Below are 48,239 nucleotides of genomic sequence, written 5' to 3' on the forward strand. Positions count from 1 at the left end.
TTACCCGGAACAATGGACTCCAGTCGTCCCCATATCTCATCGGTCAGCAACATTCGACTCATCTTGATCGCTTACGCAAAAGATGAGATGTAAACACATTTCTTCAAATGTGAACAGAGCCTAGTGATGAACGGTTTGAGGGGATTGCTGCGGGGGAGTTTGTTTGGTTGAGGGCTTGAGCGATAAACGTGGACTGGGCGTGTGTTTGGTGCCGATGGTTCTCTTTGCTTGCTTTCTTTTGCAGTAGCCGCCTTCCCGGCGGGGGGGGGTTACTTTCTTTGCGGCGGCAAAGAAAGTAACCAAAGAAAGCCGCTTGTCCGATCCTAAGCACCTTCTTGGCCGGCCCCGGCACAGAACTTTAGACTTGGCACAGCAATAGCGAGTGTCTTTGTGGCGCGTACACGCGCTGGTTCCTATGCGATTAGTGCTTTCTCGCCTGACAAGGTAACGGCCCACTTCGGCTTACTCCGGCCCGCTTGCGCGGCCGGTTTAGGTACGTATGAGCAACCGGCAGGTGATTGGCGAAACGACCTCGAACACGGCATCGATTTATCGTTATTCGGCCCTACCTCGATTAGCGTTTCGATGAACGTTTAATTGCTCTCGCAAGGGGATCCGCAGCAGACCATGCGGGCTGCGCGTTAGTGCCTTAAGCGCTAAAGCTTTAAGGCATCTTGGCTCATGCGCAACGCGGCGGCTTTCCTTCGTTGGAGCGCTGACCGAGGTAGGGCCGAATAGCGATTAAACCGTTGAGTTATTCGAGGTCGTTTCGGTGATTCCCTGCCGGTTGCCTGAACGGCCCTAAACCGGCCGCGCAGCGAGGCCGGAGTAAGCCAAAGGGGACCGTTACCGAGGTGGGCGAGAAAGCGCTAATCGCATGGGAACCAGCGTCCGAACGTACCGCAAGAGCACTCGCTACTGCTGTGCCAAATAGAAAGTCCTGTGCCGGGGCCGCTCAAGAAGGTGCTTAGGATCGGCCAAGCGGCTTTCTTTGGTTACTTTCTTTGCCGCCGCAAAGAAAGTAACCCATCCGCCGGGAAGGCGGTTACTGCATAAAACGCAGCAACAATAGACCCACAGAAAACAACAACAAAAAGAACAATGTGCGATAGTCACGTCGACCACACAAATCAACCGGACAATGCGCGTCTCCGACGCCCCCAAAGTCCAGGTTCGTCAAGAACCCGCCCACCCCCGGTTGCATGAAAGAACAAGAAACGATGCTCGCCGCCGCCGAGCGCATCACGCTCTTCGGCCGCTTCGCGCTGCAACGCGCCACGCGCACGCTGACGCTGACGCTCGACGGACGTCCCGTACCGATCAACGATCGCGCAATGGACGTGCTGATCGCGCTCGTCGATGCGCGCGGCCGCATCGTGCCCGTCGGCGAGTTGCAGCACGGTTCGTCGCCCTCCTCGTCCGTGGTCGCGAACAACAGCGTGCAGGCGCTCGTGTCGCAACTGCGTCGCGCGCTCGGCGAAGACCGCGATCTGATCGAAACCGTGCCGCGACGCGGCTATCGGCTCGCGACCGAGTGGTACGAAATCCGCGACGCGCTCGCCTCGTCAAGCAACGACACGCGCCCGCCCGATGCGCCGCATGTCCCCGCATCGACGCACAGTCACGAAAGCACCGCGCAGGCACCGGAACGCACGCCGCTCATCGGACGCGACGCCGAGCTTTCCGAACTGCTCATGCGCATCCCGCAGCATCGTCTCGTCACGTTGATGGGCGCGCGCGGCGTCGGCAAGACGCGCCTCGCGAAAGAAGCGGCACACCGCACGTCACCGCTGTTCGACGGACGCGTGCATTGGGTCGATCTCGGCGCACACGTCACGAGCGAAGGCATCGTGCTGCCCCATGCGCAAACGGCTCTCGTCGTGATCGATCACGCGGACCATCTCGCGCACGACATCGCGCCCGTCATCGATGCGTTGATCGCGCGCACACAAGCCAACGTAATCGTTTGCGCCGAAGGGCCGCTGTTCATCTCGGGCGAGTATCTGTTGCCGATCGCCCCGCTGCGATTCGCGACCACGCATCGTCATGACGACACGACCGAATCCGATGCGTACCGATTGTTCCTGAGCGAGCTTCCAGTGCTCGCCGATGCATCGCCTGTCCATGCGACGATCGAGTCGATCTGTCGCGCGCTGTCGGGCAATCCGCTCGCGATCAGCCTTGCCGCACGACAAATCGGCGCGGCGGCGTCGTATCGCGCGTCATTGCACGATGTGCTGATCGACTGGGAACAGCGCTTCAACGTCGTGCAAATACGCCGTGACAATAGGGTGCATGCGGTCGATGCGGTGCGTTCAGTCGTCGCGTTCGCCTTTCACGCACTCGATGACGCTACCCGCGTCACGGTCCGTCGATTGAGCCTGTTCGCCGGAAGCTTCTCGTGGCCCGATGCGCGCCTGGTCCCATCGACCGACGATGACGCGACAATTCAAACCGCCATCGACGCCGGATGCATCGCCGAAGCCGACGACGATCATCTGGACATCGCGCCCGCGATGCGCGAATTCGCGCTGGCACTGCTCGCGCAACATGCGGACTATGCGCCGGCGGCCGCGCGTCACGCGCAATCGATCGTGGACCGGCTCACGCGCCAGGTCACTATGCGAACCTCCATCGCCGATGTGCGCCGCGCGCTCGCGTGGTCGATCGACACGGGACGAATCGATCTCGCCGCGCGACTGCTGCAAGCATCAATCACGCTGTGGAGCGATGCTAGCCTGTCGAGCGAACATCTGCACTGGATCACACGCGCCATCGATCATCCCGACACGCGCGCGATGCTCAAGGTGCGCGATCACATGCTGCTGTCGCTTGCGCTCGCGCAAGGCCGGCAGCGCATGCGTCCCGAGCACTCGCCGACCGATACCGTCGCGGCATGGTGGCGCGTCTACGATCTCGCCACCGCCTGCGCCGACGACGACATGCGTCTCGCGGCGCTCACGGTCCTGCTGCTGCGCACGCTGCAATCCGGTTACGGCGACGATCGTCCCGACCTGCTCGCGCCGGTGCGCGAACGCATCGCGCTGGAATGCGAGGGCTCGTCGTCGCATCCGGGCTTCTCGCTGATGCGCGGCGTGCTGATGACGCTCGACGGTCGTCACGAAGACGCCATCGCCGAACTCGCGCCACGCGCGCACGACGCACATTCCATCGAAGCCGACGACGACGATACCCCGCGCGCACCGCGTTATATCGAAGCGGTATCGCACAATGCGCTGGCCATCTCGCTATGGTTGTCGGGCGCGCGCACGCCTTCGCATCCGGTGTTGCTGCAGGCGCTGACCGATGCGCGCCAGCAGTCCGATCCGGTCTCGCGATGCGCGGCTTCCGCGCTTGCGTGCGTGCTGTTTTTGCTGGAGGAAAACACCGCGCGCATCGCTCAGCAGGCGCGCATGGTGTGCGCCATTTCGCAGCAACATGGGCTTGCCGCGTGGGAACCGGTCGGTCGCAGCTTTTTGCGCTGGACCGAAGCCGCCGAAGGGTCGCACGATGCCGCGCGTCAACTCACGGACGGCGCGCTCGTCAATATCGAACGAAGACATGCGACGCTTATCGATCTGTTGGTGCTGGAACGCTACGTTGAACTCGCGTTGAGCGAAGTGGGAAGCGCCGCGTTGTTGCGGCTTTATGACGGCATGGTCGAAGGACTCGAAAGCAGCGGACGGCGCTAGCTCTTGCCCGAAGCATTGCGCGTAAAAGCGGTGTTGCAGCGTCGTATCGGCGTCGAGCATATCGAGGTCATGCAAACGCTCGAACATGCCGCCGATGCAGCGCGACGTCAACGCGCGGCGAAACTGTCGCGACGTATCGCGGCGCAAGCGGAGCGCTTCGATACGTCGCGAGGGTAGAACGGTTACGCGCCCGCCGCTTCCTTCGCGCGCGCGGCAGGGATTTGCCCCGTCTGCTGACGCGAACGTCCCGAGCTCAGATATTCGGCGATCGAATCCTGCGTGACCTCGCCGACGTAGTGACCATCGGCATCGAGCACCGGCATCCAGCTCGAACTGTACTGATACATCTTCGACAGCACGATCCGCAGATTGTCTTCGGGCGAGACGGTCGTCTGAAACTGCGTGACCTTGTCCGCGCACACGCCCGGCGCGCCGCGCGCCATGCGTCGCGACACGAACCCCAACGCGCGATGCTCGCCGTCGAGCACCGTCATGTGACGATTGTCGTGCTCGTCCATGCTCGCATAGGCGTTCTGCAAAGGCGTATCGGCAAGCGCCGTTTCGGGCTGCAACGCAGCATCGCCCGCCTTCACAAGCAAGAGGCGCTTGAGCGTGCTGTCCGCGCCGACGAACTGACCGACGAACTCATCGCGCGGATGCGCAAGCAGCATATCGGGATGATCGTATTGCACCAGCTTGCCGCGACGGAACACCGCCACGCGATCACCGAGCTTGATCGCTTCGTCGATATCGTGGCTCACCATGATCACGGTCTTCTTGAGTTGACGCTGCATCGCGAAGAACTCGTTCTGGATGGTTTCGCGATTGATCGGGTCTACCGCGCCGAACGGTTCGTCCATCAGCAGCACGGGCGGATCGGCGGCGAGCGCGCGAATCACGCCGATCCGCTGTTGCTGTCCGCCCGACAACTCCTTCGGATAGCGCTTCAGATACAGCTTCGGATCGAGCGCGACCATCGACATCAGTTCGGTCGCGCGCTCGGCGCAACGCTTCTTGTCCCAGCCGAGCAGGCGCGGCACGACCGTAATGTTCTCTTCGATGGTCATGTTCGAAAACAGGCCGATCTGCTGGATCACATAGCCGATATGACGGCGCAGATCGACTTCGTTGAGGCCGCTCGTGTCTTCGCCGTTGATCAGCACGCGACCCGAGGTCGGCTCGATCAGGCGATTGATCATCTTGAGCGTCGTGGTCTTGCCGCAACCCGACGGGCCGAGAAACACGCAGATCTCACCCTCGTCGACCTTGAGGCTCACCGAGTCCACAGCGTTCACCTTCTGACCATCCTTCTGCGTGAAGGTCTTCGTCAAGCGGTCGAGTTCGATCATGTTTTTTGTACTCCTTTCGGTGTAAGGGCGCGCTGCAAGGCCTGCAGCAGCAAGTCGGCGACGATCGCGAGGACGCTCACGAGCACCGCGACCACCAGTAGTTTCATCATGCTGGACTGGCCGATCGCGCACACGATCAGCGAGCCGAGACCGCCCGCGCCGATCACGGCGGCAATGGTCACCACGCCGATGTTCATCACGACGGCCGTACGCACGCCGCCGAGAATCACCGGCACCGCGAGCGGCAGTTCGACCAGACGCAGCCGTTGCCACGCCGTCATGCCGATGCCGATCCCCGCTTCCTTGATGCCCGATTCGACGTTGCTCAACGCCAGATACGTATTGCGCATGATCGGCAGCAGCGAATAGAGGAACACGGCCGTGATCGCCGGCACCGCGCCGATGCCTTCGCCGAAGCGCGAAAACACCGGAATCATCAGGCCGAACAGGGCGATGGACGGCAGCGTGAGAATGATCGTCGCCACACCGAGCAAGGGCGTCGCGAGCCACTCATATCGATTAATCAGGATGCCTAACGGCATGCCGACTATGATCGCACAGCCGATCGCCAGCCCGACGAGATAGCAATGCTGCAAGGTAAGTTGCAGCAGCTCGGGCCAGTTGGCTTGCAGATAGTCGAAAACACTCATCTTTTGATTCCCTCCCTCAAGGCAGCTTGTGCGTGCGCAGGAACTCGGCCGCGACTGCCTGCACCGACTTGCCGTCGATATCGACCTGCTTGTTCATCTCCAGCATCGTGTCGTTATCGAGCGTGGCCGATAGCGCGTTCAACTGCTCCGCGAGCTTAGGGTTCTGCTGCAACACGGATGCACGCACGACGGGCGTCGCGTTATACGGCGGGAAGAAGTTTGTCGTCGTCCAGCGGCATGATGCCGAAGCCCTTCACGCGGCCATCGGTCGTATAGATCAAACCGATGGTGATCTGATTGTTATGCAACGCCGTGTAGACGAGACCCGGGTCCATCTGCTTCGTTTCCGCGCGGCTGAAGTGCAGATCGTAGGCGGCTTCGAGCGGCTTCAGACCATCGGGACGATTGGCGAATTCCGCATCCATGCCGAAGACGTGACGCGTGCCTTTCGGATCGCTCTTGAGCTTTTCCGCTAGCTGCGAGATGGTGCGAATGCCGGTCTTCTTCGCTTCCTCGGCGGGCAGGCCAAGCGCATACGTGTTGTTGAGCGGCGCCTTGTTCAACCACACGAGCCCTTCTTTCGCGTCGAGCTCCTTCACCTTCTCGTACGTCTGATCCGACGACATCTGCTCTTTGAGCTTGTGATAGACGAGCGCGGCCGTGCCGGTGTATTCCCACGTCAGATCGACCTGACCGTTTTCCTGCGCGCTGCGCAACAGCACGCTGCCGAGACCGGTGCGCGAATCGATCGTATAGCCGCGCGAACGCAGATACTGCGACGTGATCTCGACGAGCACATATTGCTCGGTAAAGTTCTTGCCGCCGATGACGAGGTTCGCGGCCATCGCGGGCACGCTCGCGCAAGCGCACATCACGCTCGCGACGAGTGCGCGCTTCACCATGCGGAGAATCGTCGTCATGCGGTCACCTCGCGCGTCGTGGTCCAGCGACGGCTCGCCGCCGACACGATCGCATCGAGCAGCAAGGCGAGAATCGCCGTGGCCGCCGCGCCGATCAGCAGCATCTGGTTGTTGTTCAGATAGATGCCGGGGAAAATCAGCGTGCCGAGACTGTCCGCGCCGATGAGATACGCAAGCGGCGCGGTGCCCACGTTGATCGCGAGCGCCGTGCGAACCCCGCCGATGATGATCGACATCGCATTGGGCAACTCCACGCACAGCAGCGACTGCATGCCGGTCATGCCGATACCGCGCGCCGCTTCGAGCAGCGATGCGGGCACGTTCTTCATGCCTTCATAAGTGTTGCGCGTGATCGGCAGCAGCGACGCGAGGAACAGCGCGGTGATCGCCGGAGCATCGCCGATACCGAAGATGCCGAGCGCGATCGCCAGCACCACGAGCGACGGCACCGTATTGCCGATGTTGAAGATCTGCATGAAGCTTTCGGTCTGCCGCGCAAACGCGGGACGGCTCAACAGAATGCCTGCGGGCACGCCGACAATGACGGCGAGCGCCATCGAGATGCCGACGAGCAGCAGATGCCGGCCCGTGTAGTACACGAGATCGCCGGAATATTGGCGCCATGTGCCCGGTTCGATGGCGCGTGCGAGAAGCACGGCCACGAGCACGACCGCCAGCAGGCTGCCCACGACCTGGACAGTACGTCGGTTCATAGAACGGGTCTCCTTTTCGAAGGCTGAGCGCCGGTGAATGCGCGCTGCTAGGTGCGCCATGAATACTGCTGATGGCGCGGCGAACGGGAGTTTTACATCGCCGGATGGAAGTGATGCGAGGTCCGGCGAAAGTACATCCGATACGTCGAGTAGCGTTATGTATGTATAGCGTGGTCACATGGCCGGCTTTTGGGTTACCGGATGCATGCGCGATGTTGTGTTCACCCGAAGGCGCGATAGTTATAAGGGTGTGTAAATTCTCCAGTGTGAACGTGACGATATCGGGTAAATCCGCCGATCGCGTTATCGGTAGCAATGGGCGTGCCTGACCGTTCAGGTCAAACGCATTGCTATGGATTCCGAAGTTATTGCGCGTTGAACACGACGCGCCTGAAGAACTGCGCGAGCACGTCTTCGGCGAATTGCGCCGGAATAGATTGAGGATCGGACGAGTAGAAGAACTGTACGCCGTCGCAGAGCGCGATCAGGCCGAGCGCCATCTGTTCGGCGGGCATGGTGAGCGGCGTGCCCACGCGTTCGGAAAAAGCCTTGATGTAATCGGTCGTGCTTTGCCGCAACTCGCGCATCAACGCATTGAAGCCATCGCGAAACTGCGCGTCGCGGCTCGCGTGCAGCTTCGCTTCGACCCACAGCAGAAAGCACGCGTTGTTCTGATAGCACTCGCTGTAGTACTGCAGGACATGCGCTTCCATGTCCGCGCGGGTCGCGTCGCCGTCTTCGAAGATCGACGAGAGGCGCTGCATGATCGTGTCGTGATCGCGCTTGAGGACTTCGAGCAGCAACTCGGCCTTGCTGGAGAAATTCGAATAGAACGCGCCGCGCGAATAGCCCGCGTCGGCGGCCACATCTTCGACGCTCGCCGCGCCGAAACCTTTCCGTGTGAAAACGTCCTGCGCGGCGTCGAGCAGGCGCTGACGCGTCTGGTCACGGCTCTGCTCGCGGGTAAGACGGATTGGTTTCATGCTGGCAGTTTAGCATCGAAAAGCTTACAAATCCGCTTTTGCATTCGGATACGACTCTGTATTAGAATTCACCGCGTATCCATCAACGAAGCGTTAAAACCCTTATCTGGCGCGGCTCTCACGCTGTTTCTTCGGAGTATTCGCGCGCGGGCGGTTTCTCGAAAATGGCATTGCAGAGGCAATGCCGCCCTGTTGCGCGCGCACGAGCATCGAGACGCGCGGCCCGGGCGCCGAGGTTCCTGTGATGCCCTTGTATTCGTCTGCGCCGGCCGTGGCGCGCGCCATCGTTCTCTCTGCCGCGTTCGCAACATTGGCCGCCTGCCAGCGTCACGAAGCCGCCGCGCCCGTGCCGCGTCCCGTCGTCGCGATGGCCGCGCTCACCGACAACAAAACGCCCAACTCCACGCTGCCCGGTCAGGTACAGTCGCGCTATTCGACACCGCTGTCCTTTCGCATCAACGGCAAGATTCTTGAGCGCCGCGCGCGGCTCGGCGATAGCGTGAAAGCCGACCAAGTCGTCGCGAAGCCGATCCCGCCGATGCCGAGAAGAACAGCGCCAGCGCACGCGCGCAACTCGATGCGGCCGAGCATCAGCTCGTGTATGCGAAGCAGCAACTCGATCGCGATCGCGCGCAAACCGCTGAAAGTCTGATCGCGCCCGCGCAACTCGAACAGACACAAAACGCTTATGCAAGCGCCCTCGCGCAACGCAATCAGACGCAGCAGCAGGCCGGGCTCGCGGCGGATCAGTTGCGCTATGCAACGCTGACGGCCGATCGCGCGGACGTCATCACGGCGGAACAGGCCGACACGGGGCAGAACGTCAACGCGGGACAAGCCGTCTATACGCTCGCGTGGAGTGGCGATATCGACGTGATCTGCGACGTGCCCGAAGCATCGCTGGCGGCGTTCAAGGTGGGTCAGGAAGCGAACGTGTCCTTGCCCGCGCTGCCGGGCCGCAGCTTCAAGGCGCGCATGCGCGAACTTTCGCCCGCCGCCGACGCGCAAAGCCGCACCTGGCGCGCCAAGCTCACGCTCGAATCGCCGACGCCGGATGTGCGTCTCGGCATGACGGCGGATGTCGCGTTCGCGGCGGCCAATGCGCCGGGCAAGGCCTTCACGATTCCATCGACCGCGCTGTTTCACGACAAGGGCCAACCGGCCGTATGGATCGTGAAGAAACCTGGCGATGCGCTCGAATTGCGGCGCGTGGAAGTCGCGCGTTACGGCGAGCGCACGGTGACGTTATCGGGCGGCATCGAGGCGGGCGAACGGATCGTGTGGCAGGGCGTGCTACGGTATCGGCAGGCGAGAAGGTGCGCGTGGTCGCGCCGCTGCATCCCGAGGATTTCACGTCATTAGCATACCTAACGATTCTGGCATCGACGACAACGCGCATCGTCACGAGGAAAGCCGTTTCAATCTGTCGGCGTGGGCGCTGCGGCACCGATCGCTTGTCGTGTTTCTCATTGCGATGGCTACGATCTTCGGGATGCTCGCGTACACGAAGCTCGCGCAATCGGAAGACCCGCCGTTCACGTTCCGCGTGATGGTCATCCGCACGTTCTGGCCCGGCGCGACCGCGCGGCAAGTGCAAGAGGAAGTGACCGATCGCATCGCGCGCAAATTGCAGGAAACGCTTTATACGGACTTCATGCGCAGCTATTCGCGCCCCGGCGAATCGCTATTGTTCTTTCAGATGAAGGACTCCGCGCCCGCGAAAGACGTGCCCGAAGAGTGGTATCAGATTCGCAAGAAGGTCGGCGATATCGCCGCGACGCTGCCGTCCGGCGTGCAAGGCCCGTTTTTCAACGACTAGTTCGGCGATGTCTACACCAACATCTTCGCGCTGGAAGGCGATGGCTTCTCGCCCGCGCAACTGCACGATTACGCCGATGCCCTGCGCACCGTGCTATTGCGCGTGCCGGGCGTTGGAAAGGTCGATTACTTCGGCGATCAGGAAGAGCGCATCTATGTCGAGATCGCCAATACGCAACTGACGCGGCTCAGCATCTCGCCGCAGCAGATCGCGCAGGCCATCGACGGACAGAACGCGGTGTCGCCCGCAGGCACGTTGACGACGCCCAACGACCGCGTGTTCGTGCGTCCGAGCGGGCAATTCACGAGTCTCGATGCGCTCGCGGATACGCTCATCAACGTGAACGGCCGCTCGTTCCGCCTCGGCGATATCGCGACCATCAAGCGCGGCTATCTCGATCCGCCCGCCACGCAGATGCGTTCAGCCGGAACGCCAGTGCTCGGCATCGGCATCACGATGCAGCCGGGCGAAGACGTCGTGCGGCTCGGCAAGGCGCTCGACGCGCAGATGACGCAACTGCGCGCGCAGCTTCCCGCCGGACTCAAACTCACCGAAGTCTCCAGCATGCCCCACGCGGTTTCGCGTTCGGTCGACGACTTCCTCGAAGCGGTCGCCGAAGCGGTGATCATCGTGCTGATCGTGAGTCTCGTGTCGCTCGGCGTGCGCACCGGCATGGTCGTGGTGATCTCGATTCCCATCGTGCTCGCCGTGACTGCGCTGTTCATGTATCTGTTCGATATCGGCTTGCATAAGGTCTCGCTGGGCACGCTGATTCTCGCGCTCGGCCTGCTCGTCGACGACGCGATCATCGCCGTCGAGATGATGGCCGTGAAGCTCGAACAGGGATGGAACCGCACGCGCGCCGCCGCCTTCGCGTACACGAGCACGGCCTTTCCGATGCTGACGGGCACCCTCGTCACCGTCGCTGGCTTTCTGCCGATCGCGCTCGTCAAATCCAGCACGGGCGAATACACGCGCTCCATTTTCGAAGTGTCGGCGATCGCATTGATCGCGTCATGGCTCGCGGCGGTCGTGCTGATTCCGTTGCTCGGTTACAAATTGCTGCCGGAGAAGAAGAAGGCGGCGCATCTTCCCGATCACGACATTTACGATACGAAGTTCTATGGCCGTCTGCGTCGCTGGGTCGGCTGGTGCATTCGGCGTCGCTTTATCGTATTGGCGATCACGGTCGTGCTGTTCATCATCGCGATGGCGGGCTTTACGCTCGTGCCGCAGCAGTTCTTCCCGAGTTCGGATCGGCCCGAGTTGCTGATCGACGTGCGCTTGCAGGAAGGCGCATCGTTCGAAGCGACTTTGCGCGAAGCCAAACGCCTCGAAGCCGCGTTGAAGGGACGCGATGAAATCGATCATGTGGTGAGCTTCGTCGGCACCGGCGCGCCGCGTTTTTATCTGCCGCTCGATCAGCAATTGCCGACGCCGAACTTCGCGCAATTCGTCGTCACGGCGAAGTCCATCGAAGCGCGCGAGAAGTTATCGCAATGGCTCGGCCCGATGCTGCGCGAACGTTTTCCCGCCGTGCGCACGCGTTTGTCGCGACTGGAAAACGGGCCGCCCGTCGGCTATCCCGTGCAGTTTCGCGTGAGCGGCGACGATATCGCCACCGTGCGTCGCGTCTCCGAGCAGGTCGCCGCCGATATGCGCGCCGATTCGCGCACGACCAACGTGCAGTTCGATTGGGACGAGCCGTCCGAATGCTCGGCGCGCTTCGAGATCGATCAGCAGAAGGCGCGCGATGCGGGCGTGACGTCGCAAGATATTTCCAGCTTCCTCGCGATGACGTTATCGGGCTACAGCGTCACGCAGTATCGCGAGCGCGACAAGCTGATCAGCGTCGATCTGCGCGCGCCGCATGCCGAACGCGTCGATCCGTCGAAGCTCGCCACACTCGCGATGCCGACGCCGAACGGCCCCGTGCCGCTCGGCGCGCTGGGACGCGTCGTCGATTCGCTCGAATACGGCGTGATCTGGGAACGCGATCGTCAGCCGACCATCACCGTGCAGGCGAACGTGATGGGCAACGCGCAAGGCATCGACGTGACGAACGCCATCAACAAAAAGCTCGATACGATTCGTCAGGCGCTGCCGGTCGGCTATCGCATCGAAGTGGGCGGTCCGGTCAAGGAGAACGCGAAGGGACAGACGTCGATCAATGCGCAATTGCCGGTGATGATCATCGTCGTGCTGACGCTGCTGATGATCCAGTTGCAGAGCTTCGCGCGCGTGATGATGGTCGTGCTCACCGCGCCGCTCGGGCTGATCGGCGTGGTCGCGACGCTGCTGTTGTTCGGCAAGCCGTTCGGCTTCGTCGCAATGCTCGGCGTGATCGCGATGTTCGGCATCATCATGCGCAACTCGGTGATTCTGGTCGATCAGATCGAGCAGGACATCGCCTCCGGACACAAGCGTTATGACGCGATCATCGGCGCTACCGTGCGGCGTTTCAGGCCGATTACGCTGACCGCCGCCGTGCTCGCGCTGATTCCGCTTTTACGCAGCAACTTCTTCGGCCCGATGGCGACCGCGCTGATTGGCGGCATCACGAGCGCGACCGTGCTCACTCTTTTCTATCTGCCCGCGCTTTACGCCGCATCGTTCCGCGTGAAGCGCGAGGAAAGCGACGGAGCGGCGTCATGAAGCGCGCATATGGAATAACGATCGCCACGCTCGCGCTGTCGGCATGCGCGCTCGGCCCCGATGGCAAGCCGCCCGCGATGCCGCAGCCCGAGCATTACGGCGCGCTGCCGCAAGCGCAATCGAGCGTGACGGCCGAAGGCGTGTCGCAGACCTTCGTGCAGGCCGCGAAACCGGTGCCGGAGTGGTGGAAGCTGTATCGCTCGGATGCGTTGAACGCGCTCGTCGATGAAGGCCTGCACGCGAGCCCCAATCTCGCCGCCGCCGACAAAAGCCTGCAGGCGGCGCGCGAGCAATTGCGCGCGCAAGTCGGTTCGTCGCTGCTGCCATCGATCGATGCAGGCGGACAGGTCACGCGCGAACGCGGGCTCGGCGTGCCGAACTTCGGGCCGCCCACCGCGCTGTACAACCTGTTCGTCGGGCAGATTCAGGCGCAATACACCTTCGATATTTTCGGCGCGGCGCGTTATACGAATGCATCGCTGGCGGCGCAGGTCGATCAACAGGCGTTTCAACTCGATGCCGCGCGACGCGCGCTCGCGGCGAATATCGTCACCGGCGCGATCGGCGCGGCGGCACTGCATGCGCAGATCGACATCACCGAACGCCTTGTCGCGCTCGCCAATGACGACGCCCACGACGCGGATCGCCGCTATGCGCTGGGCTCAGCATCGCGCGCGGATGCATCGACTGCGCGGCAGAATGCGGCGACGCTCGCATTGCAATTACCGTGGCTGCGCGCGCAATGGCTCGCGACGCGTCATGCTCTCGCCGTCTTGCTCGGCCGCACGCCCGACGATCTCGATCTCGCGAGTCTGAGCGTTCCATCGGATGTACCGATTGTTTTGCCATCCGAACTATTGCAGTCTCGCCCCGATATCCAGGTCGCCGATGCCGCGTTGAAAGCCGCCGCCGCGCAAGTGGGCGTGGCGACGGCACAGATGTTCCCGAGTCTGTCGATATTGGCATCGATGGGACGCGGCGGTTTCGACTGGCCGACGGCCCTGTCCGGCGCGGGCGCGTTGTGGAGCGTGGGCGCATCGCTGTCGCAGCCGATCTTTCATGGCGGCGCGCTGCTGGCGCAACGTCGCGCGGCCATCGCCATGTACGATGCCGCCGTCGCGCAATACAAACAGACCGTGCTGTCGGCGTTCCAGAATGTCGCGAATACGTTGGCATCGCTCGAAACGGACAGCGAAGCGCTCGCCTTCGCCGATACCGCGAGCCGCGCGGCAAACGATGCATCGTCCGATGCGGCCGCACGCGTACGTCTCGGCGCGATTCCGCTACGCGCCGCGCGTGGCGCGGAGCAGCAGTTTCTCAACGCGCGACTCTCGACGATACGCGCCAGCAGCGCGCGCATGAGCGACACGGTAGCGCTATTTCAAGCGATGGGATCGCCAGTTGCATCGACCATTGCGAAAGCAAAGTGAACCATCATCGAAAGAACGCGGCACGATCATTGCGCAGTTGCACGTCGGGCAGGCGCATCGCGTCTGCGTCCATTTCATGTCGATACAATTAGGGACTGATCATGAATAAGGCAATCGGCGCACTCATCGCGGTCGTCGCCGCACTCACGCTGTCGGGCGGAGCGTATGCACAGGCCGCTGGCGGTGCAGGCGGCGCGAACGGCGGCGGATCGACTGGCAGCACGGCGAGCCCGGCCAATCAGGTCAATCGCGCCACGGACGGATACGGTTCGCCTGGCGTGACCAACTCGGATAGCGGCATGTCCGCACGCGCCCCGAATTCCGGACTGCCGAGCGCCACCAACGGCACGTCAACCTCGAAGCAGGAAGCGCCGAAGAGCAATAACACGCTGGCAACGCCGAGAATCGTCTCGCCGGCGGCGGGTCAGTAAGCTTTCTTAAGCTGAAGAAAAGGCCGCTGTCCTGACGGATGGCGGCCTTTGTCACGCCAGCGGCGATACGCCGATCAAATGAGCGTGCGCCCAGAACAGCATGAGCGCGTACAGCGCCAATCCCACGACGATCACGATCGCATCGTTCGCCGCCGATGCCGGCGCGCCTCGCACCGCCCTCACCTTCGTGCGTGACGACACGGATATCAGATCCGCCACCGCCCACAGCAAAAATCCGCCGAACACCAGCACATCGTTCAGGGTTCCGTTGCACAGCAGATGCGACGCCGACCACAGAATCAACGCCCAAAGCATAGGATGCCGAACCAATCGCCGAACGCGTCCCGGAAAATAGGCGGCGATCAGGAACGGGAACACGGGAAGCATCAGAAGAAAGGTCAGATGCTTGAGGCCCATCGGCGGCATGTACAACGCGACGGGTTGCGCTCGCGCCATGCCATAGCCGTAGATCATCGCGATAAAGCTGGCTATCGATATGACGGAATACAGTCCTTTCCACGGCCCTTCGCCGAGCCGGTTCACTTGCGCATCGCGCCACGCGGGCGCGACGATGGAGATCGAATGCATCCCGAGGAACACGACGAGACCGGCGACGAAGATGAACATAGGATGGTCCGAAGTACGCCGCTTCAGGTGCCGCCGCGCTTGGCGTGGCGCGCGAGAAAGCGATCCAGTTGCGAGGCGAAAGCCTTGGCGTCGGCTTGCGAGTATGGCGGCGGACCGCCGGTATCGATGCCCGTTGCGCGCAGTTGATCCATCACGTCGCGCATCCGCAGGCGCTCGCGAATGTTCTCGCGATCGAACCAGCCGCCACGCGGATCGAGCACATGCGCGCCCTTTTCGATTGCGGCAGCGGCGAGCGGAATATCCGCGCTGATCACCAGATCGCCCGCGTTAGCCATCTCGACGACGCGCTGATCGGCGACATCGAAACCAGCCGGCACCTGAATCGCCTTGATGAACGGCGACGGCGGCGTGCACAGATACTGATTGGCCACCAACGTGACGCAGACTTCGACGCGGCGCGAAACAGCATTTCCTTGACCACGACCGGACAGGCGTCGGCATCGACGAGCACTTGCATCGCGGAGTTCCGGTTAAGAGATGTTGAGTATGGTACTGCGGGAAATGCGCGCGCAAACAAAAACGGCCACCGCGCCGAAGCCCGATGACCGTCCCGTTACCGCGCCCTGAAAGAGCTTATTCCTTATCGCCCTTCAGTTGCGGCAAGGCCGACGACTCGCCCAGCGTCAGCAAACCGACTTGCGAATAGATGCGCAGCTTGTCGCGCGTATCGGTGATGTCGAGATTGCGCATCGTCAACTGGCCGATACGATCCTTCGGCGAGAACGTCGACGCGACCTTCTCCATCGACAGACGCTCCGGCTGATACGTCAGATTCGGCGACTTCGTGCTGACGATCGAATAGTCGTTGCCGCGACGCAGCTCGACCGTGACTTCGCCGGTGATCGCGCGCGCGACCCAGCGTTGCGCGGTTTCGCGCAGCATGATCGCTTGCGGATCGAACCAGCGGCCCTGATACAGCAGGCGGCCGAGACGTCGACCGTTCTCGCGATACTGCTCGATCGTGTCTTCGTTATGAATGCCGGTGACGAGACGTTCATACGCGATATACAGCAGCGCCAGACCCGGCGCTTCATAAATACCGCGGCTTTTCGCCTCGATGATGCGGTTCTCGATCTGATCGCTCATGCCGAGCCCGTGACGTCCGCCGATGCGATTCGCCTCGAGCAGCAATTCCACCGCGTTCGGGAAGGTCTGACCGTTCAGCGCGACCGGCTGGCCTTCTTCGAAGCGAATCGTCACTTCCTCGCGATCCACCTTCACGTCGTCGCGCCAGAACGCCACGCCCATGATCGGATTCACGATGCGGATGCCGCTTTCGAGGCTTTCGAGATCCTTGGCTTCGTGCGTCGCGCCGAGCAGGTTCGAATCGGTCGAATAGGCCTTTTCCGCCGACATCTTGTAGGCGAAGCCCGACTGGCGCATGAACTCCGACATTTCCGAGCGGCCGCCCAGTTCGTCGATGAACTGCTGATCGAGCCACGGCTTGTAGATCTTGAGATCCGGATTGACGAGCAGGCCGTAGCGGTAGAAACGCTCGATGTCGTTGCCCTTGTACGTGCTGCCGTCGCCCCAGATGTTGACGCCGTCTTCCTTCATCGCGGCGACGAGCATCGTACCCGTCACGGCGCGGCCGTGCGGCGTCGTGTTGAAGTAGGTGATGCCGGCGGTCGAAACGTGGAACGCGCCGGCCTGCAAGGCCGCGATGCCTTCCGCGACGAGTTGCGTGCGGCAGTCGATCAGGCGCGCGCCCGCTGCGCCGTATTCGATCGCGCGACGCGGGATCGAATCGTAATCGTCCTCGTCGGGCTGGCCCAGATTGGCCGTGTACGCGTACGGCACCGCGCCCTTCTGCTTCATCCAGTGGAGGGCGGCGCTGGTGTCGAGACCGCCAGAAAACGCGATTCCGACCTTTTGGCCGATCGGGAGACCTTCGAGAATTGTGCTCATGAGCAATACCGTCAAATCGACATAGGGAAAACGTGGTCCGGCTGTCGAGTATCAGCCAAGCCCCGCCAGATGACAAGTTTGGCCAGAATCGCGCCAAAAGCGGCTCGGAGAGGAAAAGAAACGCTCGATGTGCCCGAAGCGCAAACGAGGAAGGGATGCGTGTCTGCGTCGGCCGTGCCGGCAAAACCGGCGAGGACGACGAGCGAGCAAGGAAAGCCGCTACAGATCCAGCAGAAATACGTGGTGCCCAGGGCGGGACTCGAACCCGCACGCCGTTAAGCGCTACCCCCTCAAGATAGTGCGTCTACCAATTCCGCCACCTGGGCAAGGGGGCCGCCATTGTATCGGCTAATCCCGGGAAATTGAAGGGGCGCGGGCCTCGGCGGGCGTTCGGCACGGTCGTGCGCCGCGACGCTGGTTTGAGAATAAGCGGTTCCGCGCACGGACATGGGTTTTCGGCGCCCGCAACATTCGTACCCTGCGCCCGGCATCGGCATCGGCATGGCTAAAATTAGCGCGCGATCAAGACGCGTTCGCGGCCTTTTGCCTGAGGAAAAGCCCACGATGACAGCGGGCCTGCGTGCATCGCAAAAGCATCGAACGAAGACGACACCCCATGAAACCGGGAAAGAACAGATTCCGCACCCGCCGCAGCCGACGCTTCGTGTTCGTCGCGCTGGCCGTCCTGCTGAGCGCCGCGCTGGCGATCGGCGGATCGCTGGCGCTGCGGCACGACGACGGCGCGAAGCCCGAAAACCCGCTGCCGTCGACCAGCGTCGCCTACGAAATGCGTCATGACGCCACGCTCTGGGCGCACACAGAGAAAGACGCGTCGCACATGCTCGAGGATATCCACGAGAAGCACGTCGCGGCGATCGGCGTGGCGCTGGACGCGTTTCTCGTGTCGACGAAAGACGGCAAGCGCTACTTCGTCACAGATCGCTACGCGACCTTTTCGCAATCGCTGCTGCTGAATCCGGCCAAGGGCGAGCCCGCGCCGGATTATCAACTCGTATGGCTGCCGAACGCGTCGGTCGGCGCGCAGGCGGGGCTCGCGCCGCTGCTCGCCACGCTGCGCGATTCGGCCAGCATGCTGGTGTCGCTCCTGATGCTCGGCGTCATGTTCTGGTTCGTGCGCCGCGAAATGAAGGGCGATTTCACCCTGCTCTCCGATCCGCCCGACGTCTCGTTCGACGACGTGATCGGCGCCGGCGAAGCGAAAGCGGCGCTCGAAGACATCAAGGCGTACTTGCGCGATCCGAAATCGTTCACGCGGATGGGCATTCGTCCGCCGTGCGGCGTGCTGATGACCGGCGGTCCCGGCGTCGGCAAGACGCGGCTCGCGCAGGCGCTGGCGGGCGAATGCGGCGCGCAGTTCATCGCCATCACCGGCAGCTTTTTCAGCGCGAAGTATTACGGCGTGGGCATCCAGAAGGTCAAGCATCTGTTCCGGATGGCGCGCAAGCGCGGGCCGGTCGTGATCTTTATCGACGAAGCCGACGGGCTCGACGCGCGTACGAACGGCGCGGCCGGTTCTGCCGATGCCGAAAGCAACCGCATCATCAATCAGCTGCTCGCGGAGATAGACGGCTTCGAGAAGAACGAAGGCGTGATCCTGGTCGCCGCGACCAATTTCCCCGACAACCTCGACGAGGCGCTGCGCCGGCCGGGACGCTTCGACCGCATCGTGCAGGTGCGTCTGCCGGACGTCGCGGATCGCGTGAAGATTTTCGAGTACTACCTCGGCAAGCTGCCGTCGCGCGCCGCCGATATCGACTGCGATCAGCTCGCGCGTCTGACGGTCGGGCTGTCGCCGGCGTCGCTGTCGATGATCGTCAATCAGGCGGGACTGATCGCGCGCAAACAGGGCGCGAGCGTCGTCGGCGCGGATCATCTACGCGAGGCGATAAAGGTCGTGCGGATCGGCGACAAGAGCGGCATGGAGCAGGCGCTCGATCCCGACGAAGTGCGGCGCGTCGGCGTGCACGAAGCCGGTCACGGCATCGTCGCGGCGCTCCTGGGCGCGGGCGTGCTCGAAGAACTGACGATTCTGCCGCGCGGCGGCGCGCTGGGCATGGCGCTCATCACCAAGCCGCAGGACAAGCATCTGTACCGACGCAGCGAGCTGGAAAAGGAACTGATGGTGCTGCTCGGCGGCCGCAACGCGGAACTGCTGATGTTCGGCGAGGCATCGAGCGGCGCGGCGCAGGATTTGCAGGAAGCGTCGCGGATCGGGCTGGAGATGGTGTCGCGTTTGGGCTTCGGCAGCGGCGGCAGCCTGTTCAGCCTCGCCGCGCTCCCGCGCGATGCGGCAAGCCTGCAACTCGACGGCGCGATCGAACAGGCGGACATGCTGCTTCGGGAGATGAACGAACGCTGCTTCGAGCTGCTGAAGCGCAATGAAAGCATCCTGCGCGAAGTGACCACGGAGTTGTCGAAGTCGGAGACGATTCCCGGCTCCTACGTCTACGATCTGATCGAAAAACACGCCGCAGCGCAGCCGATCGTCTAGCGTTTCTTTTTCGCCGTAACGGCACTCGACGCAACAGCATCGTCCGCGCATTCCAGCAGGCCGCGAATCAGCCGCCAGCGCGGCGAGGCGCGTTGCCACACCACGCCGAAACGCCGCGCCTCGGTCGGCACCGGCAAAGGCAGCCGCGCGACCGACAGCGCCGCCGTCATCGGCGACACGATATCCGGCACCAGCGACACACCCAGCCCGCGATCCACCATCATCGCGATCGCCATCAGCGCGTTCAGCTCGAACAACTCGTGCGGAACGATCCGTGCTGCCCGCAAATACTGATCGGCCTGTTTGCCGCCACCGAGCGAGCGGTCGTAGCGAATGAACGGTTCGCGCCGCAGCAATTCGTGCGGATCGGCCTTCGCGAGCCGCGCGGGCGCGAGCACGACGAGCGGTTCCTCGCGCAGCAGATGCCAATCGTAAGCCTTCGGCAAGGCGAACGGCGGATGCAGGCAAATGGCGGCATCGAGATCGCCGCGCTGCAAGGTGTCGTACAACTCCATCGACGTGCCCGCGCGAATCAGCACCTTGGCGCGCGGAAAAGCGTGCGCGAAATTCGCGAGCGTATCCGGCAGCAAACTCAAAAGCGCGGTAGTAATGGTGCCGATGCGCAATTCGCCCGCCGCCTCGCCTTCGAGCGCATTGGCTTTCAGATCGGCGAAATCGGCGACCAGACCGCGCGCGCGTTCGATCACGCGATGCCCCGCCTCGGTCGGAATCACCGTGCGGCCCGCGCGCACGAACAGCGTGACGCCGAGTTCGCGCTCCAGTGCCTGCATTTGCTGGGCGATGGCGGCGGGCGTCACGCCGACGCGACGCGCGGCTTCGGCCATCGAGCCGGTGTCGACGACGAGCAGCAGATTGCCGAGAAAGGCGACGTCCATCGATAGATTCGCTTTGGTTTAAAGATAGGACCGGATAGTTTATCTAAAACGTGGCCGTCCGTAGACTGGCCGCAATATCTAAAAATGAAGGGAGACGCATGAGAAGCAAGCTCTTCGTCCCGGCCTCGCGCCCGGAACTCTTCGCCAAGGCGCTCGCCAGCGCCGCCGACGCACTTTCGTTCGATCTGGAAGACGCGGTCGCTCCCGAGCGCAAGCCGCAGGCGCGCGCCGATCTGCGCACGCTGCTCGCGACCGACGACGCGCTCGCCACCGACAAGACGCTGATCGTGCGCGTCAACGCGCTGGACACGCCGCATTTCGCCGCCGATATCGACGCGGTCGCGCGCAACGGCGTATCGCTGATCAATCTGCCGAAACCCGAATCCGCCGATGACGTGCGCGCCGCCGCCGCCGCGCTGGAGGCCACCGAACGCGCCAACGGCGTCACCGCGCCGATCGGCTTGCTGCTGAATGTCGAGACGCCGCGCGCGCTGCGCCTCGCGGCCGAGATGGCGGCGCGCATCCGCGTGTCGCGGGTCTGCAGCTCGGTCTGGGCGATCTGTTCGAGCCGCTCGGCATCGCGCGGCGCGAGACCTTCGCCATTCAGGAAGCGATGTTTTCGCTGCGCATGGCGGCTGGCGAAGCGGGCGTGTTCGCCTACGACACCGCGTTCGCCAACATCAAGGACGCCGATGGCTTTCGCGCCGAAGCGCAGATGGCGCGCGCGTTCGGTTTCATCGGCAAGAGCTGCATTCATCCGAGCCAGATCGCGATCGCCAACGACGTGTTCCGCCCGAGCGATGACGACATCGCGCATGCGGTGCGCGTGGTCGTCGCCGCGCGCGATGCGGACGCTCAAGGCGTCGGCGCCTATGTCGTCGATGGCCGGATGATCGATCCGCCCTTCGTCGAGCGCGCGCGTGCTGGTGCAGGACGCGACGCGGCTCGGGCTGCTGTCGGAAGAGCAGCAGGCCAGCATCGCTAATTAAGGCATCAAAGAGGAAACGCAAGTCATGGAACAGAACGTTGGACGCGGCGGGCCGCTGACCGGCGTGCGCGTGCTCGATCTGAGCGCGTATATCGCGGGACCGTACGGCTGCACGCTGCTCGCAGATCAGGGCGCGGAAGTCATCAAGATCGAACCGCCGACCGGCGACAATCTGCGCAAATATCCGTCGACGCTCGAAGCCGAAAGCCGCGCGTTTCTCGGCGTGAATCGCGGCAAGCGCGGCATCGTGCTCGATCTGAAACAGCGCGAGGCGCTCGACGTGCTGATCTCGCTCGTCAAGGAAGCGGACGTGCTCGTGCACAACTTCCGCCCGAGCGTGCCGGCGCGGCTCGGTATCGCGTATGAACAGTTGCGCGCGATCAATCCGCGTCTGATCTACTGCGCGGTGACGGGTTACGGCGACAGCGGCCCGAACAAGGACAAGGCCGGCTACGACCAGGTTCTCCAGACGATGACCGGCATGTGCACGCTGCAAGGCCCGAAAGACGGCCCGCCGGAAGTGCTGTACGGTTCCGTCGTCGATTACTATGCGGCGGCGCTGGTGTCGTCGAGCGTGGCGTCGGCGCTGTTCGCGCGCGAGAAGAGCGGCGAAGGGCAATATGTCGGCGTATCGCTGCTGCGCAGCGCGCTGACGATGCAATCCGCGCGCATGATCTGGGCCGACAGCGAACCGAAGGACGTTGGCCGCGACATGCGATCGGGCGGCATCACCGGCATTCATCCGACGCGCGAAGGTTATCTGTATCTGTCCGCGAACACGCCGCACTTCTGGAAATCGCTGTGCGAACTCACCGGCTTGCAGGCAATCGCGAACGACGAGCGCTACGACACGGTGCGCAAGCGCGCGATTCATCGCGATGAAATCGTGCCGCAATTGCACGCGGCGCTCGCGCAACGCTCCGCGCTCGAATGGGAAGCGCTGTTCGGCGAAGCGGTGCCGTGTTCGGCGGCGCGCAGCATCGAAGACATGTTCGACGATCCGCAAGTGCTGGCCGAAGACATGGTCGCGCGTTACGAGTATCCGGGCGTGGGCGCGTACCGCGGCTTCAAGCATCCGGTACGCTTCGGCGCGACGCCCTTGCCCGAGCCGTTCGCCGCGCCCGCATTCGGCGAGCACAGCGACGCGCTGCTGCGCGAAGCGGGCCTGAGCGACGAACAGATCGCGGCCCTGCGTGCCCAAGGCGCGGTACTGTAAAAGCCTCGAGCGCCCGATAAGAACAGACCGGAGACAACGCGATGAAGTGCGACTCTCACATCCATATCTATGACCGCGCGTTTCTGAGCGACCCGAACGCGCACGGTTTCGTCGACGGCGCCGATGTCGCCGCGTATCGCAAGATACAGGCGCGCATCGGCACGGAGCGCGTCGTCATCGTCACGCCGCGCTGCTACGGCACCGACAACGCCGTGACGGTCGATGCGATCCGCCAGCTCGGTATCGAGAATGCGCGCGGCGTCGCGGTGCTGCATCCCGACGTCACCGATGCCGAACTCGCCGCGCTGCACGCAGGCGGCATCCGCTTCACGCTGTACACGCCGAAGAACGCGGCGGTCAGCTTCGATATGGTCGAGCCGCTGGCGCATCGCATCGCGCCATTCGGCTGGCATATGCAATTGCATTGGACTGCAGAACAACTCGTCGAGCACGAAGCGATGCTGCGCCGTCTGCCCTGCACGATGGTGTTCGATCATCGCGCGCGTCTGCCGCTGAAAGACGGCATGCAGCACGCGGCGTTCGATATCGTGCGCTCCCTCGCCGATGCAGGCCGCGCGTGGATCAAACTCTCCGGTCCGTATCTCGATTCGGCGGTCGGTCTCGCCGGCCGTTACGCCGATATCGCGCCGATGGCGCGCGCCTGGGTCGATGCCGTGCCCGAGCGTCTGGTGTGGGGCGGCGACTGGCCGCACGTCACCGAAACGCACAAGCCCGACGACGCGATGCTGCTCGATCTGCTGACCGACTGGGCGCCCGACGACGCGACGCGCGAACGCATCCTCGTCACGAATCCCGCCGTGCTGTACGGCTTTTCACTCTAAACGACTCTAAAAACGATAACGACAGGAGACTGCACCATGAAATCCACCACCGCGCCCGATCCGGTGCGCAAGACGCGCTTCACCGAATCGACCATCCGGCTGTTCGAGCGCACCATTCCCGATCCGTTCGTGCTGGCGATCCTGATCACCGCCGTGGTCGCGGTGCTGTCGGCGATCTTCGCGCCGCACGCGACGCTGCCGAAGATGCTGTCCGGCTGGTACAAGGGCTTCTTCGATATCTTCACCTTCGCGTTTCAGATCACGCTCGTGCTGGTGACGGGTCACGCGTTCGCGCATGCGCCGCCGGTGCAGCGCGTGCTGAAGGCGCTGGTCTCGTTCGCGCGCACGCCCGCGCAGGCAGCCGGACTCACCTTCGTGCTGGTCGCGCTGACGTCGTTCTTCAACTGGGGCATGGGGCTGGTCGTCGCGGCGCTGCTGGCGCGCGAAGTCGCCAAGCGCATGCGGGTGGATTTCGCGTGGATCGTCGCGGCGGGCTTTTCCGGCTGGGTCGTGTGGGCGAGCGGCATTTCGAGTTCCATCGCGCTGGCGCAATCGACGCCCGGCAGTTCGATGAACGTCGTGCAGAAGCTCACGGGCACCGTGCTGCCCTTCGGCGAACTGGTGTTCACGCGCTTCAATCTCGTGCCGACCTTCGGGATGATCGTCGCAATGCCCTTCCTGCTCGCGTGGCTCAAGCCGCGCGACGAAGACGCCGTCGTGCTCGACACCGCGAAACATCCCGACGAGCCGGTGCGCAAGCGTCCCGAAGGCAAGCTGTCGTTCGCGCGCAAGATCGAATATTCATGGCTCGGCTCGGCGTTCATCGGCGCGGCGGGCATCGGCTTGATCGTGCTGACGCAGTTTCAGCACATTGCGTTTTCGGGCGTGAATGCGGTGATCTTCGTGATGTTTATCGCCGGCGTGGTCCTGCACGGCTATCCGCTCGCCTATGCGGACGCCATCAAGAACGCCGCCAAGCAAACCGGTTCGATGATGCTCCAATACCCGTTCTACGGCGGCATCATGGGCATGATGGACGCGACCGGCCTGCCCGATGTGATCTCGCACTTCTTCATCGCGATCTCGAACGCGCACACGCTGCCGTTCTGGAGCTACGTGTGTTCGCTGATCGTCACGTTCTTCATTCCGAGCGGCGGCGGCCACTGGGCGGTGCAAGGTCCGTTCGTGGTGCCCGCGGCGGTCGCGCTGCACGCCTCGGTTCCCGCCACGACGATGGCCGTCGCGATGGGCGAGCAGGTCTCGAACATGATGCAGCCGTTCTGGGCCGCGCCGGTCGTCGCGATGGCGGGCGTCGGCGTGCAGCGCGTGCTCAGCTTCACGGTGATGACATTCGCGCTCGGCCTCGTCGTCTATGGTGCAGCGCTGCTGATTTTCGTATGAACGGAGACGAATCGATGAAGTCCGCGACGCAACCGGTGCAGCACGACGCGCAAGGCCTGAAAGAGCGCTGGTGGCGCGTGTTCGACGTGCGCATCGGCGCGATGCCGCTGCCCGTCTATGTGCTGCTGATCGCCGTGCTCGCCGCGATGACGCTGCACGGCAAGCTCGCCGCCGATCTGCCGACGGGCATCGCGCTGGTCGCGGTCGGCGGTTTCACGTGCGCCGAACTCGCCAAGCGCATTCCGTGGATTCGCCATATCGGCGCGACCTCGATCTTCGGGGCTTTCATCCCGTCGATGCTGGTCTACTACAAGATCATGCCCGAGCCGATCACCAAGGCCGTGACGACCTTCACGAAGCAGTCGAACTTCCTGTATCTGTTTATCGCGGCGATCATCGTCGGCAGCGTGCTGAGCATGGACCGGCAGACGCTGGTGAAGGGCTTCGTGTGCATCTTCATTCCGGTCGCGGCGGGATCGGTCGCGGCCGCGTGCGTCGGCACCGCTGTCGGCACGGCGCTCGGGCTGGATCTGAAGCACGCGTTGTTCATGGTCGTGGTGCCGATCATGGCGGGCGGCGTCGGCGAAGGCGCGTTGCCGCTGTCGGCGGGCTATGCGCAAATTCTCGGCGTCGAGCAAGGGCCGCTGTTCGCGCAGGCGCTGTCGGCGGTGATGCTCGGCAATATCGCAGCGATCTGCTGCGCCGGTCTGCTGAGCTATCTCGGCTCGCGTCGTCCGAATCTGACCGGCAACGGGCGTCTCACCATCGACGATACGCACGACGAGATCGCGGATACGAAAGGCCCGTCGTTCGAATTCGACGTGAGCTCGGTGGCGGCCGCGAGCGCGACGGCGATCGCGTTCTATCTGGTCGGCGTGCTGAGTCATCAATATTTCGACTGGCCCGCGCCGGTCGTGATGCTCGTGCTGGTGGTGGCGGCGCAGTTCTTCGCGCTGGTCTCGCCGCGCGTGCGAGGCGGCGCGCGCTTCATGTACGGCTTCTTCTCGACCGCCGTCACCTATCCGCTGATGTTCGCCATCTCGGTCGCGATGACGCCGTGGGGCGAAATCGTCGCGGCGTTCCATTGGGTGAATATCGTGACGGCCGTGTCGACGGTGCTGACGCTGATCGGCACCGGCTTCGTGGTCGCGCGCTGGACGGGCATGTATCCGGTCGAAGCGGCCATCGTTAACGCGACGCACAGCGGCCTCGGCGGAACCGGCGATGTGGCCATTCTCACGGCCGCGAATCGCATGGAGCTGATGCCGTTCGCGCAGATCGCGACGCGTATCGGCGGCGCGATTACGGTGATGATTGCGCTGGCGGCGTTTGCCTATCTGCGCTGATCGACGCGATCAGCAGTTCTTCCGCGTTCGCTGGCGGACGCAAACCATTGGCGCGATCCGCGAAGTAACGCGCGGTGAGTTCATCGGCGCTGACGTGATGTGCGGTGGCGAAACCGGCGTCGAGCGCCATCGCGCGAATCTCGTCCGGCATGAAAAAGCTGATGAACGGCGTGCCGCTCGCCCGCGCGCCCTTCTCGGCCATCTCCAGACCGGGCCGTACGTCGGGCGCGGCCATATCGATCGGCAACAGGAAAGTCATCGCCAGCGTCGAGCCGAGCGCGAGCGACGCGACTTCGCGCATCGCCGCGAGATTCGCCTCGCGCGTCAGATACATGCTGACGCCCGTCGATACGACGACCGCCGGTTGGCTCGCATCGAAACCGTGCTGCACGAGCGTGTCGCGCCAGCGCTCGCCTGCCTCGAAATCGACCGGCACGAAACGCAGCCGGTCCGGCACGCCGAATCCCGCTTCGATCAGACGCTCGCGCTTCCAGGCCTGCGGCGCGGGCTGATCGACTTCGAAGATCGTCAGCCGCGGCGCGATATCCGCGCGACGCTGCGCGAAGCTGTCGAGCCCCGCGCCGAGGATCACGTACTGCGCGAGTCCGCGCGCCGCCTGCCCGATCACGAGATCCTCGATAAAGCGCGCCCGCGCGACGATCGACGCGCGAAACGGCCGCGTGAAGTCCGGGTCCATGTCGCCGCGCGCGCGCCAGCCATCGCCGGGCGCGAGCAGTTGCAGGCCGATGCGGTCGTCCAACACATGCGGCGGCGCGTCGATTTCGGCGTGCAGCGCGCGCCACAGGGCGACGCGGGCGGCAGTTGGTTCGGGGGCGAGATTCATGCGCGACGCTCCGGGTCCAAGTCCGGCGATTATCGCCGAGCGCGGCTTTCGGCAAGTTTGTCCGACGCCGCAGCACAAAATGCTGTCCGCCCGCGCAAAACGCGGCAATTGCGCTTTTCCGTGCTTTATTTGCCAATGCGGACGATGCGCCTCTCCCGATAGTATGGAACGTCCAACCGTCCATTCCGCGCAAAGAGAGAACCGCTCATGTCGATCCAGTCGCTCATCGAATCCGACCGTCAGCATCTGATTCACCCCGTCATCAACTATCGCGCGCACGAGGCGCGTGGCGTCACCGTGCTGGATTCCGCGCACGGCGTCTATCTGCGCGATATCGAAGGCCGAGAGTTGCTCGACGCCTTCTCCGGCCTCTGGTGCGTGAACACCGGCTACGGTCACGCGAGCATTGTCGAGGTCGCGGCGAAGCAGATGGCCAAGCTCCCCTACGCGACCGGCTATTTCCACTTCGGCTCGGAACCCGCCATCGAACTCGCGGCGAAGCTGGTCGAACTCGCGCCCAAGTCGCTGCAACACGTCTATTTCACGCTCGGCGGATCGGATGCGGTCGATTCCGCGCTGCGCTTCATCACGCATTACTACAACGCCACGGGCCGTCCGGCGAAGAAGCATTTCATCGCGCTGCAACGCGGTTATCACGGCTCGTCGTCGATCGGCGCGGGGATGACGGCGCTGCCCGCGTTCCATCGCAACTTCGATCTGCCGCTGCGCACGCAACATCACATTCCGTCGCCGTATGCGTATCGCAACGATTTCGCCGATGACGCCGCGCTGATCGCCGCGTCCGTCGCCGCGCTCGAAGCGAAGGTCGCCGAACTCGGCGCGGACAATGTGGCCGCCTTCTTCTGCGAGCCGATTCAGGGCTCGGGCGGCGTGATCGTGCCGCCGGCAGGCTGGCTGAAAGCGATGCGCGAAGCCTGCCGCAAGCTCGACATCCTGTTCGTCGCCGACGAAGTGATCACCGGCTTCGGCCGCACCGGCCCGCTGTTCGCATGCGAAGGCGAAGGCGTCGAGCCGGATCTGATGACGGTCGCCAAGGGCCTCACCGCCGGTTACGCGCCGATGGGCGCGGTGCTGATGTCCGACAAGGTGTATCAGGGCATCGCGGACGGCGACGCGAGCGCGCCGGTCGGTCACGGCTACACGTATTCGGCGCATCCGGTGAGCGCGGCGATCGGTCTGGAAGTAATGCGTCTCTATCACGAAGGCGGGCTGCTCGCGAACGGTCAGGCGCGCGCGCCGCAATTCGCGCAAGGGCTGGACGCGCTGCTCGCGCATCCGCTGGTCGGCGATTCGCGGCATCGCGGATTGCTGGGCGCGCTCGAACTCGTGTCGGACAAGGACAGCAAGCGCGGCTTTGATGCATCGCTCAAGCTGCCGGACCGGATTGCCTCGGCGGCCTATAAGAACGGACTCGTGTTCCGCGCGTTCGGCAACAACATCCTCGGCTTCGCGCCGGCGCTGTGCTACACGGAAAGCGAATTCGAACTGATGTTCGAGCGCCTGACCAAAACGCTCGACGACGTGCTCGCCGACGCCGACGTGCGCGCGGCGCTCAAGCCCGCCGGCACGGCCAAGCCGCGCGCGGCTGCGTGATACCATCGGGCGACTGCCGACATGCGATACCCGACCTTCCGCGATGAGCAACGACGTCAAGCTGGACCGAATCGATCTGCGTATTCTCACGCAGTTGCAGAAGCGCGGACGCATCACCAATGTCGAGCTCGCGGAAGCCGTCGGACTGTCGCCCAGTCCTTGCCTGATTCGCGTGAAACGGCTGGAGAAGGCCGGGTATATCGTCGGCTACGGCGCGCAGATTCAACTGGAGAAGCTCGGCGACGTGCAGGTGGTTTTCACCGAGATCACGCTCGCCGATCATCGCCGCGAGGATTTCGTGCGCTTCGTCGATGCGGTCAGACATGTCGACGAGATCGTCGAATGCCATCTGGCGAGCGGCGGATACGACTATCTGCTCAAGTTCGTCACCCGCAGCGTCAGTCATTACCAGAACATCATCGAAGGACTGCTCGAGCGCAATATCGGCATCGAGAAGTACTTCAGCTACGTGATCATCAAGACGGCGTTCGTGAAGTCGGGTTATCCGCTCGAAACGCTGTTCTCGCAACATCATCATTGAGGCGTGTGCCTCGCCCCTTTTCCCTCGTTCGCGTCACGCCTTCGCGCGTGATGTCATCGCACGTCAGTACACGGAGACCATCATGACTCAACGCTTCACGCTGGAAGATCTGATCAAGGCCGATAACTTCATCGACGGCAAATGGATGCCCGCCGCCAGCGGCAAACGCTTCGCCGTCACCGATCCGGCGACGGGCAAGGTGATCGTGCAAGTGGCCGACAGCGGCGCCGCCACCGATGCCGCCGCGCGCGCGTTTCCCGCCTGGCGCGACACGCTGCCGAAGGATCGCGCGGCGGTGCTGCATCGCTGGCACGCGCTGATGATCGAAAACGCCGATGTGCTCGGCCGCCTGATCTCGCTGGAACAAGGCAAGCCGTTCGCCGAAGGCAAAGGCGAAGTGATGTACGGCGCATCGTACGTGGCCTGGTTCGCGGACGAAGCCACGCGCATCTATGGCGACATCATTCCGCAGCAGGCGCGCGGCAAGCGCATGAGCACAATCAAGGAGCCGGTGGGCATCGTCGCGGCGATCACGCCGTGGAATTTCCCGCTCGCGATGATCGCGCGCAAGATCGCGCCGGCGCTCGCGGCCGGTTGCACGGTGGTCGGCAAGCCCGCCGAAGACACGCCGCTGACGGCGCTCGCGCTGGTGATGCTCGCGCACGAAGCGGGCGTGCCGGCGGGCGCGCTGAACCTGATCAGCGCATCGCGCGAGAACGCCGTGGAAGCCGTCAAGGACTGGCTCGACGACGGCCGCGTGCGCAAGATCACCTTCACCGGTTCGACGCCGGTCGGCAAGTATCTCGCGCGCGAATCGGCGGCGACGCTCAAGAAGCTGTCGCTCGAACTGGGCGGCAACGCGCCGTTCATCGTCTTCGACGACGCCGATCTCGATGCCGCCGTCGCCGGTCTGATGGCCGCGAAATTCCGCAACGGCGGACAAACCTGCGTGTGCCCGAATCGCGTGTACGTGCAGTCTTCCGTGTACGAGAAGTTCGGCGATCTGCTGGCCAAACGCGTCGGCGCGCTGAAGGTCGCCGCCGCCACCGACCCGGACGCGCAGATCGGCCCGATGATCAACACGCGCGCCGTCGAGAAGATCGCCCGCCATGTGGACGACGCCATCGAACGCGGCGCGCGCGCTGACCGGCGGCAAGCGTCTGAGCGAACGGGGCGAGAACTGGTACGCGCCGACCGTGCTCGCCGATGCGACGCCCGACATGCAGTTGAGCTGCGAGGAAACCTTCGGCCCGGTCGTGCCGCTGTTCCGCTTCGACGACGAAGCCGAAGCGATCCGCGCCGCCAACGACACGCCGTTCGGCCTCGCGTCGTACTTTTATAGCCAGGACGTGCGACGTATCGATCGCGTGTCGCGGGCGCTGGAGGCGGGCATCGTCGGCATCAACGAAGGCGCGATTTCGAGCGAAGCCGCGCCCTTCGGCGGCGTGAAGGAATCGGGCTACGGCCGCGAAGGTTCCAAGTACGGTCTGGACGATTATCTGTCGATCAAATATCTCTGCCAGGGCGGTCTGGAGTAAACCCGCACCCGACGCCGGAGCGTCCGTGACCTGTGCGCTGACATAACCTCAGGTCATGGACACTCCAACAATTCCGGCGTTGCTCCGCTCTATTTGACTCAATATATTTTTATCACCCCTGCACCGTTTCCGTCCGGTCGTTTCGGGCGGGGACGCGTGTCATGTCAAGACGTCCATCGCTTCAACCTTGTTCGAGGATACGCCGTGATGAATATTGCAAGGTCGCGCAGTTCGCGCTTCGCTTTACGCCCGCTGGTCATGACTTTATTGCTGGGCATCGCGGGCACGTCGCCCGCATTCGCCGCCGGCAAGATCACCTTCGTGTCGCAAGGCGGCGCCTATCAGGAAGCGCAGACCAAGGCGATTCTCGATCCGGCCGCGAAGCAACTCGGCATCACCGTGAATCAGGACAGCATTCCCGATGCATGGCCGCAGATCAAGGCGCAAGCCGCGACCGGCAAGCCGATCTGGGACGTGGTCGATACGCCGACCTCGAACTGTCTGCGCGGCGGCCGCGAAGGCCTGCTGGAAAAGCTCGATTTCTCGAAGATCCCGAACGCCGCCGCGATGCCGGAGAAATACCGCACGCCGTATTCCGCCGCGTACGAGTTCTATTCGACCGTCATCGGCTACAACAAGAAGAACTTGAAGAAGGTGCCGCAAAGCTGGAAGGATTTCTGGGACGTGAAGAACTTCCCCGGCACGCGCGCGCTGCGCAACGATCCGATGACCGTGCTCGAAGCCGCCCTGCTCGCCGACGGCGTGCCGCGCGACAAGCTCTATCCGCTGGATGTGGATCGCGCGTTCAAGAAGCTCGATCAGATCAAACCGGACATCACCGTTTGGTGGACCTCGGGCGGCCAGTCGGCGCAATTGTTGCATGACGGCGAAGTCGACATGACGATGATCTGGAACGGCCGCGCCAGCGCCATGATGAAGGACGATCCGGACGTTGGCTTCACCTTCAACGACGGCATTCTGCAAAACACGCAGCTTTGCGTGCTGAAGAACGCGCCGAATCTGAACGACGCAATGCGCTTCCTGAACGCCGCGTTCTCGCCGGAATTGCAGGCGAATCTGCCGCAGTTTATCGATTACGGTCCGGGCAATCCGGCCGCGTTCAAGACGGGCAAAATCAGCGACAAGCGCGCCGCCAAACTGCCGAGCTCGCCCGCGAATGCCGCGAAGCAAGCGCTGATGCAGGAAGACTGGTGGGCATCGGACGCCGGCATTCAGGCCAAGGCGCGCTGGCTCAAGTTCATGCAGCAATAAACGCTTTATCTCCTCTGATTTCCCCGCGCGCCGCTTCAGGTGCGCGGGTTTCCTTCGTACAACGTGATCGACTATCTGATTCTGGGCGGCGGCTCGGCCGGCTGCGTGCTGGCCGCGCGTTTATCCGAAGACGACAACGCGAGCGTCTGCCTCGTCGAAGCGGGCCGCAACATCTCCGCCCACGCGATGCCCGATGCCGTGCGCAGCCGCTATCCCGGCCGCGCGTATCTGGACACCCGCAATATCTGGCAAACGTTGAAGTCGCGCATGAGCGCGCGCGGCGCGATCCGCCGATACGAACAGGCGCGCATTCTCGGCGGCGGCTCGGCGATCAACGCGCTGATGGCCAATCGCGGCGCGCCCGCCGATTACGACGAATGGGACACGCTCGGCGCGGCCGGATGGAACTTGGCGTCGTGCCTGCCGTATTTCCGCAAGCTCGAAAACGACTGCGATTTCAGCGACGATCGTCACGGCAACGATGGACCGCTGCGCGTCGAGCGCACCCAATGGCCGCGCATTTCGCCGTTCGTGCGCGCGGTACTGAAGACGCTCGGCGAAAACGGTTACGCCTTGCGCGACGATCAGAACGGGCCGTGGGAAGACGGCACCTTCATCGGATCGATTGCGAAGAGCGACAAGGGCGAGCGCATTCCGACGTCCGTCTGCTACCTCGACGACACCGTTCGCGCGCGCCGCAATCTGTCGATCCGCACGGATGCGCTCGTCGAACGCGTGCTGTTCGACGGCACGCGTGAGGACGTGCTGGCGCGGCGCGTGATCGTGAGCGCGGGCGCGATTCATAGTCCCGCGCTGCTGATGCGCAGCGGCATCGGCCCGGCGGACGCGTTGACGAAGCTCGGCATCGACGTGATCGCGGATCGCGCGGGCGTCGGCGGCAATCTGATGGAGCATCCGTCGATCGCGGTGTCCGCGTTTTTGCCGCGCGAGGCGCGCACGCCGTTTCCCGACGAGCATCACGAACAGGCGATCGTGCGCTTTTCCTCCGGCCTGCCCGATACCGTTCCCGGCGACATGCACGGCGCGATTCTGTCGCGCTCGGGATGGCATTCGGTCGGTTATCGGCTGGGCACGATCTTCTTTTGGGTCAACAAGTCGTATTCGCGCGGGCGCGTGACGTTGACATCATCGAATGCCGCCGATGAACCGAAGGTCGAGTTCTCGATGCTCTCCGATAAACGCGATCTCGAACGCCTGAAGCTCGCGTTGCGCTTCGGCGCGCGGACGCTGGCGTCGTCGTCGATGCAGGGGCATTGCGATGTAATCTTTCCGTCGAGCTATTCGCCGCGCGTCGCGGCGGTCGCGGTGCCGGGCACATGGAACGCGATGCAGCGCGGCGCGTTGAGCGGCCTGCTCGATGTGGCCGGACCGTTGCGCGGCGCGTTGATCAAGGGCGTCGTGACGCAAGGCGTGAGCATCGACGAACTGCTCGCCGACGATGCCGCGATGACCGAATTCGTCACGCGCAATGTCGGCGGGACGTGGCATCCGTCGGGCACATGCAAAATGGGCGCGGCGAACGATCCGCTCGCCGTCACCGATGCGCATGGCGCGGTCTATGGCGTGGAAGGATTGCACGTCTGCGATGCATCGCTGATGCCGTCGATTCCGTGCGCCAACACCAACGTGCCGACGATCATGATCGCGGAGCGCATCGCGGACGCGCTCCGCGGCACGGCGAATTAATCGCCGTAGCCGACGATCCCCTTCACTTCCGGAAACGCCTCCAGCCCCCATTCGGCATACTCGCGTCCGTTGCCGGATTGCTTGTATTCGCCGAACGGCGAGCCCGGATCCCACGCCGGATAGTTCACGTAGACGCTGCCCGCGCGCATGCGCATGCGCATCGCGACGCGGCGCGCGCGTGCCTGATCCGCCGATTGCACGTATGCGGCGAGACCGAACGGCGTATCGTTGGCGATCGCGATGGCTTCCTCTTCGTCGCGATACGGCATGATGGCGAGCACCGGCCCGAAGATTTCCTCGCGCGCGATGGTCATCGACGGCACGACGTTGGCGAACACGGTCGGCTTCACGTAATAACCGCGATCGAGTCCTTCCGGCCGGCCGACGCCGCCGGCGACCACCGTCGCGCCCTCTTCGATGCCGACGCCAATCAAGCGCTGCACGCGGTCGAACTGAACCTCGCTGACCACCGGCCCCATCGTCGTCGTGTCCGACGATTCCGCCGGTCCCACGCGCAGCGCGCTGGCCGCCCGTGCGGCGATCCGTATCGCTTCGTCGTGACGCGATGCGGGCACTAGCATGCGCGTCGGCGCATTGCACGATTGCCCGCTATTGCCGAAGCACGAATTCACGCCCGCCGTGACGGCGGCTTCGAAATCCACATCGTCGAGCAGGATGTTCGCGGACTTGCCGCCCAATTCCTGATGCACGCGCTTGACCGTCGGCGCCGCGAGCCGCGCGATCTCGATGCCCGCGCGCGTCGAGCCGGTAAACGACACCATATCGACATCGGGATGCGCCGCGAGCGCCGCGCCGACCGTCGGGCCATCGCCGTTGACGAGATTGAACACGCCTTTCGGCACGCCCGCCGCGTCGAGCATCTCGGCGAACAGCACGGCGTTCATCGGCGATACTTCGGCTCGGCTTGAGCACGATCGTGCAGCCCGCCGCGAGCGCGGGCGCGACCTTGCAGACGATCTGATTGATCGGCCAGTTCCACGGCGTGATCAACGCGCACACGCCGACGGCTTCGTGATTGACGAGCGTCGAGCCGCGCTTGCGCTGCCACGGAAAATCGCCCGCGGTACGGATCGTCTCTTCGAGATGACGCTTGCCGAGCGCCGCCTGCCACGCGTGCGAAAGCTTGGTCGGCGCGCCGATCTCGCGCGTGATGACATCGGCCATCTCGTCGTAACGCGCCATATACGCATCGAGGATGCGTTCGAGCAACGCGATGCGCGCATCGATCGAGATCTGCGAAAACGATTCGAACGCACGGCGCGCAGCAGCAACCGCGCGATCCGCATCGTGCGAATCGCCGAGCGCGACTTCGCCGATCGCCTCTTCCGTGCACGGATCGATCACGGGCAAGCGCTTGCTGCCGGACGGCTCGATCCATTCGCCGTCGATATAGAACTGCTGGAGATGTCGCATGGCGTGTGTTTAAGCTTGGATGGCGGAGCGTCGGCGGCTGACGACGACGAACATCACGAGGCACAAGGTCAGCGCGGTCAGCATCGTGCTGATGGCCGCGATGGTCGGATCGATCTCGTCGCGCAGCGTGACGAACATGCGGCGCGTGAGCGTCTGATTGTTGCCGCCCGAGACGAACAGCGCGACGACGGTTTCATCGAGCGCCTGAATGAACACGAAGACCATCGCGGAAATCACGCTCGCCTTGATCTGCGGCAGCGTCACGGTCATGAAGGCGCGAAAGCGGTTCATGCCGAGACTGCGCGCGACCATTTCCTGCGTGCGGTCGAAGGTGCGCAAATCCGCGCCCACCGAGATCAGCACGTATGGCAGGCCGAGCATCGTATCCGCGACGATCAAACCGGTCAGCGTGTTCACGTAACCCGCTTGCGTGAACACGAAGAACACGCCGACCGCGACGATGATGATCGGCAGCATCAGGAGCGTGCGCAGATAGCGCATCGACCAGTGCGAGCAGTATTGAATGCCGTACGCGGCCATGATGCCGAGCGGCGTCGCGATCAACGCCGCGCAGGACGATGCCGCGAAAGTCGTTTTAGCGGCATCGATCCAGGCGGGATTGTCGAAGAACGCGTGATACCAGCAGCGCAGCGAATAAGCCGGCGGCGGAAAGGTCAGAAAGCGCGCATCGGAGAACGACAAGGGCACGACGATGATCACGGGAATCATCAGAAACGCGAGGATCAGCGTGACCGATACGCCCAGCGTCACGCGGCCGAACGAGAGTTGGTTCATTTCGCCCCCAAGGTCTTTTCGAGCGGAATCACGCGGCTCACGGCGTAGAAATCAGTTCCGGCGTGATGTAGAAGCCCAGACACAGCACGAACACGAGCGTGACGCCGGCGAGCACGCCGCTCATCGACAGCGGCAGAAACACGCGCAAGAACACATGCACGGGCGATCCGCCGAGGCTCGCGCCCGCTTGCGACAGGTTCTGCGGAATCTTCTGCATCGCGGAGTACAGCGGCAGCACCATGAATGGTAGCAGAATATGCACCATCGCGATGATCGTGCCGAACTGGTTATACGACAGCTGCAAGGGCCGGTCGATCAAACCCATGCCCAACAGCGCCTTGTTGATGAGACCCGTCCGCTGCAACAGCACGAGCCATGCGTAAGTCCGTACGAGCACTCTGGTCCAGAACGGCAGAATCACCATGCCGAGCACCAGCGCACTCCAGCGCGGCGATATCGACGCGGCGAAATACGCCACCGGATAGCCGAGCAGCAAGGTGATCGCCGTCACGATGATCGACAGCTTGAAGGTCAGAAGAAACGTGTCGAGATAAGCGCCGGTAAAAACGCGCTTGTAGTTGGCAAGCGTGAAGCCGCCGTCGTGATAGATCGACTCCCACGAAAGCCACGCGAGCGGCACGACCAGCAGCACGATTACCACGAAGAGCGCGGGCGCCATCAACAGCAGCATCGTGCGGTCTTCGCGTTGCTGGTGGCGCACCGAAGGGTCGATCGTGGCGGCTGGCATCAAGGCGGGGTCCTGGAGAATCCGTTTGGCTGTCGTCATCATGCACCTACGGCGTCGAGAAACTGATACCACGCGGCGACGAGCCTGACGCCCGGCGCGCGCAGCGCGTGAAACGGCACGGGACGCAAGCCGTCCTGTGCGAGCATCGCGAGTTCGGGCGATTCGCCGAGCGCGAGCGCCGCCGCGTGCTGGCCGATCAGGCTCGCCATCGCGACGCCCGCGCCGTTGTAGCCGAGACAGAACACGGTCGCGTCATCGCTCTTGCCGACGTGCGGCAGCGCGTTGAACGTCATGCCCACATATCCCGACCATCGATACTCGACCGGCGTGTCCTTCAATTGCGGAAACAGCGCGACCATCGCGCGTTGCAGGGCGTCGAAGCCGGTCGGCTCGCCTTCCTTGCCGAACGCGTCGCGGCCGCCGAACAGCATGCGTCCGTCGACCTTGCGGAACCACTTCATCATGCGGCGCGTTTCGGTGTAGCTGCGGCGATTGACCATCAACTGCGCATCGAGTTCGGGCAACAGCTTGGCCGTGGCGATCATCGCGCTGCGGAACGGCACGAGTTCGCGATGATATGGCGCGGTCGCATCGGTCAGATTGGAATACGCGTTGGTCGCGACGATCACGCGTTTCGCGCGCACCGTGCCGCCGGGCGCTTTCAGCACGACGCGGCCATCTTCCGCACGCGACATGCCGATCACCGGCGTCGATTCGTAGATCGGCACGCCGCGCGCGGTCAGTCCGGCGGCCAGCCCGCGCACGTATTCGAGCGGCAGAATCGTGCCCGCGTCAGCGCTCAGCACGCCGCCGACGAAACCCTTCGAACCCGTCTCGTGCTCGATCTCCGCACGCGACTGAAACGTCATCGACGTATCCTTCAGCGTCGCGCGGACCCAGTCGGCTTCGGCGCGAATCGATGCCAGCGCGCGCTCCGTATGCGCGCATCGCAAGCTGCCGGTGTGCTCGAACTGCGCGCGCGTCAGCTTGAATTCGTCGATCAGCGATTCCACCGCGCGCACGCCGTCATGCGCGAGCCGATGCATGCGAATCGCCGTGTCGACGCCATGCGAATTCGCAATCGACGGAAACGACAGGCGAAACTTCGACGACACCACGCCGCCGTTTCGCCCGCTCGCGCCCCAGCCGACCGGATTCGCATCGAGCAGCGCGCATTCGACGCCGCGCTTTTGCAGCGCATACGCGGCGGTCAGCCCCGAATACCCCGCGCCGACGATCGCGACTTCGACATCGAGATCGCGCGCGAGCGGCGCGCCGCTCGATACGGGCGCGTCCATCGTGGGCACGCGTGCGGCCATCGCTCGCCAGAGCGAATCGGCATGCGGGCGCGGTTGGGTCGTCGGGGCACGCATGGTCATCGTCCTCGTTCGTCTCGGCCTTAGGCGGCGGCGCGGAGTTCGGCGTCCACGGCATCCGCGAGTTGTGCGAGTGTCGCGAACTTCCACGTCGGCGTCGTGACGGCTTCGGGCGTCGGCGTCGCGCCGAAACCCTTCATGCCCTGGCGACGCTCGATCCACGCGGTCTTGTAACCGAGCTGCGTCGCGATGCCGATATCGTGATACTGGCTCTGCGCCGTATGCAGAATCTCTTCGAACTTGTAGCCGAACGCCGCCTGACGGCCGCGGTTGTACGCGAAGAATTGCGGGTCCGGCTTGGCGACGCCGGTTTCGTCGCAGCAGACGGTATCGTCGAACGGATTGCCGAGCGTGTGCGCATACGCCGACAGCGCGACGCGATCCGCGTTGGTCATCGCGACAAGACGGAAGTGCTTGCGCAGACGCTTGAGCGCGGCGACGGAATCGTCGAACGCGGGCCAGTCGAGCACGTCGCGCTGAAAGGCGGAGGCGGACGTCGCGTCGTCGGGCAAGCCGAGTTTCTTCGCGAGATGCAGATAGACATTGGCCATTTCATGGCTCGAACGGCCGTAGAACTTCGCGCGCCCTTCCATGTACGGCTCGAAAATCTGATCGTCGGTCAGGTCCTTGGCCTTCGGTCCGCCTAAGCGTCGCACGGAATCGAGCACGCCTTTTTCGAAGTTGATCAGCGTGCCGACGACATCGAACGTCAGGACCTTGAAATCGGTGAGATTCATTGCTTCATCCTTTACGGTTTGCTTCTGCGTTTGAAGTCGAGATCGCCCGTGCACAGGCGCTCAGGGAAAAGAAAAAAGTCGTTTAAGCAGCCACCACGATGGTGTCCTGCGGATCGAGCGCGACGGTCATCGGCGCGCCGGGTTCGGGAATGCGTTTGCGGGCTTCGTGGCTGCTGGGCTGACGCAAGCTGATCGCGGTGCCGTCGGCGAGCGCGGCGAACACGCGCAGGCTTTCGCCCTGGTAAAGAATCTCGGTGACGCGACAGGTCAGACGATTCGCGTTCGCATGACGATTCTCGCCGTCGATGATCAGCTTCTCCGTCTGCACCGCGAGCAGCAGTTTTTCAGCGCGCGGCAGCGAATGCGCGGTGCGCAGAACGGTATCGCCGAGACGCACGGCAGCGTCGCCTCGCCGATGAAACTCGCGACGAAGGCATCGCACGGACGATCGTAAAGCCGCTCGGGCGTGTCGATCTGCACCAGCTTGCCGTCCTTGAGCACCGCGACGCGATCGCTCATCGTGAGGGCTTCGCGCTGATCGTGCGTCACGTTGACGATCGTCGCGCCCAACTGGCGATGCAGTCGGCGCAGTTCGATCTGCATGGTCTCGCGCAGCTGTTTGTCGAGCGCGGAGAGCGGTTCGTCCATCAGAATGAGCTGCGGCTTGAAGACCATCGCGCGAGCGAGCGCCACGCGTTGTTTCTCTCCGCCGGACAGTTGATGGATGCTGCGGTTTTCGTAGCCCTTGAGTTCGACCATCGCGAGCGCATCGGCGACGCGCGGGCCCCAGGTCGATTTCGGTTCGCGTCGCGCGCGCAGCGAGAAGGCGACGTTTTCGCCCACGGTCATATGCGGAAACAGCGCGTAGTTCTGAAACACGATGCCGATATCGCGCTTGTGCGGCGGCGCAAATGTAATGTCGCGTTCGCCGACCCAGACGCTGCCGGAGCTCGGCTGCACGAAGCCGCCGAGAATGCCGAGCAGCGTCGTCTTGCCCGAACCCGACGGCCCGAGCAGCGAGACGAACTCGCCCGGCGCGATATCGAGCGATACGTCGTCCAGCGCAGTCACCGCGCCGTAGCGCTTGGTGGCGGACCTGATTGACACTCCGGCGATTTTTGAAGCTGAGGCGCGTGCGTCCATGCCGTTTCTCTCGTCACTGGTGCGGATGTTGGAAAAAATATAAGGTGCGGCTTTTTTGACGGCAATTCCAAAATTGTTGGATCTGGCATAACATCAGGCCATGCCTAATCTGCGAAGAAAGCTGCCGAGCGCCAATGCGTTGTTCGTGTTCGAAGCCGTCGCGCGTTGCGGCAACTTCACGCGCGCGGCGCAGGAACTCTACGTCAGTCAGCCTGCCGTGAGCAGAATGCTCGCGCGCATGGAAGACCATATCGGCGTGCGGCTGTTCGAGCGCGTGCGCGGCGGTATCGAATTGACGGAAGACGGGCGGATTCTGTATCGCAAGATATCGGAGGGATTCAACAGTATCGAGAGCGCGATTCGCGAGATCGAGGCGCGTTCGACCGGCGTCGAAACCGTCACGCTGTCGGTGTCGACGGCTTTCACCACGCACTGGCTGATGCCGCGCATGAGCCGGCTGAATCGCGCGTTTCCATCGGTCGATCTGCGCTTTCAGCTGATCTCGGGGCGTATCGGCGGGCCACTGGTCGATGTCGATCTCGGCATGCGTTTTCTGCACGATGAAGAGATCGACGAAAACGCCGTGCTCGTGATGCCCGAAACGCTGCTGCCGCTGTCGAATCCCGGTTATCACGAGACCGCATCCAGCGAGTCGGGCCGCGCGCATGGCGACACCGTCATCGTCATGGACGACGAGGAGCGCGGCTGGCACGAGCGTTTTCATGCGTTCGCGTCGAAGGAACGTCACGCGGCCGGCATGCTCAGTTTCAACGATTACGCGATCGTCGTGCAGGCCGCGCTGCTCGGGCAAGGCATCGCACTCGGCTGGCTGAACGTGACATCGCACTGGCTGTCGCAGGGCGCGCTGGTGCCGGCGGAAGAAGAAATCATCGTGACGAGCCGGCGATGTTGCCTGCTGACGCCGCCGAATGGTCCGATGCGGCCCATCGTCGCGGATGTGCGCGACTGGCTGATCGAGGAAACGCGCAGCGATATGCGCGTGATCGACGGCCGCTATCCGAAGCTCGGCGTACGCGATGCGCTGAAGCAGACCGGCGTCGATATCGGCTGATTCCGTGACGACGCGCGCGCTGCGCTTCATTCATATGATGTGTTAGGCTGAAACGCCCATCGTTCTGCCCATTCAGACATTGAGAGCCGTCATTCTCGCCCTCGCGGCGGCGGCGCTGTTCGGCGCCGCGACACCTGTCGCCAAGGTCCTGCTCGGGACCCTCTCCCCTTTCATGCTCGCCGGATTGTTCTATCTCGGCAGCGGCATCGGACTGGGCGCGATTTTCATCGCGCGTTCGTTGCGCGGGCGCACGCCGCGCGAACATGTGTTTCGCGCCGCCGAAATTCCGTGGCTGCTCGGCGCGACGATCGCGGGCGGCATCGCCGGTCCGGCGTTGCTGATGCTCGGTCTTTCGCACGTCGGCGCCGCGACCAGTTCGCTGCTGCTGAATCTCGAAGGCGTGCTGACCGCGGTCATCGCGTGGGTCGTGTTTCGCGAGAATGTCGATACGCAAGTGTTTCTTGGCATGGTCGCCATCGTGATCGGCAGTGTGATGCTGTCGTGGCAGCCCGGCGCGGCGATGGTGCCGGTCGGCGCGCTCTACATCGTCGGCGCCTGTCTGTGCTGGGCGATCGACAATAACCTCACGCGCAAGGTCTCGACCAACGATGCCATGGCGATCGCCTGCGTGAAGGGGCTCGTCGCGGGCCCGGTGAATCTGTCGATCGCGCTGTTCAACGGCGCATCGCTGCCGGACGCCTCCACGCTGCTCGCCGCGATGCTCACCGGCTTCGCGGGCTATGGCGTCAGTCTCGTACTGTTCGTTATTGCGTTGCGCGAGTTGGGCACGGCGCGCACCGGCGCGTATTTCTCCGTGGCGCCTTTGTGCGGCGTGGCCTTGTCGCTGGCGATCTGGCCGGAACTGCCGGGCCCGTCGTTCTGGATTGCCGCCGCGCTGATGGCGCTTGGCATCTGGCTGCATGTGCGCGAACGTCACGCGCATTCGCATACGCACGAGTATCTCGCGCACACGCATCGTCATCGGCATGACGAGCATCATCGGCATGAGCACGATTTTCCGTATTCCGGCGACGAACCGCATACGCATCCGCACGAGCATCTGCCGATCACGCATACGCACGCGCATTTTCCGGATATTCATCACCGGCACCGGCATTGAACGCGCGTCGGCCTTCATAAAAAAAGCGAGATACGGTGTCAGCCGATATCTCGCTCTTCTAACGATTCAGGCGAATTACTGTTCGCCTTCTTTCACCACCGTCTTGCGTGCGCGACTCGATCGCGATGTCGATTTGCGCGGCGTCTTGGGCTTCGCTTTCGGCTCGGGCGGCACGTCGAAGGACGGTTCCGCGGATGCTTCCAGCGGCGCTTCCGCCTCGGTCTTCTTCGCCGCGCCTTTACGCTTGCGACGCGCCGGCGCTTCGGCGGGCGGTGCGGTCTCGACCGGTGCCGATGCTTCTTCGATCACCGGTTCATGGCTGACAGGCTCCGCGTGCGCTTCGGGAAACGGCGTCGCGGCTTCTTCGGCTTCGACGACGGGCTGAGCAACGACAGGTTCGCTCTTGCGCCCGCGCCGATCGTCACGACGACGCGATTTGCCCTTCGGCTCGACGGCGGACTCTTCCTTGACAGCGGCAACCGGCTCCGTCTGCCTGACTTCCGTCGTCACCGTCGACACGTTGCGAAACACGAACGAGCCGTTCTTATCGTCGCGCCCGACTTCGAGCAGACCGCGCGATTGCGCTTCATCCAGCAGATTGCCGAACGCGCGGAATCCGTAGTGCGTTTCGCTGAAGCCCGGCTTGCGACGCTTGATCGCGCTCTTGAGCACCGACGCCCAGATCTTGCCGCTTTCGCCGCGTTCGGACGAGAGCGCCTCGAAGGTTTCGACCGCGATCGCAATGGCTTGCGACCTGCGCGAATCGGTTTCCTGCTTCGGCTGCTTTTCTTCGTTCGGTTGACGCTTGGCCTGGGCGCTGGCTTCGCGTGCCTCGCGCTTGGCGATGGCGCGTTGCTGTTCGCGCACGAGGTCGTCGTAGAAGATGAATTCGTCGCAGTTGGCGACGAGCAGATCGGACGTGGAATGCTTCACGCCCACGCCGATGACTTTCTTCGCGTTTTCGCGCAGCTTCGAGACCAGCGGCGAGAAATCGGAGTCGCCGCTGATAATCACGAAGGTATCGACATGCGACTTCGTATAACAAAGATCGAGCGCATCGACGACGAGACGAATGTCCGCCGAATTCTTGCCGGACTGTCGAACGTGGGGAATCTCGATCATCTCGAAGCTCGCCTCGTGCATCGCCGCCTTGAAGCCCTTATAGCGATCCCAATCGCAATAAGCCTTCTTGACGACGATGCTTCCCGTCAGCAGCAAGCGCTCGAGCACCGGCCTGATGTCGAACTTCTCGTATTTCGCATCGCGCACGCCGAGAGCGACGTTTTCGAAGTCGCAAAACAGGGCCATGCTGACGCTTTCCTGGTTGGCAGGCATTTACCTCTCCGGATATCGCGGCACGTTAGTGAACGTGCATATGATATCTGGTCTGGCCCTATCGTCGTGCGGGCTTATTTGCCCTCTTTTGTGACGGCGTCGAGCACGGCCGCGAGAACCTGTTTCGACAGACGCGGATTCGACGGTGACGTGGCGCGCGACAGCACCATGCCGCCGACCATCATCGCGAGCGTGGTGATGGCCTGATCGCGGCTGGCGCTCGCGCTGCCGTTGCCGCCCAATGTCAAATAGCGCTCGCCGAACAGCTTCACGTACGTTTCGACCCCATGCGTCATGGTTTCGCCGATGGGACCGTCTTTTCTGGCGGCCTCCGCACCGAGCGCGGCGATCGGGCAGCCGTCGTGCGGCGTATCGCGGTGGCGCTCCGACAGATAAGCCTTGAAATACGCAGCCAGCGCTTTGTCGTCGCCGGGCGTGACATTCCTAAGCTTTTTGATTCCGTTGATGAACGCGTGTTCGCAAGCCTCGGCCGCGAAGTGGTCTTTCGACTCGAAGTGTCCGTAAAGACTGTCGTACGTAAGTCCGGCTTCGCGCGCGATCTGCGCGACACCGACACCTTCGAGTCCGTGTTCACGATATAGACGCGACGCCGCTTCGAGCAGCGCGTCGCGATTCTGTTCGGCCTGTTCTTTCGATACCTTCATGACGCCTCGGAATGGGTGCCCCGACTCAGGACGGTCAGGGACGAATTGGAGTCGTTCCAGTATAGCGCTCTTAGATTACACAAATAGGCCTCCGCGCTTAATTCGCAATCCGAACTACCTCATCATAACGCCAATTTTTTAAAGCCTTGACAAAGCGACCATGCTTTTTACGAAGCCTCTAATAGCCTTAAAGAAAATCCAGGCCGGCGCTTAAGCTAATCGGCTCAACACGGCTAAAACCGCAAGCGCGATGAAAACTTGCGCTACGATGGCGACTTTTCTCCATCCGGCCTTCGCCGTTCCGTTGTGACCGCGTCCGAATTCAAAGCCCTCGCGCAGAGGCTGACGGCCCGTCTGGCCGCGAGGCTGCGCCCACGCACGCTGCTGCTGGTGCCCGCGCTGCTCGTGCTGTATGTGCTGGTGCTGATTCCGTTTACGCCCGGCATCCGCGATCTTCGTCGCGCGAAGGTCGATCAACCCGCGCAGATCTATTCCGCCGATGGCAAGCTGCTCGCCGAATTCAAGCCGACGCATCGCGAATGGGTGAGCCTCAAGCAGGTTTCGCCGTATGTGATCGACGCGCTGATTTCGACGGAAGACCGGCGCTTCTATTCGCATCACGGGATCGATTTCAAGCGCACGGCATCGGCAGCCTTGCATACGCTCAAGGGCAACAAACAAGGCGGCTCGACGCTCACGCAGCAACTGGCGCGCAATCTCTATCCCGAAGAAATCGGCCGCTCGCAGACGCTTACGCGCAAGGTCAAGGAAGCGATCACCGCGTTCAAGATCGAAGCGGTGTATTCGAAGGACGAGATTCTCGAAACTTATCTCAACACGGTGCCGTTTCTCTATAACGCGTACGGCATCGAGATGGCCGCGCGCACGTATTTCGGCAAATCGGCGGGACAGCTCGACTTGCTGGAAAGCGCGACGCTCATCGGCATGTTGAAGGGCAATAGCTATTACAACCCGGTGATCAACCCGGAGCGCGCGCTGGACCGGCGCAATATCGTGCTCGGGCAGATGGTGAGGTTCGGGCATCTCGTGCCAAACCGGCTCGATGGGTTGCAGAAGCGCCCGCTGCGCATCGACTTCGAGCGGCAGACGGAAGAGCCTGGACGCGCGCCGCATTTCGCGCAGCAGTTGCGCAAGTGGCTGATCGCGTGGGCGGACGACAACGACTTCAATATCTATTCCGATGGCCTCGTCGTGCGCACGACCATTGATTCGCGTCTTCAGGCGATGGCCACGCAAGCGGTCACGCTTCAGGGCAATCAGCTTCAGTCGATCGCGAATACCGCGTGGGGCGGGCGCGGCGGCTGCGCGAACGCGAATCCCGACGTGGCGCACGCGTTTATCCGCGAATCGGACGAGTATCGCGCGCGACGCACGGCTGGCGCGAACGATGCCGACGCATTGAAGCAGCTCGGCGCGAATCGCGGGTTCATGCAGGCGCTGTGCGAAAGCAAGACGCGCGTGCAGGCCGCCTTCATCGCGCTCGATCCGCGCAACGGGCAGATCAAGGCGTGGGTCGGCAGCCGCGATTTCACGCAGGATCCGTTCGATCACGTCCAGCAGGCGCGGCGTCAGCCCGGCTCGACGTTCAAGCCTTTCGTGTACGGCGCGGCCTTCGATCGCGGCGCGAAGCCGACCGATACTTTCGTCGATCAGGCCGTCGAGATTCCGATCAACGGCCAGGAAGTCTGGCGTCCGACCGACGATTCGCCGCCGAGCGGCAAGCCCGTCAGCCTGCGCGACGGCATCGCGTATTCGAAGAACCGCATCACCGCGCAATTGATGGAAACCGTCGGCCCCGCGCGCGTGGCGCGGCTCGCGCGCAACATGGGCGTGCGCGAAAGCCATCTCGACGAAGTGCCGTCGCTCGCGCTGGGCACGAGTCCGGTGACGTTGAAGGAGATGGTGTCGGCGTACGGCACCATTGCCGATGACGGCAACTATATGGAGCCGCTGCTCGTCACGCGTATCGAGAACAAGGACGGCGAGGTGCTCGCGCAGTTCGAAAGCGCGCCCGAACGCGCGTTGTCGGTGAGCGCGACGCGCAAGCTCGTCGACGTGATGCGCGATGTGATCAATTGCGGCACGGGCACGGCCATCCGCACGCGCTTCGGCATTCGCGGCGACGTCGCGGGCAAAACCGGCACGACGCAGGACAACGCGGACGGCTGGTTCATCCTGATGCAGCCGCAACTGGTGGCGGGCGCGTGGGTCGGTTTCAACGATAGCCGCGTGACGCTGCGCAGCGATTACTGGGGACAAGGCGCGCACAGCGCGTTGCCGATCGTCGGCGACTTCACGCAGCGCGCATTGCGTTCGCATCTGATCGACGGACGCGCGCGTTTCGATACGCAGGAGACGCCGGGCTTCTGGCAGACGCGCATCGCTCGCCTGCAAACGTGGCTGGCGCAGACGTTCTCGAAGGAGCCGAAGCCGAGCACGGCGAAGCAGACCGCCGCGCCGAAACCCGCCCGCGTTAAGCGCGCGCCCGCCGAGCCCGATGCCGAAGTGACCGAGCAAACGCCGCAGCCGCCCGTGTTTACGTCGATGCCGCCGCTTTACCCTGCGCCATCGGATGCGGCGAGTGCGGCGCCGGCTTCATCGCCGGGCGAGTGACGATTTGCGGTTGTGGGCTCACGCATTAACGGCTAAGTTATTCGTGGGGACCACAATCGCAATCGGCATCGATGACCAATCACAATGCGCTTATAGCCAACAATGACGGCTTTCTGCGCGACCTTCAGCTGTTCTGCACCGTGGCGCGGCGCGCCAACTTTATCACCGCATCCAACGAGATGGGGATTTCGCCGTCGCACGTCAGCAAGCGCATCGCGATGCTGGAGCAGTCGCTCGGCGTAAAGCTGTTTTTGCGCACGACGCGGCGCGTGTCCATCACCGATGACGGCGAGGCCGCGTTTCGCTGGGCGCAGAAGATTCTCGACGACGTGCAAGGCATGGCGGATTCCTTCGCCGGCGTGACGGGCGAACCGCGCGGGTTGATTCGCATCAGCACGAGTCTGCGGCTTGGGCGCGAACACGTCTCGCCGATTCTGTCGCTGCTTCGGCAGCGCTATAGCGAACTCGATATCTACCTCGAACTGCTCGACCGGCGCGTCGATCTGCTCGGCGAAAGCTTTGACATCGACATTCGCGTCGGCGATGTGCAGGAGCCGCATCTCATCGCGCATAAGATCGTCGAGCGCGCGCGGATTCTGTGCGCGTCGCCGACGTATCTGGAACGCGCCGGCGTGCCGCGCAGCTTCGGCGAACTCGCGCAACACGATTGCCTGCTGTTTCGCGATCACGATCGCGGTTTCGGCGTGTGGCGCATGCACGGGCCAGACGGCGAGGAGTCGGTGAAAGTCACGGGGCCGATCGGCTCGAATCACAGCGATATCGTCACGCAATGGGCGCTCGCGGGTTATAGCGTGATCATGGGTCGGTGTGGGATGTCGCGACGCACCTTGCGTCGGGCGCGCTCGTGCGCGTGTTGCCGCTGCATCAGCAACGTGCCGATGTGTGGGCGGTTACGTCGGCGCGTTCGTCGTCATCGGCGAAGATTCGGGTGTGCGTGGAGTTTCTTCGGGATCAGTTGATCGCTGGGCCGCATGCGCTCGTCACGCGTGCGGATGGCAACTGAACGGCAGGCGACGTTGTGTCGTTACAACATTTCACAAATCGCTGTATACGCTCGTGATCTAGGGTTTATACTGAACTCGTCTCCTCTTGATATGGATTCAAAGCCCGCCAATCAGCGGGCTTTTTTTGTGCGCCCAGCATGGGCGCACTCTTGCGGGTGCAAGTCGCGCGGCAAGTTGACCACAGCGAGCGAAGTGAAGCGCAACTGCGGAAGGGCGACCGACCGTGGGGAGGAAGCGTGG

General features: G+C 63.3%; 29 protein-coding genes, 1 tRNA gene and 10 pseudogenes. 21 read left to right on the forward strand and 19 right to left on the reverse strand.

Annotated elements, in window-relative coordinates; genetic code table 11:
* Window positions 1-1,202: 1,202 nt before the first annotated feature.
* Both BVER_RS05975 and BVER_RS31200 read left to right on the forward strand, forming a co-directional pair.
* Window positions 1,203-3,692 (forward strand): winged helix-turn-helix domain-containing protein, encoded by a 2,490-nt coding sequence (locus BVER_RS05975; protein WP_050452504.1) that lies wholly within the window; start codon window positions 1,203-1,205, stop codon window positions 3,690-3,692.
* Window positions 3,693-3,695: 3 nt separating this feature from the next.
* Window positions 3,696-3,869 (forward strand): hypothetical protein, encoded by a 174-nt coding sequence (locus BVER_RS31200; RefSeq protein ID WP_157055939.1) that lies wholly within the window; start codon window positions 3,696-3,698, stop codon window positions 3,867-3,869.
* Window positions 3,870-3,874: 5 nt separating this feature from the next.
* On the opposite strand, the gene BVER_RS05980 is transcribed toward BVER_RS31200, so the two are convergent.
* The 5 genes and pseudogenes from BVER_RS05980 to BVER_RS06000 form a co-directional block, all read right to left on the reverse strand.
* Window positions 3,875-5,041 carry an ABC transporter ATP-binding protein gene (locus BVER_RS05980; protein WP_050452505.1) on the reverse strand — a complete coding sequence of 389 codons (1,167 nt, stop codon included), beginning with the start codon at window positions 5,039-5,041 and terminating at the stop codon, window positions 3,875-3,877.
* Window positions 5,038-5,691 carry an ABC transporter permease gene (locus BVER_RS05985; protein WP_050452506.1) on the reverse strand — a complete coding sequence of 218 codons (654 nt, stop codon included), beginning with the start codon at window positions 5,689-5,691 and terminating at the stop codon, window positions 5,038-5,040. The genes BVER_RS05980 and BVER_RS05985 overlap by 4 nt, the downstream gene beginning before the upstream one ends.
* 16 nt (window positions 5,692-5,707) lie before the next feature.
* A pseudogene (locus BVER_RS05990) lies at window positions 5,708-6,611 on the reverse strand (glycine betaine ABC transporter substrate-binding protein).
* On the reverse strand, window positions 6,608-7,324 hold the full coding sequence (locus BVER_RS05995; RefSeq protein WP_050452507.1) for an ABC transporter permease: 717 nt from the start codon (window positions 7,322-7,324) through the stop codon (window positions 6,608-6,610). The pseudogene BVER_RS05990 and the gene BVER_RS05995 overlap by 4 nt, the downstream one beginning before the upstream one ends.
* Before the next feature lie 365 nt (window positions 7,325-7,689).
* Window positions 7,690-8,307: a TetR/AcrR family transcriptional regulator gene (locus BVER_RS06000; protein ID WP_050452508.1), complete on the reverse strand. Its 618-nt coding sequence runs from the start codon at window positions 8,305-8,307 to the stop codon at window positions 7,690-7,692.
* A 244-nt stretch (window positions 8,308-8,551) separates the two neighbouring features.
* On the opposite strand from BVER_RS06000, the pseudogene BVER_RS06005 reads away from it, so the two are divergent.
* From BVER_RS06005 to BVER_RS06020, 4 genes and pseudogenes are all read left to right on the forward strand, one after another.
* Window positions 8,552-9,665 (forward strand): annotated as a pseudogene (locus BVER_RS06005) (efflux RND transporter periplasmic adaptor subunit); the annotation flags it as partial.
* A gap of 23 nt (window positions 9,666-9,688) precedes the next feature.
* Window positions 9,689-12,781 (forward strand): annotated as a pseudogene (locus BVER_RS06010) (efflux RND transporter permease subunit).
* On the forward strand, window positions 12,778-14,211 hold the full coding sequence (locus tag BVER_RS06015) for an efflux transporter outer membrane subunit (protein ID WP_050452509.1): 1,434 nt from the start codon (window positions 12,778-12,780) through the stop codon (window positions 14,209-14,211). The pseudogene BVER_RS06010 and the gene BVER_RS06015 overlap by 4 nt, the downstream one beginning before the upstream one ends.
* Window positions 14,212-14,312: 101 nt before the next feature.
* Entirely contained in the window at window positions 14,313-14,642 is a 330-nt protein-coding gene (locus tag BVER_RS06020) for a hypothetical protein (RefSeq protein WP_050452510.1), read from the forward strand.
* Window positions 14,643-14,693: 51 nt separating this feature from the next.
* Here the strand turns inward: BVER_RS06020 and BVER_RS06025 are convergent, their stop codons facing one another.
* From BVER_RS06025 to BVER_RS06040, 4 genes and pseudogenes are all read right to left on the reverse strand, one after another.
* Window positions 14,694-15,269, reverse strand: a complete 576-nt coding sequence (locus BVER_RS06025) for an NnrU family protein (RefSeq protein WP_050452511.1) — start codon at window positions 15,267-15,269, stop codon at window positions 14,694-14,696.
* A gap of 23 nt (window positions 15,270-15,292) precedes the next feature.
* Window positions 15,293-15,747 (reverse strand): annotated as a pseudogene (locus BVER_RS06030) (YaiI/YqxD family protein).
* Between the two features lie 116 nt (window positions 15,748-15,863).
* On the reverse strand, window positions 15,864-17,198 hold the full coding sequence (gene argG / locus BVER_RS06035) for an argininosuccinate synthase (RefSeq protein ID WP_050452512.1): 1,335 nt from the start codon (window positions 17,196-17,198) through the stop codon (window positions 15,864-15,866).
* Between the two features lie 241 nt (window positions 17,199-17,439).
* A tRNA-Leu gene (locus BVER_RS06040) sits at window positions 17,440-17,524 on the reverse strand.
* A gap of 290 nt (window positions 17,525-17,814) precedes the next feature.
* On the opposite strand from BVER_RS06040, the gene BVER_RS06045 reads away from it, so the two are divergent.
* A complete protein-coding gene (locus BVER_RS06045) occupies window positions 17,815-19,710 on the forward strand; it encodes an AAA family ATPase (RefSeq protein ID WP_050452513.1) in 1,896 nt (631 codons plus the stop codon).
* On the opposite strand, the gene BVER_RS06050 is transcribed toward BVER_RS06045, so the two are convergent.
* A complete protein-coding gene (locus tag BVER_RS06050; protein ID WP_050452514.1) occupies window positions 19,707-20,606 on the reverse strand; it encodes a LysR family transcriptional regulator in 900 nt (299 codons plus the stop codon). The two genes, BVER_RS06045 and BVER_RS06050, sit on opposite strands and share 4 nt — an antisense overlap.
* A 98-nt stretch (window positions 20,607-20,704) precedes the next feature.
* Between BVER_RS06050 and BVER_RS06055 the strand changes: the two are divergent.
* The 5 genes and pseudogenes from BVER_RS06055 (at window position 20,705) to BVER_RS06075 (ending at window position 26,399) form a co-directional block, all read left to right on the forward strand.
* Window positions 20,705-21,595: pseudogene (locus BVER_RS06055) on the forward strand (HpcH/HpaI aldolase/citrate lyase family protein).
* Window positions 21,596-21,619: 24 nt separating this feature from the next.
* Window positions 21,620-22,810, forward strand: coding sequence for a CaiB/BaiF CoA transferase family protein (locus BVER_RS06060; protein WP_050452515.1), 1,191 nt, complete (start codon window positions 21,620-21,622; stop codon window positions 22,808-22,810).
* 41 nt (window positions 22,811-22,851) lie between these two features.
* Entirely contained in the window at window positions 22,852-23,652 is an 801-nt protein-coding gene (locus tag BVER_RS06065) for an amidohydrolase family protein (protein WP_050452516.1), read from the forward strand.
* A gap of 36 nt (window positions 23,653-23,688) precedes the next feature.
* Window positions 23,689-25,053, forward strand: a complete 1,365-nt coding sequence (locus tag BVER_RS06070; protein ID WP_050452517.1) for a short-chain fatty acid transporter — start codon at window positions 23,689-23,691, stop codon at window positions 25,051-25,053.
* Window positions 25,054-25,067: 14 nt separating this feature from the next.
* Entirely contained in the window at window positions 25,068-26,399 is a 1,332-nt protein-coding gene (locus tag BVER_RS06075; RefSeq protein ID WP_083452057.1) for a 2-hydroxycarboxylate transporter family protein, read from the forward strand.
* On the opposite strand, the gene BVER_RS06080 is transcribed toward BVER_RS06075, so the two are convergent.
* Window positions 26,356-27,243: a class I SAM-dependent methyltransferase gene (locus BVER_RS06080; protein WP_050452519.1), complete on the reverse strand. Its 888-nt coding sequence runs from the start codon at window positions 27,241-27,243 to the stop codon at window positions 26,356-26,358. The two genes, BVER_RS06075 and BVER_RS06080, sit on opposite strands and share 44 nt — an antisense overlap.
* A 207-nt stretch (window positions 27,244-27,450) precedes the next feature.
* Here BVER_RS06080 and BVER_RS06085 point away from each other — a divergent pair, with 207 nt between their 5' ends.
* The 5 genes and pseudogenes from BVER_RS06085 (at window position 27,451) to BVER_RS06105 (ending at window position 33,915) form a co-directional block, all read left to right on the forward strand.
* Window positions 27,451-28,857, forward strand: a complete 1,407-nt coding sequence (locus BVER_RS06085; RefSeq protein ID WP_050452520.1) for an aspartate aminotransferase family protein — start codon at window positions 27,451-27,453, stop codon at window positions 28,855-28,857.
* A 43-nt stretch (window positions 28,858-28,900) separates the two neighbouring features.
* Window positions 28,901-29,398 carry an Lrp/AsnC family transcriptional regulator gene (locus tag BVER_RS06090; protein ID WP_050452521.1) on the forward strand — a complete coding sequence of 166 codons (498 nt, stop codon included), beginning with the start codon at window positions 28,901-28,903 and terminating at the stop codon, window positions 29,396-29,398.
* Window positions 29,399-29,480: 82 nt separating this feature from the next.
* Window positions 29,481-30,936, forward strand: a pseudogene (locus BVER_RS06095) (NAD-dependent succinate-semialdehyde dehydrogenase).
* Window positions 30,937-31,194: 258 nt separating this feature from the next.
* Entirely contained in the window at window positions 31,195-32,208 is a 1,014-nt protein-coding gene (locus BVER_RS06100) for an ABC transporter substrate-binding protein (RefSeq protein ID WP_198155165.1), read from the forward strand.
* 63 nt (window positions 32,209-32,271) lie between these two features.
* Window positions 32,272-33,915: a GMC family oxidoreductase gene (locus BVER_RS06105; protein WP_050452530.1), complete on the forward strand. Its 1,644-nt coding sequence runs from the start codon at window positions 32,272-32,274 to the stop codon at window positions 33,913-33,915.
* Here BVER_RS06105 and BVER_RS06110 read toward each other — a convergent pair.
* From BVER_RS06110 to BVER_RS06135, 6 genes and pseudogenes are all read right to left on the reverse strand, one after another.
* A pseudogene (locus tag BVER_RS06110) lies at window positions 33,912-35,349 on the reverse strand (aldehyde dehydrogenase family protein). The gene BVER_RS06105 and the pseudogene BVER_RS06110 sit on opposite strands and share 4 nt — an antisense overlap.
* A 9-nt stretch (window positions 35,350-35,358) precedes the next feature.
* On the reverse strand, window positions 35,359-36,144 hold the full coding sequence (locus BVER_RS06115; protein WP_050452523.1) for an ABC transporter permease: 786 nt from the start codon (window positions 36,142-36,144) through the stop codon (window positions 35,359-35,361).
* Window positions 36,141-36,934, reverse strand: a pseudogene (locus tag BVER_RS06120) (ABC transporter permease). The gene BVER_RS06115 and the pseudogene BVER_RS06120 overlap by 4 nt, the downstream one beginning before the upstream one ends.
* A complete protein-coding gene (locus tag BVER_RS06125) occupies window positions 36,931-38,265 on the reverse strand; it encodes an NAD(P)/FAD-dependent oxidoreductase (RefSeq protein ID WP_050452531.1) in 1,335 nt (444 codons plus the stop codon). Before BVER_RS06125 ends, BVER_RS06120 begins: the two are co-directional and overlap by 4 nt.
* Before the next feature lie 26 nt (window positions 38,266-38,291).
* The gene (locus BVER_RS06130) at window positions 38,292-39,005 is read right to left on the reverse strand and encodes an HAD-IA family hydrolase (protein ID WP_050452524.1); all 714 of its coding nucleotides are present in this window, start codon (window positions 39,003-39,005) and stop codon (window positions 38,292-38,294) included.
* 82 nt (window positions 39,006-39,087) lie between these two features.
* Window positions 39,088-40,148 (reverse strand): annotated as a pseudogene (locus BVER_RS06135) (ABC transporter ATP-binding protein).
* A gap of 100 nt (window positions 40,149-40,248) precedes the next feature.
* On the opposite strand from BVER_RS06135, the gene BVER_RS06140 reads away from it, so the two are divergent.
* Together BVER_RS06140 and BVER_RS06145 are read left to right on the forward strand one after the other, a co-directional pair.
* Window positions 40,249-41,220: a LysR family transcriptional regulator gene (locus BVER_RS06140; protein WP_050452525.1), complete on the forward strand. Its 972-nt coding sequence runs from the start codon at window positions 40,249-40,251 to the stop codon at window positions 41,218-41,220.
* Between the two features lie 79 nt (window positions 41,221-41,299).
* Window positions 41,300-42,340, forward strand: coding sequence for a DMT family transporter (locus BVER_RS06145; RefSeq protein ID WP_370444201.1), 1,041 nt, complete (start codon window positions 41,300-41,302; stop codon window positions 42,338-42,340).
* A 75-nt stretch (window positions 42,341-42,415) separates the two neighbouring features.
* On the opposite strand, the gene BVER_RS06150 is transcribed toward BVER_RS06145, so the two are convergent.
* Both BVER_RS06150 and BVER_RS06155 read right to left on the reverse strand, forming a co-directional pair.
* On the reverse strand, window positions 42,416-43,675 hold the full coding sequence (locus tag BVER_RS06150) for an NYN domain-containing protein (RefSeq protein WP_050452527.1): 1,260 nt from the start codon (window positions 43,673-43,675) through the stop codon (window positions 42,416-42,418).
* Window positions 43,676-43,749: 74 nt separating this feature from the next.
* Window positions 43,750-44,340 (reverse strand): TetR/AcrR family transcriptional regulator, encoded by a 591-nt coding sequence (locus BVER_RS06155; RefSeq protein WP_050452528.1) that lies wholly within the window; start codon window positions 44,338-44,340, stop codon window positions 43,750-43,752.
* Window positions 44,341-44,646: 306 nt separating this feature from the next.
* On the opposite strand from BVER_RS06155, the gene BVER_RS06160 reads away from it, so the two are divergent.
* Together BVER_RS06160 and BVER_RS06165 are read left to right on the forward strand one after the other, a co-directional pair.
* Window positions 44,647-46,974 carry a penicillin-binding protein 1A gene (locus tag BVER_RS06160; RefSeq protein WP_050452529.1) on the forward strand — a complete coding sequence of 776 codons (2,328 nt, stop codon included), beginning with the start codon at window positions 44,647-44,649 and terminating at the stop codon, window positions 46,972-46,974.
* Window positions 46,975-47,045: 71 nt separating this feature from the next.
* Window positions 47,046-47,998, forward strand: a pseudogene (locus BVER_RS06165) (LysR family transcriptional regulator).
* Window positions 47,999-48,239 lie beyond the last annotated feature (241 nt).

The organism is Candidatus Burkholderia verschuerenii, from assembly GCF_001189365.1.
Lineage (GTDB): Bacteria > Pseudomonadota > Gammaproteobacteria > Burkholderiales > Burkholderiaceae > Caballeronia > Caballeronia verschuerenii.

Excerpts from the sequence above, each read along its gene's own strand:
- BVER_RS06140 (WP_050452525.1), top strand. The coding sequence starts at position 40,249 with ATGCCTAATCTGCGAAGAAAGCTGCCGAGCGCCAATGCGTTGTTCGTG.
- BVER_RS05995 (WP_050452507.1), bottom strand. The coding sequence starts at position 7,324 with ATGAACCGACGTACTGTCCAGGTCGTGGGCAGCCTGCTGGCGGTCGTG.
- BVER_RS05980 (WP_050452505.1), bottom strand. The coding sequence starts at position 5,041 with ATGATCGAACTCGACCGCTTGACGAAGACCTTCACGCAGAAGGATGGT.
- BVER_RS05985 (WP_050452506.1), bottom strand. The coding sequence starts at position 5,691 with ATGAGTGTTTTCGACTATCTGCAAGCCAACTGGCCCGAGCTGCTGCAA.
- BVER_RS06080 (WP_050452519.1), bottom strand. The coding sequence starts at position 27,243 with ATGAATCTCGCCCCCGAACCAACTGCCGCCCGCGTCGCCCTGTGGCGC.
- BVER_RS06000 (WP_050452508.1), bottom strand. The coding sequence starts at position 8,307 with ATGAAACCAATCCGTCTTACCCGCGAGCAGAGCCGTGACCAGACGCGT.
- BVER_RS06050 (WP_050452514.1), bottom strand. The coding sequence starts at position 20,606 with ATGGACGTCGCCTTTCTCGGCAATCTGCTGCTCGTCGTCGACACCGGC.
- BVER_RS06045 (WP_050452513.1), top strand. The coding sequence starts at position 17,815 with ATGAAACCGGGAAAGAACAGATTCCGCACCCGCCGCAGCCGACGCTTC.
- BVER_RS06075 (WP_083452057.1), top strand. The coding sequence starts at position 25,068 with ATGAAGTCCGCGACGCAACCGGTGCAGCACGACGCGCAAGGCCTGAAA.
- BVER_RS06100 (WP_198155165.1), top strand. The coding sequence starts at position 31,195 with ATGACTTTATTGCTGGGCATCGCGGGCACGTCGCCCGCATTCGCCGCC.
- BVER_RS06090 (WP_050452521.1), top strand. The coding sequence starts at position 28,901 with ATGAGCAACGACGTCAAGCTGGACCGAATCGATCTGCGTATTCTCACG.
- BVER_RS06115 (WP_050452523.1), bottom strand. The coding sequence starts at position 36,144 with ATGAACCAACTCTCGTTCGGCCGCGTGACGCTGGGCGTATCGGTCACG.
- BVER_RS06130 (WP_050452524.1), bottom strand. The coding sequence starts at position 39,005 with ATGAATCTCACCGATTTCAAGGTCCTGACGTTCGATGTCGTCGGCACG.
- BVER_RS06085 (WP_050452520.1), top strand. The coding sequence starts at position 27,451 with ATGTCGATCCAGTCGCTCATCGAATCCGACCGTCAGCATCTGATTCAC.
- BVER_RS05975 (WP_050452504.1), top strand. The coding sequence starts at position 1,203 with ATGAAAGAACAAGAAACGATGCTCGCCGCCGCCGAGCGCATCACGCTC.
- BVER_RS06020 (WP_050452510.1), top strand. The coding sequence starts at position 14,313 with ATGAATAAGGCAATCGGCGCACTCATCGCGGTCGTCGCCGCACTCACG.
- BVER_RS06070 (WP_050452517.1), top strand. The coding sequence starts at position 23,689 with ATGAAATCCACCACCGCGCCCGATCCGGTGCGCAAGACGCGCTTCACC.
- BVER_RS06155 (WP_050452528.1), bottom strand. The coding sequence starts at position 44,340 with ATGAAGGTATCGAAAGAACAGGCCGAACAGAATCGCGACGCGCTGCTC.
- BVER_RS06060 (WP_050452515.1), top strand. The coding sequence starts at position 21,620 with ATGGAACAGAACGTTGGACGCGGCGGGCCGCTGACCGGCGTGCGCGTG.
- BVER_RS06125 (WP_050452531.1), bottom strand. The coding sequence starts at position 38,265 with ATGCGTGCCCCGACGACCCAACCGCGCCCGCATGCCGATTCGCTCTGG.
- argG (WP_050452512.1), bottom strand. The coding sequence starts at position 17,198 with ATGAGCACAATTCTCGAAGGTCTCCCGATCGGCCAAAAGGTCGGAATC.
- BVER_RS06065 (WP_050452516.1), top strand. The coding sequence starts at position 22,852 with ATGAAGTGCGACTCTCACATCCATATCTATGACCGCGCGTTTCTGAGC.
- BVER_RS06150 (WP_050452527.1), bottom strand. The coding sequence starts at position 43,675 with ATGCCTGCCAACCAGGAAAGCGTCAGCATGGCCCTGTTTTGCGACTTC.
- BVER_RS06025 (WP_050452511.1), bottom strand. The coding sequence starts at position 15,269 with ATGTTCATCTTCGTCGCCGGTCTCGTCGTGTTCCTCGGGATGCATTCG.
- BVER_RS06015 (WP_050452509.1), top strand. The coding sequence starts at position 12,778 with ATGAAGCGCGCATATGGAATAACGATCGCCACGCTCGCGCTGTCGGCA.